The sequence below is a fragment of the Glycomyces niveus genome (genome assembly GCF_017592475.1).
Taxonomy (GTDB): domain Bacteria; phylum Actinomycetota; class Actinomycetes; order Mycobacteriales; family Micromonosporaceae; genus Glycomyces; species Glycomyces niveus.
In genome coordinates this window covers 552,837-600,621 of sequence record NZ_JAGFNP010000002.1, presented here as the reverse complement: position 1 = coordinate 600,621, position 47,785 = coordinate 552,837, and the positions used below count along the sequence as shown (strand labels likewise).

The 47,785-nt window shown below is 70.7% G+C and carries 45 protein-coding genes (1 of these 45 running past the window's edge); 31 read left to right on the top strand and 14 right to left on the bottom strand.

Annotated elements, in window-relative coordinates; translation table 11 throughout:
- Positions 1-21 precede the first annotated feature (21 nt).
- Positions 22-309, bottom strand: a complete 288-nt coding sequence (locus J5V16_RS05750; RefSeq protein ID WP_208495096.1) for a ferredoxin — start codon at positions 307-309, stop codon at positions 22-24.
- Between the two features lie 117 nt (positions 310-426).
- Here J5V16_RS05750 and arc point away from each other — a divergent pair, with 117 nt between their 5' ends.
- The 7 genes from arc (at position 427) to J5V16_RS05715 (ending at position 7,929) form a co-directional block, all read left to right on the top strand.
- A complete protein-coding gene (arc, locus tag J5V16_RS05745) occupies positions 427-2,208 on the top strand; it encodes a proteasome ATPase (RefSeq protein ID WP_208495095.1) in 1,782 nt (593 codons plus the stop codon).
- A gap of 212 nt (positions 2,209-2,420) precedes the next feature.
- The gene (dop, locus tag J5V16_RS05740) at positions 2,421-3,926 is read left to right on the top strand and encodes a depupylase/deamidase Dop (RefSeq protein ID WP_208495094.1); all 1,506 of its coding nucleotides are present in this window, start codon (positions 2,421-2,423) and stop codon (positions 3,924-3,926) included.
- Positions 3,927-4,038: 112 nt separating this feature from the next.
- On the top strand, positions 4,039-4,254 hold the full coding sequence (locus tag J5V16_RS05735; protein ID WP_208495093.1) for a ubiquitin-like protein Pup: 216 nt from the start codon (positions 4,039-4,041) through the stop codon (positions 4,252-4,254).
- Positions 4,255-4,466: 212 nt separating this feature from the next.
- Positions 4,467-5,261 carry a proteasome subunit beta gene (prcB, locus tag J5V16_RS05730; RefSeq protein WP_208495092.1) on the top strand — a complete coding sequence of 265 codons (795 nt, stop codon included), beginning with the start codon at positions 4,467-4,469 and terminating at the stop codon, positions 5,259-5,261.
- A 15-nt stretch (positions 5,262-5,276) separates the two neighbouring features.
- A complete protein-coding gene (gene prcA / locus J5V16_RS05725) occupies positions 5,277-6,041 on the top strand; it encodes a proteasome subunit alpha (protein ID WP_208495091.1) in 765 nt (254 codons plus the stop codon).
- Between the two features lie 266 nt (positions 6,042-6,307).
- Positions 6,308-7,666, top strand: a complete 1,359-nt coding sequence (pafA, locus tag J5V16_RS05720) for a Pup--protein ligase (protein WP_208495090.1) — start codon at positions 6,308-6,310, stop codon at positions 7,664-7,666.
- Positions 7,667-7,674: 8 nt separating this feature from the next.
- A complete protein-coding gene (locus J5V16_RS05715) occupies positions 7,675-7,929 on the top strand; it encodes a hypothetical protein (protein ID WP_208495089.1) in 255 nt (84 codons plus the stop codon).
- Between the two features lie 247 nt (positions 7,930-8,176).
- On the opposite strand, the gene J5V16_RS05710 is transcribed toward J5V16_RS05715, so the two are convergent.
- Positions 8,177-9,271, bottom strand: a complete 1,095-nt coding sequence (locus J5V16_RS05710; protein ID WP_307792872.1) for a DUF3866 family protein — start codon at positions 9,269-9,271, stop codon at positions 8,177-8,179.
- Positions 9,272-9,423: 152 nt separating this feature from the next.
- Between J5V16_RS05710 and J5V16_RS25410 the strand changes: the two genes are divergently transcribed.
- From J5V16_RS25410 to tatC, 5 genes are all read left to right on the top strand, one after another.
- Entirely contained in the window at positions 9,424-10,404 is a 981-nt protein-coding gene (locus J5V16_RS25410; protein WP_208495087.1) for a helix-turn-helix transcriptional regulator, read from the top strand.
- Positions 10,401-11,336, top strand: coding sequence for a helix-turn-helix transcriptional regulator (locus tag J5V16_RS05700; protein ID WP_208495086.1), 936 nt, complete (start codon positions 10,401-10,403; stop codon positions 11,334-11,336). The genes J5V16_RS25410 and J5V16_RS05700 overlap by 4 nt, the downstream gene beginning before the upstream one ends.
- A 61-nt stretch (positions 11,337-11,397) precedes the next feature.
- A complete protein-coding gene (locus tag J5V16_RS05695; protein ID WP_208495085.1) occupies positions 11,398-11,607 on the top strand; it encodes a hypothetical protein in 210 nt (69 codons plus the stop codon).
- Positions 11,608-11,834: 227 nt separating this feature from the next.
- Positions 11,835-12,113 carry a Sec-independent protein translocase subunit TatA gene (gene tatA, locus J5V16_RS05690; protein WP_208495084.1) on the top strand — a complete coding sequence of 93 codons (279 nt, stop codon included), beginning with the start codon at positions 11,835-11,837 and terminating at the stop codon, positions 12,111-12,113.
- Positions 12,114-12,135: 22 nt separating this feature from the next.
- A complete protein-coding gene (tatC, locus tag J5V16_RS05685; protein ID WP_208495083.1) occupies positions 12,136-13,119 on the top strand; it encodes a twin-arginine translocase subunit TatC in 984 nt (327 codons plus the stop codon).
- Between the two features lie 89 nt (positions 13,120-13,208).
- On the opposite strand, the gene J5V16_RS05680 is transcribed toward tatC, so the two are convergent.
- Positions 13,209-13,946, bottom strand: a complete 738-nt coding sequence (locus J5V16_RS05680; protein WP_307792871.1) for an HAD family hydrolase — start codon at positions 13,944-13,946, stop codon at positions 13,209-13,211.
- Between the two features lie 99 nt (positions 13,947-14,045).
- Between J5V16_RS05680 and J5V16_RS05675 the strand changes: the two genes are divergently transcribed.
- Both J5V16_RS05675 and J5V16_RS05670 read left to right on the top strand, forming a co-directional pair.
- A complete protein-coding gene (locus J5V16_RS05675; protein WP_208495081.1) occupies positions 14,046-16,775 on the top strand; it encodes a DEAD/DEAH box helicase in 2,730 nt (909 codons plus the stop codon).
- A gap of 74 nt (positions 16,776-16,849) precedes the next feature.
- On the top strand, positions 16,850-17,227 hold the full coding sequence (locus J5V16_RS05670; RefSeq protein WP_208495080.1) for a VOC family protein: 378 nt from the start codon (positions 16,850-16,852) through the stop codon (positions 17,225-17,227).
- A 226-nt stretch (positions 17,228-17,453) separates the two neighbouring features.
- Here J5V16_RS05670 and J5V16_RS05665 read toward each other — a convergent pair whose 3' ends face one another.
- Positions 17,454-18,359 (bottom strand): 5'-3' exonuclease, encoded by a 906-nt coding sequence (locus J5V16_RS05665; protein ID WP_208495079.1) that lies wholly within the window; start codon positions 18,357-18,359, stop codon positions 17,454-17,456.
- A gap of 158 nt (positions 18,360-18,517) precedes the next feature.
- Between J5V16_RS05665 and J5V16_RS05660 the strand changes: the two genes are divergently transcribed.
- The 7 genes from J5V16_RS05660 to J5V16_RS05630 all read left to right on the top strand — a co-directional run bounded on the left by J5V16_RS05660 (position 18,518) and on the right by J5V16_RS05630 (position 26,015).
- Entirely contained in the window at positions 18,518-19,303 is a 786-nt protein-coding gene (locus tag J5V16_RS05660) for a transporter substrate-binding domain-containing protein (RefSeq protein WP_208495078.1), read from the top strand.
- Between the two features lie 44 nt (positions 19,304-19,347).
- Entirely contained in the window at positions 19,348-20,130 is a 783-nt protein-coding gene (locus tag J5V16_RS05655; protein WP_408612381.1) for an amino acid ABC transporter permease, read from the top strand.
- Entirely contained in the window at positions 20,127-20,882 is a 756-nt protein-coding gene (locus tag J5V16_RS05650; RefSeq protein ID WP_243900750.1) for an amino acid ABC transporter ATP-binding protein, read from the top strand. Before J5V16_RS05655 ends, J5V16_RS05650 begins: the two co-directional genes overlap by 4 nt.
- Before the next feature lie 13 nt (positions 20,883-20,895).
- Entirely contained in the window at positions 20,896-22,485 is a 1,590-nt protein-coding gene (locus J5V16_RS05645; protein WP_208495076.1) for an amidohydrolase, read from the top strand.
- Positions 22,486-23,007: 522 nt separating this feature from the next.
- Entirely contained in the window at positions 23,008-24,693 is a 1,686-nt protein-coding gene (gene lnt, locus J5V16_RS05640; protein WP_307792873.1) for an apolipoprotein N-acyltransferase, read from the top strand.
- Between the two features lie 12 nt (positions 24,694-24,705).
- Positions 24,706-25,497: a polyprenol monophosphomannose synthase gene (locus J5V16_RS05635; RefSeq protein WP_208495074.1), complete on the top strand. Its 792-nt coding sequence runs from the start codon at positions 24,706-24,708 to the stop codon at positions 25,495-25,497.
- The gene (locus J5V16_RS05630) at positions 25,494-26,015 is read left to right on the top strand and encodes an FxsA family protein (protein WP_208495073.1); all 522 of its coding nucleotides are present in this window, start codon (positions 25,494-25,496) and stop codon (positions 26,013-26,015) included. The genes J5V16_RS05635 and J5V16_RS05630 overlap by 4 nt, the downstream gene beginning before the upstream one ends.
- 25 nt (positions 26,016-26,040) lie before the next feature.
- Here the strand turns inward: J5V16_RS05630 and J5V16_RS05625 are convergent, their stop codons facing one another.
- Positions 26,041-26,382 (bottom strand): RNA polymerase-binding protein RbpA, encoded by a 342-nt coding sequence (locus J5V16_RS05625; protein WP_205327476.1) that lies wholly within the window; start codon positions 26,380-26,382, stop codon positions 26,041-26,043.
- 446 nt (positions 26,383-26,828) lie between these two features.
- Here J5V16_RS05625 and J5V16_RS05620 point away from each other — a divergent pair, with 446 nt between their 5' ends.
- Entirely contained in the window at positions 26,829-28,178 is a 1,350-nt protein-coding gene (locus tag J5V16_RS05620) for an Hsp70 family protein (protein ID WP_208495072.1), read from the top strand.
- A gap of 7 nt (positions 28,179-28,185) precedes the next feature.
- On the opposite strand, the gene J5V16_RS05615 is transcribed toward J5V16_RS05620, so the two are convergent.
- From J5V16_RS05615 to J5V16_RS05600, 4 genes are all read right to left on the bottom strand, one after another.
- A complete protein-coding gene (locus J5V16_RS05615) occupies positions 28,186-28,749 on the bottom strand; it encodes a PadR family transcriptional regulator (RefSeq protein ID WP_208495071.1) in 564 nt (187 codons plus the stop codon).
- A 202-nt stretch (positions 28,750-28,951) separates the two neighbouring features.
- Positions 28,952-29,515 (bottom strand): hypothetical protein, encoded by a 564-nt coding sequence (locus J5V16_RS05610; protein ID WP_208495070.1) that lies wholly within the window; start codon positions 29,513-29,515, stop codon positions 28,952-28,954.
- A 55-nt stretch (positions 29,516-29,570) separates the two neighbouring features.
- The gene (locus tag J5V16_RS05605; protein ID WP_208495069.1) at positions 29,571-30,914 is read right to left on the bottom strand and encodes a UDP-N-acetylglucosamine 1-carboxyvinyltransferase; all 1,344 of its coding nucleotides are present in this window, start codon (positions 30,912-30,914) and stop codon (positions 29,571-29,573) included.
- A gap of 93 nt (positions 30,915-31,007) precedes the next feature.
- Entirely contained in the window at positions 31,008-31,946 is a 939-nt protein-coding gene (locus J5V16_RS05600; protein WP_208495068.1) for a LysR family transcriptional regulator, read from the bottom strand.
- 488 nt (positions 31,947-32,434) lie between these two features.
- Between J5V16_RS05600 and J5V16_RS05595 the strand changes: the two genes are divergently transcribed.
- The 4 genes from J5V16_RS05595 to J5V16_RS05580 are packed head-to-tail and all read left to right on the top strand — an operon-like array spanning position 32,435 to position 35,066.
- Complete coding sequence (locus J5V16_RS05595; protein ID WP_208495067.1) at positions 32,435-32,803, top strand: hypothetical protein; 369 nt, start codon at positions 32,435-32,437, stop codon at positions 32,801-32,803.
- A gap of 26 nt (positions 32,804-32,829) precedes the next feature.
- On the top strand, positions 32,830-33,477 hold the full coding sequence (locus J5V16_RS05590; protein ID WP_208495066.1) for a response regulator: 648 nt from the start codon (positions 32,830-32,832) through the stop codon (positions 33,475-33,477).
- A gap of 1 nt (position 33,478) precedes the next feature.
- The gene (locus tag J5V16_RS05585; protein ID WP_208495065.1) at positions 33,479-34,090 is read left to right on the top strand and encodes an IMPACT family protein; all 612 of its coding nucleotides are present in this window, start codon (positions 33,479-33,481) and stop codon (positions 34,088-34,090) included.
- A gap of 10 nt (positions 34,091-34,100) precedes the next feature.
- A complete protein-coding gene (locus J5V16_RS05580) occupies positions 34,101-35,066 on the top strand; it encodes a glycoside hydrolase family 43 protein (RefSeq protein ID WP_208495064.1) in 966 nt (321 codons plus the stop codon).
- Here J5V16_RS05580 and arfB read toward each other — a convergent pair.
- The 4 genes from arfB to J5V16_RS05560 all read right to left on the bottom strand — a co-directional run bounded on the left by arfB (position 35,063) and on the right by J5V16_RS05560 (position 40,312).
- Positions 35,063-35,482 (bottom strand): alternative ribosome rescue aminoacyl-tRNA hydrolase ArfB, encoded by a 420-nt coding sequence (gene arfB, locus J5V16_RS05575; protein WP_208495063.1) that lies wholly within the window; start codon positions 35,480-35,482, stop codon positions 35,063-35,065. The genes J5V16_RS05580 and arfB overlap by 4 nt on opposite strands.
- Positions 35,483-35,491: 9 nt before the next feature.
- Positions 35,492-36,538, bottom strand: coding sequence for a hypothetical protein (locus J5V16_RS05570; RefSeq protein ID WP_208495062.1), 1,047 nt, complete (start codon positions 36,536-36,538; stop codon positions 35,492-35,494).
- A gap of 62 nt (positions 36,539-36,600) precedes the next feature.
- On the bottom strand, positions 36,601-39,456 hold the full coding sequence (locus J5V16_RS05565; RefSeq protein WP_408612370.1) for a DEAD/DEAH box helicase: 2,856 nt from the start codon (positions 39,454-39,456) through the stop codon (positions 36,601-36,603).
- Positions 39,457-39,499: 43 nt separating this feature from the next.
- A complete protein-coding gene (locus J5V16_RS05560; protein ID WP_208495060.1) occupies positions 39,500-40,312 on the bottom strand; it encodes an exodeoxyribonuclease III in 813 nt (270 codons plus the stop codon).
- A 113-nt stretch (positions 40,313-40,425) separates the two neighbouring features.
- Between J5V16_RS05560 and J5V16_RS05555 the strand changes: the two genes are divergently transcribed.
- The 5 genes from J5V16_RS05555 to J5V16_RS05535 all read left to right on the top strand — a co-directional run bounded on the left by J5V16_RS05555 (position 40,426) and on the right by J5V16_RS05535 (position 46,540).
- Positions 40,426-42,705 (top strand): hypothetical protein, encoded by a 2,280-nt coding sequence (locus J5V16_RS05555; protein ID WP_208495059.1) that lies wholly within the window; start codon positions 40,426-40,428, stop codon positions 42,703-42,705.
- 55 nt (positions 42,706-42,760) lie between these two features.
- On the top strand, positions 42,761-43,540 hold the full coding sequence (locus tag J5V16_RS05550; RefSeq protein ID WP_208495058.1) for an exodeoxyribonuclease III: 780 nt from the start codon (positions 42,761-42,763) through the stop codon (positions 43,538-43,540).
- 60 nt (positions 43,541-43,600) lie between these two features.
- Positions 43,601-44,566 (top strand): coiled-coil domain-containing protein, encoded by a 966-nt coding sequence (locus J5V16_RS05545; protein WP_208495057.1) that lies wholly within the window; start codon positions 43,601-43,603, stop codon positions 44,564-44,566.
- A 12-nt stretch (positions 44,567-44,578) separates the two neighbouring features.
- The gene (locus J5V16_RS05540) at positions 44,579-45,211 is read left to right on the top strand and encodes a maleylpyruvate isomerase N-terminal domain-containing protein (RefSeq protein ID WP_208495056.1); all 633 of its coding nucleotides are present in this window, start codon (positions 44,579-44,581) and stop codon (positions 45,209-45,211) included.
- 255 nt (positions 45,212-45,466) lie between these two features.
- Positions 45,467-46,540, top strand: coding sequence for a 3-deoxy-7-phosphoheptulonate synthase (locus J5V16_RS05535; protein ID WP_208495055.1), 1,074 nt, complete (start codon positions 45,467-45,469; stop codon positions 46,538-46,540).
- Between the two features lie 56 nt (positions 46,541-46,596).
- Here J5V16_RS05535 and arfA read toward each other — a convergent pair whose 3' ends face one another.
- Positions 46,597-47,785: the 3' portion of an arabinosylfuranosidase ArfA gene (gene arfA, locus J5V16_RS05530; protein WP_208495054.1), read on the bottom strand. 317 nt of this gene lie beyond the right edge of the window; only the last 1,189 of its 1,506 coding nucleotides appear in the window; the start codon falls outside the window, past its right edge — the gene reads right to left on this strand; its stop codon occupies positions 46,597-46,599.

Genomic DNA, 47,785 nt, shown 5'->3' with positions numbered 1-47,785 from the left:
CCCGCCCGAATCCCGTTTCAGCTACTCGTCGGCGCCGGGCCCGGCGACAGCGGTCTTGTCGGCCCGGTCGCGGACGTAGATGCACTCGCCGGGGCAGTCGTGAGCGGCGTTCACAATGTCCAGCCGCAGGTGTTCGGGCACGTTGACTTGCGAACCGGGCGTAGTCAACAGCTCTCCGTCGGTGTTCTTGACGTAGGCAAGTCCGTCGATGTCGAACTCGAACACGGTCGGCGCGTACTGCACGCAGAGGCCGTCGCCGGTGCAGGCGTCCTGGTCGATCGAGACTTCGAGTTCACGTTCAGCTGACATGTTTCCAGCCTAGATCGCCGCAATCGCTCTAGCGAATGTCGGTGTCGAGCCTTACTATTGGCGTCCACAACCAGATACGGTTGGTGTAGGAAAACCCTCACTCGGGAGGTGTGACCCGTGGCACGTAGCAACGATGACCGTCGACAGAACCTGAGCCAGGGCTCAGAGCACGACGAACTGTCAGGACAGGTCGAAGAGCTCCAGGAAGAACTGGCCGCTGCCCGACGCCGTCTCACCGAAACGCCCCGACACATGCACATTCTGGAGGAGCGGCTCGCCGCCGCCCAATCCCAGATCGACCGCTTGTCGGAGCAGAACGAACGGCTCGTGGCCACCTTGAAGGAGGCCCGCGAGCAGATCGTCTCACTGAAAGAGGAGATCGACCGGCTCGCCCAACCGCCGTCAGGCTACGGCGTGTTCCTGGGGGCCCGCGAGGACGGCACCGTCGACGTCTTCACCTCCGGAAGGAAGTTCCGCGTCTCGCTCGCCCCGTCGATCGACCCCGACGAGCTCGAGCGCGGCCAGGAAGTGCTGCTCAACGACGCCATGAACGTGGTCGAGGTGCTCGACTACGAGCGCATCGGCGAGGTCGTGACGCTCAAGGAGCTCATCGAGAACACCGCCGGCGGTCCTCCTGACCGCGCGCTCGTGACCAGCCACGCCGACGAGGAGCGGGTCGTGCTGCTCTCCGACGCGCTCATCAACGGCCCGCTGCGGGCGGGCGACTCGGTCATGATCGAGCCGCGTGCCGGGTACGCCTACGAGCGCATCCAGAAGAGCGAGGTCGAGGAGCTCGTCCTCGAAGAGGTCCCCGACGTCGACTACTACGACATCGGCGGGCTCGACGGCCAGATCGAGATGATCCGCGACGCGGTCGAGCTGCCGTTCCTCCACGCCGACCTCTTCCGCGAGCACGAGCTGCGCGCCCCGAAGGGCATCCTGCTGTACGGCCCTCCGGGCTGCGGCAAGACGCTCATCGCCAAGGCCGTCGCCAACTCGCTGGCCAAGAAGGTCGCCGAGATGCGGGGGGAGGAGGCCTCCGGGCGCTCCTACTTCCTCAACATCAAGGGCCCCGAGCTGCTGAACAAGTACGTCGGCGAGACCGAGCGGCACATCCGCCTGGTCTTCCAGCGGGCCCGCGAGAAGGCCAGCGAAGGCATGCCGGTGATCGTGTTCTTCGACGAGATGGACTCGATCTTCCGCACCCGCGGCTCGGGTGTGTCCTCCGACGTCGAGAACACCATCGTCCCCCAGCTGCTGTCGGAGATCGACGGCGTCGAGGGCCTGGAGAACGTCATCGTCATCGGCGCCTCCAACCGCGAGGACATGATCGACCCGGCGATCCTGCGGCCCGGCCGCCTGGACGTCAAGATCAAGATCGAGCGGCCGGACGCCGAGTCGGCGAAGGACATCTTCTCGAAGTACATCACCCCGACCCTGCCGCTGCACGACGACGACCTCGCCGAGCACGACAAGGACCGGGACGCCACCGTGCAGTCGATGATCCAGGCGGTCGTCGAGCGGATGTACTCCGAAGTGGACGAGAACCGGTTCCTCGAGGTCACGTACGCCGACGGCGACAAGGAAGTGCTCTACTTCAAGGACTTCAACTCCGGCGCGATGATCGAGAACATCGTCGCGCGGGCCAAGAAGATGGCGATCAAGGACTTCCTGACCCACCAGTCCAAGGGCATCCGCCTCAGCCACCTCATCGACTCCACAGTCGACGAGTTCCGCGAGAACGAGGACCTCCCGAACACCACCAACCCCGACGACTGGGCCCGCATCTCCGGTAAGAAGGGCGAGCGGATCGTCTACATCCGCACGCTCGTCTCCGGCAAGGGTCCGGACTCCGGCCGCAGTATCGACACCGTGTCGAACACCGGTCAGTACCTGTAATACCCACCCGATCCACCAGCGGCTTCGATCGGCCGGCGGCACCACCGCCGGCCGATCGGCGCACCTCCGGACGTGTCAGGCCGGCCGCCGCCGGGTAACCGGTCGCCATGAAGACCCAGAACCTCAACGGTGCGAATCTCGGCGGCCCGGAAATCCTGACGTCTACAGTCGGAGGGAGCGCCGCCGCGCCCGAAGGGACTAGGCTCGAGAGCATGACCGTACGCCGCATCATGGGCACCGAGATCGAATACGGGATCTCCGTGCCGGGCCAGCCGGGCGCCAACCCGATGGTGACCTCCTCGCAGATCGTCAACGCCTACGCCGCCCGTCCCGAGCTCTCCAAGGGCGGCCGGGCCAGGTGGGACTACGAGGAGGAGACCCCCCTGCGCGACGCGCGCGGCTTCACCTACACCGGCGCCCTCTACGACCCCGCCGAGAACCTCGCCGACGAGGACTCCGGGCTCGCCAACGTCATCCTCACCAACGGCGCCCGCCTCTACGTCGACCACGCGCACCCCGAGTACTCGACCCCCGAGGTCACCAACCCGCGCGAGATCGTCCTGTTCGACAAGGCCGGCGAGATGACCATGGCCGAGGCCGCCCTCCGCGCGGCCCACACCCCCGGCATCGGTCCGATCAACCTGTACAAGAACAACACCGACAACAAGGGCGCCTCCTACGGCGCGCACGAGAACTACCTCATGTCGCGCCAGACCCCCTTCGCCGACATCGTCGCCCACTTCACGCCGTTCCTGGTCACCCGCCAGATCTTCTGCGGCGCCGGACGCATCGGCATCGGCCAGGACGCCTCCGAGCACCGCTTCCAGATCTCCCAGCGCGCCGACTTCTTCGAAGTCGAGGTCGGCCTCGAGACCACCCTCAAGCGGCCCATCATCAACACCCGCGACGAGCCCCACGCCGACGCCGAGCGCTACCGCCGCCTCCACGTCATCATCGGCGACGCCAACCTCGCCGAGTACGCCACCTTCCTCAAGGTCGGCACCGCCTCCATCGTGCTGTCCATGATCGAGTCCGGCGTCTTCGACGGCACCCTCGGCATCGCCGAGCCCGTCGCAGAACTCCGCGCCGTCAGCCACGACCCCAGCCTCAAGCACAAGATCGAACTGCGCAACGGCAAGCGCGTCACCGCGATCGAACTCCAGCAGTCCATCCTGGAGCAGGCCGAGGCCTACTGCGGCGCCGACGCCGACCCCGACACCCGCGAAGTCCTCGACCAGTGGGCCTACGTCCTCGACGCGCTCGCCCGCGACCCCATGGAGCTGGCCGACATGCTCGACTGGCCCGCCAAGCTCTCCCTGCTCGACCGCTACCGCGAACGCGAGAATCTCGGCTGGGGCGCCGCGAAGCTCCAGGCCATCGACCTGCAGTACCACGACGTCCGCCCCGAGAAGGGCCTCTACCACCGCCTCGTCGCCCGCGGCAAGATGAAGCGCCTGCTCACCGACACCGAGATCATCAACGCCATGACCGAGCCGCCCAGCGACACGCGCGCGTTCTTCCGCGGCCGCTGCCTCGCCCGGTACCCCTCCGAGGTCGTCGCCGCCTCCTGGGACTCCGTCATCTTCGACGTCGGCGCCGACTCTCTCGTGCGAGTGCCCATGATGGAGCCTGAGAAAGGCACCAAAGCCCATGTCGGCGAGCTCTTCGAACGCTGCGAAGCGGCGAAGGACCTCCTCGACATCATCACCGCCGACTAGGACTTCCCGTTGCAGCCGCGGGAATAAGTGGCGCCAGTGCGGCGTCGTATCTGGCGTGCTGTCGTACCCACGCGGTACGGTTTAGGCACCGACGAGGTAGAAGGGAACAGCTATGGCAGCGAAGGACTCCGGCGGGCAGTCGCAGTCGCAGCGGTCTCGGCAGGAAGCAGACGCCGACACCACTGAGGCCGCTGTAGACCCCGAGATCGCCGAACGCCACGAAGCAATCACCGAAGAAGTCGACGACCTGCTCGACGAGATCGACGAGGTCCTGGAGACCAACTCCGAGGAATTCGTCCGCTCGTTCGTGCAAAAGGGCGGCCAGTAAGCCCCCTGCCGGTGACAGGGCCACCTGATGCGACGGATCAGCGCTCGGCGACCGCCCACGGGCACCGCTGAGACAGGCGCATCGGGGCTCTGCCCCCACCGGCGGCCCCGCGCCCCGCAGCACGAAGCAGGGGCCGCGTTTTTTGAATAGAGGATCAGGGAGGTCATGTCGTGACAGGTCAAGAATTCCCAGGCAAACTGCCCAACGCGTTTATGACGGCTGGAACCTCCTCCTTCTCGGAGTTCCTCATGCAGGTGGCGCCCGAACTGCTGCCGGGACGAAGGCCCCTGCCGCCGGGCGACTTCGCCGCTGTCAGCGCCCACGCCACCACCATCGTCGCCCTGCGCACCGCCGATGGCGTCGTCATGGCCGGCGACCGGCGCGCGACCATGGGCAACTACATCTCGAGCCGCGACATAGAGAAGGTCTTCCCGGCCGACGGCTACTCGCTCGTCGGCATCGCGGGCACGGCCGGCCTCGGCATCGAACTGGTGAAGCTCTACCAGCTCGAACTCGAGCATTACGAGAAGATCGAAGGCGCACCGCTCACCCTGAACGGCAAGGCCAACCGCCTCGCCACCATGCTGCGCGGCAACCTCGGCATCGCCCTCCAGGGCCTCGCCGTCGTCCCCCTCTTCGCCGGGTTCGACGTCGACGCCGCCTCCCTTGACGAAGCCGGGAAGATCTACAGCTTCGACGTCGTCGGCGGCATCTACGCCGAACGCGACTTCGACTCCATCGGGTCGGGCTCCATGTTCGCCAAGAGCTCCCTCAAGAAGCGCTACAGGCGCGACATCGGCACCGAGGAAGCCGTCAAGATCGCCGTCGAATCGCTCTACGACGCGGCCGACGACGACTCCGCCACCGGCGGGCCCGACCCGACCCGCGACCTCTACCCCGTGGTCATGACCGCCACCGCCGAAGGCTCCAAGCGGATCGACGAGGCCGTCGTGGCCGACGTCGCCCGCTCGGTGATCGCGGCCCGCACCGAGAACCCCTACGGATAAGGAGAGGAGCCGGACATGGCCATGCAGTTCTACACCAGTCCCGAGCAGATCATGCGGGACCGGGCCGAGTTCGCCCGCAAGAACATCTCCCGCGGCCGCAACGTCGTGGTGCTCTCCTGCGCCGACGGGGTCCTCCTCGTCGCCGAGAACGTCTCCTCGGCTCTGCACAAGGTCTACGAGCTCTATGACCGCATCGGCTTCGCCGCCGTCGGCAAGTACAACGAGTTCGAGAACCTCCGTACCGCCGGCGTTCGGATGGCCGACCTGCGCGGCTACTCCTACGACCGCCGCGACGTCAACGCCGCCAGCCTCGCCAAGGCCTACGCCCAGACCCTCGGCGCGATCTTCTCGGAGCAGACCAAGCCCTTCGAGGTCGAGATCTGCGTCGCCGGGGTCGGCGCAGGCCCGCAGGAGGACGAGCTCTACCGGCTCACCTTCGACGGCTCGATCAACGACGAACCCGGCTACCTCGCCATGGGCGGCGACGCCGACCAGCTGAAGGAGATCCTGGCCGAGGGCCACGACTTCGAGGCCCCGCTCGCCGACGCGTTCGCGCTGGCGCTGCGGGCCCTGTCCAGCTCGGGCGGCAACGGCACGCCCCGGGAGCTCACCAAGGAGGTCCTGGAGGTCGCGGTCCTGGAGCGGGCGCGCCCGGGCCGGGCGTTCCGCCGCATCGAGGGCCTGGCCCTCGAAGCGCTCCTGGCGAGCCCCGCCGCGGAGGCCCAGGCCGAGGCCGCCGCCGAGGAGACCACCGAGGCCGCCGACACCGACGAGTCCTGACGGCCGCCCGGCCGCCGCTTGCGACCGGGCCGAACGGGTACCCGCGACCGCGCGGGCCCGACCGGCCCGGTCAGAACGGCCCGGGCGACCGCTGCTCCCACGAGAAACCGCCGTCGCTCTCATCTGGACGGCACGTCCCGGCGGGACCGCGCCAAGCCAGGTGCAAACCGCCGCATATCGAACAATCTCCATAGTGCCCGTCGCGGTACGGAACCGTTCGACCGCGAGGGGTGTTCTCCTCAACCGAATCGGGGTAGGGTTTCGACATGGACAGGCGCATTTTCGGACTGGAGACCGAATACGGGGTCACTTGCACCTTCAGGGGACAGCGCCGCCTGTCTCCGGACGAAGTGGCCCGCTACCTCTTCAGGCGGGTGGTCTCCTGGGGCCGCTCCTCCAACGTGTTCCTCCGCAACGGCGCCCGCCTCTACCTCGACGTGGGTTCCCACCCCGAGTACGCCACCCCCGAGTGCGACTCGATCGAGGACCTGGTCAAGCACGACCGGGCCGGTGAACGCATCCTCGAGGGCCTCATGATCGACGCCGAGAAGCGCCTCCACGACGAAGGCATCGCCGGCGACATCTACCTGTTCAAGAACAACACCGACTCCGCCGGCAACTCGTATGGCTGCCACGAGAACTACCTGGTCAGCCGCCACGGCGAGTTCGGGCGGCTCGCCGAGGTGCTCATCCCGTTCCTGGTCACCCGCCAGCTCATCTGCGGGGCCGGGAAGGTCCTCCAGACCCCGCGCGGCGCGCGCTTCTGCCTGTCGCAGCGCGCCGAGCACATCTGGGAGGGCGTCTCCTCGGCCACGACCCGCTCGCGGCCGATCATCAACACCCGCGACGAGCCGCACGCCGACGCCGAGCGGTACCGCCGCCTGCACGTCATCGTGGGCGACTCCAACATCAACGAGGTCACCACGATGCTCAAGGTCGGCTCGGCCGACCTGGTGCTGCGGATGATCGAGACCGGCGTGACGATGCGCGACCTCACGCTGGAAAACCCCATCCGGGCGATCCGCGAGATCAGCCATGACACCACCGGAAAGCGGCTGGTGCGCTTGGCGAGCGGACGCGAGGCGTCCGCTCTGGACATCCAGCGCGAGTACCTCGAGAAGGCCATCGACTTCGTCGACCAGCGCGGCGCGGACGCGGGCACCAAGCGGGTCATCGACCTGTGGGGCCGGGTGCTGCAGGCCGTCGAGACCGACGACCTCGACTCCGTCTCGCGCGAGATCGACTGGGTCGCGAAGTACAAGCTCATCGAGCGCTACCGCGAGAAGCGGGGCCTGGCGCTCTCGAGCCCGCGCGTGGCCCAGCTCGACCTGGCGTACCACGACATCCGGCGCGGGCGCGGCCTGCACCACCTGATGGAGAAGCGCGGCGAGGCCGAGCGGCTGACGCACGACGTCGAGGTCTTCGAGGCGAAGGAAGTGCCGCCGCAGACCACGCGGGCGCGGCTGCGCGGCGAATTCATCCGCAAGGCGCAGGAGAAGCGGCGCGACTTCACTGTGGACTGGGTGCACTTGAAGCTGAACGACCAGGCGCAGCGCACGGTGCTGTGCAAGGACCCGTTCCGGTCGCGGGACGAGCGCGTCGACAAGCTCATCGCGAGCATGTGAGGCGCACGGTGACCGATCGAGACGGCGCGGCCGGGCCGCGGCACGCCGACGAGGCGGGGGACCGGGCGCGCCCGGTCGGCCGCCGCGCGAGCGGCCCGCTGGGCTCGCTCGACCCGGTGGCCGCCTACGAGCGGCGCACGACGCGCATCCGCGAGGAGATCGCGCGCAACCGCCGCGGCGAGTACACGGTCCCGACCTGGGTCCTGGCGCTCGCGCTGGCGGCGGTCATCGGTGTGTGGCTCCTGGTCCTGTTCGTGCTCTAGGGACGTGAGCGAAGCCCCGCCCGCGCATCGCGCGGGCGGGGCTTCGGCGTGCGGGGCGGTCGTCGCGCGGGCGTACGGGTGGCCCCGGACACCCGCCCGCTTCCACCTTCGCCGCAGCCGCTGAAATAGGGACAGCGTTGCAGAGGGGTGCGACAAGCCGGGGTTCGAACGGGCGGTCGCGAGCCTGGGGCCGGCGGGATGTCGTTCGAAACGGTGAGTGGACGCGCGGTGTGCTCGCGTCCAGTCGTCAGTGGTCGCGGCTCTTGGCGATTTGGGCGGCATGGCGGCCCGCGGCCGCTGCGGCTATGAAGTAGACGCGGTCGCGGTCGAGGCCGCGGCCCATGGTGGAGAGCTTGACAGGGAGGGCCTCCATGGCTTCGACCAGGCCCGAGCAGTCGACCTCGATCTGGCGGTGGCGCTCGGGGAGTTCGGCGAGCTGGCGCCGGATCTTGCCCTCGAGTTCCGCCGGGAGTTCGTCGGGCACCGGTACGTCGGCGGGCGCCAGTGCGACCTTCGCGTACGCGGTCATCGAGTGGTGCGAGATCCCGCGGTGGCGTTCGCGCGCGTCGCCTTCCGAGATCCGCAGCGACGCGACCGGACGGCCGCCGAGCACCGACGCGGCGTTGACGGCCTCGCCCGCCGCGGTCCCCGAGAAGCCCCACACGGTGCCCGTCCCCAGGTTGCCGGGGCCCTGCGCGACGATCGCGATGTCCGCGCCGCCGACCACCCGCGCCGCAATGAGTGCATTGTGGACGTTCGTGGCCTCGAGGTCGCCGCCGAAGCACTGCCCGGCCGTCACCGTGGTGCACAGGCGATCCGAGAGCTGGTCGAGCTGGCGCGAGAACCACGCCGGGAGCGAGCCGCCGTCGGTCATCACGTACGCGACGCGCGCCCCGGGCGCGGTCGCGTGGATCCCGGCGAGGACCGGCGCGAGCGCCGAGTGCAGGTCGGCCACGACCACCGGCATCCCGCCGAGGTCTTCGCAGGCCTCCACGGCCGCGCGGTGCGGCGAGTCGTCCTCGTCCACCGCCAGGCGCATCGCCTGCATCGGCGTGTACCGGGCCTTGACGATGTGCCCGGGCGCGTCCACGTCCGCCGGGAGCCGGTCGGGGACCGCGATGACCAGCGCGTACCCGCCCGTGCCCAGGCCCTTGGCGATGGCGTTGCAGTTGAGCAGCACCCGGTCGCCCACCTCGGGCGCGCCCACGAGCCCGTCGTACGCCAGGCCCCGGCACGAGAACGCGTCCTCGCCTTCGCGGGCCTCGACGTCGACCTCGAGTTCGGTGCAGCCGCGCCACCCGCCGCGCACGCCGGTGACAGTCCCGTATCGCCATCTGATCACGCCCGGACAGTACCAAGCGCGACCGGAACCGCTGCAGCACACCGAGCCCGCGCGACCGCCGCAACGGCCCGGGTCCCGCCGCGGCGGCGACGCGACGCGCGCACCGGCAGGCGTGCTGGCAGCGCCTCCGACGCCTGGCATAGGCTGGGCGGGTGTCCAACGATCGCACTGAACGACTGGTGAACCTGGTGCTCTGCCTGCTGTCCTCGCGGCGCTTCCAGACCTCCAGCAGGATCGCCCGGACCGTTCCCGGCTACGAGCACGACCACGACGACAAGAAGGCCCACGACGCGTTCCAGCGCAAGTTCGAACGCGACAAGGCCGAGCTGCGCCGCATCGGCATCCCGCTGCAGTCCGGCATCGACTACCTCGGGGACGGCGAACCGGGTTACCGGATCCCCCGCTCCGACTTCGAGCTGCCGCAGATCGAGTTCACCGACGCCGAGGCCGCCGCCGTGGCCGCCGCCGCGCGCCTGTGGCAGCAGCCCGAGCTCCAGTCCGGGTCCTCCGACGCGCTCCGCAAGCTCCGGGCCGCCGGCATCGACGTCGAGTCGCACGCCGCCGCGTCCCCCGTCAAGTCCCTGCCCGGCGCCGAAGCGGCCCTCGCGCCCTTCCTCGAGGCGGTCGCCTCCCGGCGCGCCGTCGTCTTCGACTACCTCGGCTCCCGCGACGAGTCCGCCCAGCAGCGCCGGATCCAGCCGTGGGGCTGCGCGGCCTGGCGCGGCCGCTGGTACGTCGCCGGCCTCGACCTCGACCGGGGCGCCCAGCGGTGCTTCCGGCTCTCGCGCATCAGCGGGAAGGTCCGCCTCACCGGCCCCGAAGGGGCCTTCACGATCCCCGCCGACGTCGACGTCCTCGCGTTCGCCTCCGCCTCCGAGGACCAGCAGCTCGCCACCCGCGCCACCGTCCTCGTCCGGCCCCGGCGCGCCTGGGGCGTGCGCCGCCGTGCCGACCAGATCGGCCCGCGCACCCCCGAGGGCGACCAGGCCTGCTTCTCGTACACCGACACCGCCGCGACCGCCGCCTGGCTGGCCTCGTTCGGCGCCGACGTCCTCGTCACCGACCCGCCCGAACTGGTCAAGGAGACCATCGCGTGCCTGCAGGCCCTCGCCGACGAGGAGGCGACCCCGTGACCCAGCAGAACCGGCTCGCCCGCCTCCTCAACCTCGTGCCCTACCTCGTCGCCCGGCCCGAGGGCGTCCCGCTCGCCGAGCTCGCCGCCGAGTTCGGCGTCGACGCCGACCAGATGCAGTCCGACCTCACCATGCTGTGGATGTGCGGTCTGCCCGGTTACGGCCCCGGCGACCTCATCGACATCGCCTTCGACGCCGACGCGGTCCGCGTCCTCTTCGCCGCCGGCATGGACCGCCCGGTCCGCCTCGCCGCGCACGAAGCGCTCGCCCTCTCGGTCGCCCTCCGGGTCCTCGCCGACACGCCCGGCGTCGGCGACCGCGCCGCGATCGCCTCCGCACTCGACAAGCTCGCCGCCGTCGCGGGCGAGGCCCCCGCCGACGTCACCGTCCGCGACACCGTCACCGACCCGCAGGCCGAGCGGTACGCGGCCCTCGTCGCCTCCGGGCACGCCGCCCGCATCACCTACTACTCGGCCAGCCGCGACACCACCTCCGAACGCGTCGTCGACCCCATCGAGGTCGTCGCCGCCGACGGCCATGCCTACCTGCGCGCCTGGTGCCGCGCCGCGGGGGAGATCCGCCAGTTCCGCATCGACCGCATCGACGCCTGCTCCGAACTCGACGAGCCCTCCGAGCCGCTGCGCCTGACCAACCAGCCCGCGCCCACCGCGTTCCTCGCCTCCGAGCTGCCGCGCATCCAGCTGCGCCTGGGCCCCGGCGCCAAGACCGTCACCGACGCCTACCCGTGCGATGAGGTGATCGGCGAGAGCGACGGCCGCCGCCGCGTCACCATGCGCGTGCGCGACCTCGACTGGGCCCGCCGCTTCGTCCTCGGCCTCGGCGGCGAAGCCGAAGTCCTCGAACCCGAGGAGCTGCGCGACGCCGTCCGCCAGACCGCCCGCGCCGCGCTGGCCCGCTACCCGTCGGCCTGAACCCGCCGACCCGCCGCCGGGCCCGCTCGGGCGCGGCGGGCCCCGGCGTTAGACTGACCCGATGATCTGGGCGATATCGGTCGTGCTGGCACTCGCCGGACTCGTGCTCCTGGCCATAGCGGCCTCACGACTCCTCGGCGGACTCAAACAACTCCGATTCGGCCTCGAACGCGTCCAAGAACGGGTCGGCGAGCTACAGGACCTGCAAGAACGCCTGAACGCGACCCTCACCGAAGCCGAGCGGACCGCCGCCGCACTGCCCAAGAAGTGACGCGCCGCCGTTCCGGCCGCCACATTCTGATAAAGATCAGGGTTCCCGAAGGCTCCAGTGTTGACGGAAGTGTCAAACGTCGGTCATGCTTGTCCGGCTCGACATGTCGTAACCACGCCACCGCAGGTGAACTCGGTATCGAGCCGAGACTCGGCCTCCGTGGCAGCCGCCGTCCACGCGGCATACGATGGTTAACGTCACCGACATATACCCGGAGGGACCGAACAATGGGTGCATTGAAGCCCTGGCACATCATCATTCTCGTCGTTGTCATCTTGCTGGTGTTCGGCTCCAGGAAGCTCCCCGACATGGCGCGTGGTCTGGGTCGCTCCATGCGGATCCTCAAGTCGGAGACCGAGGCCATGAAGAAGGACGGGGCCAACCCGGACGAGGACGGCGACACCCGCGCCGAGCCGCGCCACACGCGCGAGCCGCTCGACCCGCCGCAGCCGGTCAACGAGTCCGTGATCGACGGCGAATCGGTCGACCACAAGAAGACCCGCTAGCCCGGAACCGGTCGTTACGCACATGGCTGACGAACCACCGCGGCGCGCTAGCAAACGGAAGACCAAGTTCCAGCGCGCCGCCGACGGCTCCATGACGCTCATGGAGCACATCGCCGACTTGCGGAACCGACTGCTCGTCGCAGTCGTGGTGATCCTGGTGGGCACAGCCGCCACGTTCTACTTCGCCGACGAGATCATCAAGTTCCTCTCCGATCCGTACTGCTCCGCGCTCAGCAGCGGCTCGGTCGAAGAGTCCGGCGAGGGGGCCCAATGCGAAGCGGTGCTCAACTCGCCGATCTCGCACATCGCCCTGATGCTGAAGATCTCGCTCTACACGGCGCTGGTCGGGACCGCCCCTGTCTGGCTCTACCAGCTGTGGGCGTTCATCGCGCCCGGCCTGCACCGCAACGAGCGGAAGTACGCCTACCTGTTCATCGGGATCGCCGCGCCGCTGTTCCTCGCCGGCGCGGTCCTGGCCTACTTCGTGGTCGCCCACGGCATGGAGTTCATCATGCTGCTGGCGAGCCAGGACTTCGTCATCCTGCTGAACCTCGAGGACTACCTCAACTTCTTCCTCTCGGTGATGATGGTCTTCGGGATCGGCTTCGAATTCCCGCTGATCATGCTGATGCTGAACGTCATCGGTCTCGTCAACGCCAAGCAGATGCTCGGCTGGTGGCGGATCGTGGTCCTGGTGAGCTTCATCTTCACCGCGATCTTCACGCCCACGCCGGACCCGTTCGGCATGACCGCGCTGGCGATCTGCATGCTCATCCTCTACCTTGCCGCCTGCGGCGTCGCCTATCTCAACGACAAGCGCAAGGGCATCACGTACGACGACGACAACCTCGACGACGACGAGGCCGGTGACATCGGCGCCGCCGACGACCTGGTGGCCACCGCCGACATCGGCGCCAGCAGTCTCGACGACGAGGACTACCCGGCCGAGAACGAGCGGCGCAACCGCTTCGGCCGCCGAGTCGACGGCTACGACGACATCACCTGAGTCCCCTGAGGACGAAGGTCGAGCATGAACGAAGGGCCCCACCGCAATAGCGGTGGGGCCCTTGTCGTGTCCTTACGGGGTGGCGCGCGCTAGCAGCCGCCGCGCACGAGCCGCAGCACCGCTTCGAGCCCCACCATCCGGCCCGCTTCCGCGTGCGGCAACAGGTAGCAGCGGGCGCCGATCCGCGCCGCGCCCGCGTCCGCCATCGAGTCGCCGACCATGAGCGTGCGGCTCGGCTCCACATCGAGCGCATGGCACGCCGCGTAGAACATCTTCTCGTCGGGCTTGCAGAACCCGACCTCGTAGGACAGGATCCACTCGTCGATGAACCGGTCGATGCCCAAGCGCCGCAGGATCCCCCGCGGGTCGAAGCCGATGTTCGACACCAGCGCGATCGGGTAGCCCTGCGCCTTCAACGCCACGAGCGTCGCCACCGTGTCGGCGTACGCCACCCAGCCCTCCGGGGAGGCGAGCCGCTCGTACAGCGCGTCGCTCAGACCCTCGAACACCCCGTGGGCCTGCTCGGCGAGCGCCGTGTACGCCTCGCGGTGGGCCTCCTCGTCGAGGTCGCGGTCGGCCCAGGCATCGGCGAAATGCGGCCGCACGCGCGCCTCCATGCCGGCGCCGACCCAGCCTTGCGCGCCGATCGCGTCGGCGAGCGCGGTGACGGCCATCGGATCGAGTTTGCGCCCGCACGCCTCCGCGGCGAGCATCACCGAGCGCGTGAGCGGTTCCACTTGCGCCAAGGTGCCTTGGAAATCGAACAGGACCGCGTCGACCCCTCCGCGTCCCGCATCGTCATCTCCTGCTGAGGAATCCCGGTGCACAAACGGACGATACCCGGCCGTGTAGGCGTCGTCACAGCCGGGTACGGAACCCGCGTTACCGGAGTGCTCTTGTCGGTGCGGCAGTCTAGTGTTGAGGCCATGGTTACCGCCGACGTGCCTTACGCCGACGACCGCTCCCCGGCTCAACGCCACGCCGCCGCCCAGGCGCGACGGCAATGGCCTCAGCTGGCGGCCTTCGCGGGGGACTACCCGTTCGAACTCGACGACTTCCAGGTCGAGGCCTGCCGCATCCTCGAAGGCGGCCACGGCGTGCTCGTATGCGCCCCGACCGGCGCGGGCAAGACCGTCGTGGGCGAGTTCGCCGTGCACCTGGCGCTGGCCGAGGGCGCGAAGTGCTTCTACACCACCCCCATCAAGGCGCTGTCGAACCAGAAGTTCAACGACCTCGTCGCCGCGCACGGCGCCGAGAACGTCGGGCTGCTGACCGGCGACACGGTCGTCAACGGCGAGGCCCCGATCGTCGTCATGACGACCGAGGTGCTGCGCAACATGATCTACGCGGGCTCCTCCACATTGCACGGGCTGCGCTACGTGGTCATGGACGAGGTGCACTACCTCGCCGACCGCTTCCGCGGCGCCGTGTGGGAGGAGATCATCATCGAACTCCCGCAGGAGGTCCGGGTCGTCTCCCTCTCGGCGACCGTCTCGAACGCCGAGGAGTTCGGCGACTGGCTCAAGAGCGTCCGCGGCTCCACCGAGGTCGTCGTCTCCGAGACCCGCCCGGTCCCGCTGTGGCAGCACATGATGATCGGCGGCGCCCTGCTCGACCTGTTCGAGCCCGACGGCGACTACGTCTCCAAGGAACTGCTCAAGAAGGACGCCCGGGCGCGCGAGCGCAACGAGGGCCGCACCGGCGGCCGCCGCCGGGGCGGCAGGCCTTATGTGGACCGCGGCCGCGTCGTCTCCCGCCTCGACCAGGCCTCGCTGCTGCCGGCCATCTACTTCATCTTCTCCCGCGCCGGATGCGATGCCGCCGTGGACGAGTGCGTGCGCGCCGGGCTGCGGCTCACCGACGGGCGCGAGCGCGACGAGATCGTCGACTACGCCACCGCCGCCGTCGCCCACATCGACGCCGCCGACCTCGACGCGGTCGGCTTCGACCGGTGGCTCGCCGGACTCGCCGCCGGCATCGCCGCCCACCACGCCGGGCTCCTCCCGGTGTTCAAAGAAGTCGTCGAGAAGCTGTTCGAACGCGGCCTCCTCAAAGCCGTGTTCGCGACCGAGACCCTCGCCCTGGGCATCAACATGCCCGCGCGGTCGGTGGTCCTCGAACGGCTCATCAAGTACGACGGCTCCGACCACGTCATGCTCACCCCCGGCCAGTACACGCAGCTCACCGGCCGCGCCGGACGCCGCGGCATCGACGTCGAGGGCCACGCCGTCACCGTCTGGGCCGAGGACGTGCGCCCCAAGGAGCTCGCCGGGCTCGCCTCCAAGCGCACCTACCCGCTCAACTCGAGCTTCGCGCCCTCCTACAACATGGCCGTCAACCTCATCGGCGCCGCCGGTGTCGAACGCGCCCAAGAGGTCCTGGCGTCCTCCTTCGCGCAGTTCCAATCCGACGCCGAGGCCGTGCACATCGCCGAGCAGGCCCGCACCCTCAACCGCCGCGCGGCCGAGGCCGCCGAAGGCGCCGAGTGCCACCTGGGCGACTTCCTCGCCTACTACGACCTGACGCAGCAGCTCGCGCACGCCGAGCGCGGCGCCCAGAAGCGCCGCAAGGGCGCCCTGCGCGACGAGGCCCGCACCAACCTCGAGAAGCTCCGCGGCGGCGACGTCATCTGGATCTCCCGCGGCAAACGCACCGGCTGGGCCGTGTTCCTGCGCCCCACCGGCGGCTCGCGCCACCACGACCCGCGCTGGTCGGTGCTCACCGCCGACGGCTGGGCCGGGACCCTCGAGACCTCCGCGTTCGACGGCGGCGTCCAGGTCGTCACCCGCATCCGCATGCCCAAACGCTTCGACCGGCGCGACGCCAAGGCCCGCACCGACCTCGCCTCAAGCCTGCGCGAGGCCACAAAGGACCGATCGCGGCCGACCCGGCGCGGCGGCGCGGCCGAGACCCCCGAGATCGCGCAGCTGCGCGAGGAGGTCAAGGCCCACCCGTGCCGCACCTGCCCCGATGCCGGGCAGCACACCGTCCACGCCGCCCGCTGGTCGCGGCTCAAGCGCGAGGGCGAGCTGCTGCGGCGCCGCTCCGAGCGGCGCGAGCACTCCCTGGCGCGGCAGTTCACGGCCGTGCGCGAGGTGCTCAGCGAGTTCGGGTACCTCGACGGCGAGACCGTCACCGCTGACGGGCGGCTGCTGCGCAACCTGTTCGTCGAGACGGACCTCCTCGTCGCGCAATGCCTGCGCGATGGCATCTGGGAGGGGCTCGACGCGCCGTCGCTCGCCGCGATCGCGTCCACGGTGATCTACGAGTCCCGCTTCGAAGAGGACGAGTTTTTCGTGGCCGTGCCCGGGCCGATCACGGAGCCGGTGGCGAAGACCGTGCGGCGCTGGGAGGCGATCCGCCGCGCCGAGAACACGCGCGGGCTCTCGCTGATCTCGCGCCCGCAGATGGGCCTGGCCTGGCCGATCTACCGGTGGACGCGAGGCGAGGAGCTGTCGAAGGCGCTGGCGGCCGCGGACGGCCCGTGGCCGATGCCGGGCGGCGACTTCGTGCGGTGGGCGCGGCGCACGGCCGACCTGCTGCACCAAATGGGGACAGCTGCAAGATATATCGACACCGAGTCATCCAATAAGCTCGCCGACGCCGCGTTCGACGCGGTGGACGCGATTCGCCGAGGCGTCGTCGCCGACGTCTGAGCCCGGCCTGACGCGCCGACCGGTCCGGCCGCTCATCGGCCGGGCCGGCTCGGACTGAACTGGAAGGAATCCCCGTGCACCGCAGTCGCATCTCGACGGTCCTGATCGACACCACCGATGCCGAGGCGGCGACCGCCTTCTGGTCGGGCGCCCTGGGCGTGACCACGCGGCCGACCCCGGGGGAGGAGCAGTTCACGGTCCTCGAAGGCGCGCTGCCGGGGCTGGTGACCGTGGTGCAGCGCCTCGACGAGGGCGAGCCGCGCATCCATGTGGACATGGAGACCGACGACCTCGACGCCGAGACCGCGCGGCTCATCGCGCTCGGCGCCACCGAGGTCTCGCGCTGGCTCGAGTGCCGGACGCTGCGCGCGCCCGGCGGCCACATCGTGTGCGTCATCCCCGTGCACTCCGACCGCGCCGAATTCGAAGCGGCCGCAACGGTCTGGGAGTAGCCGCCCGAGCCGTCCACTGTGCGGCGGCCGAGCCGCCCCCTCTTTGCGCCGCGCGTCTCGGGGCGGCGCCGAGAAGCCCGCGCTTCGTGCTCTGGGCGGACAGCCTGCCGGGCTTCCGGCGGGCACGCCGACCGTGCATCGCGGGTCTGGGTTTGGGGCCCCGGTTTCAAGAGCCCGCCGGGGGTACGACAGTTCCGGTGTTCGAGGGTCTCGAACGTGTTGTGAACTAGGCCGCTTCGAGGGCGATGGCCTCGTGGAAGCGCTTGAGGGCTGAGGCGACGCCCCATTCGGCTGCGAGGGCTTCGACGCGCGCGGGGTCCTTCGGGGATACCGGGAGGGTGGCGTCGATCAGGGGGACGTCGACGTCGGCGACGACGGTCGAGGTCTTGACGGCCCGGTCGAGGTAATCGCCGGCCTCGCTGATCGCCTTGCGCTGGCGCTCGGGCAGGTCCGAGCCGTCCTCGGCCGCGGCGGCCTTGAGCCCGGCGATGCCGCCGAAGGTGTTCACCAGCGTCACCGCTGTCTTCGCGCCGATGCCCTTGACGCCCGGAAGCCCGTCCGAGGGGTCGCCGCGCAGGACCGCGAAGTCCACGTAGTGCTCCGGCGCGACGCCGAACTTCGTCGCGACCGCCTCGCCGTCGAACAATTCTGCTTTAGATATCCCGCGCGCGAGGTATACGACCTTGCGGTCGCGCTCATCGTCGACGAGCTGGAACAGGTCCCGGTCGCCGGTCACCACGATCACCGGCTCTGCCGTGCGCGCCGCCAGCGTCGCGATCACGTCGTCCGCCTCGAACCTCGGGTGGGTCGCCGTGGCCACGCCCAGGGCCGGGAGCAGCGCCTCGATCCCCGCGACCTGGTCCTCGAGACCCTCGGGGGTGTCCTCCGAGCCGTCAGGCAGCGCCCGCGCCGCCTTGTACGCCGGCATGAGCTCGATGCGCCACTCCGGCCGCCAGTTCCCCTCCAGGCAGCACACCATCCCGGTGGGGGAGTACTTGCGCGCCAGCACGGCCAGCCCGTCGAAGAAGCCCCGCACCGCGCCCGCGCGCCGCCCGTCAGGGGCCTTGATCGAGGAGGGCAGCCCGTAGTAGGCGCGGTACCACAGCGAGGCGGCGTCGATGAGCATCAGCATGCCCACCACTGTCTCACGCCTGTCCGACACAGCGTGAGAACGCCGATGCAACCGCCTCCTTTAGTGCGAAACCAGCCACATTTTCCACCGGCTGGAACAACGATGGGAGTGTCCGAACGGAATGATCAGCGAATCAGCGAACTTTGAGGAGCCCTCAGGTGAACACCAACGCCCGCCGCGCCGCCGCCGCACTGGCCCTGATCGGGACCGGGCTCGCCGCCGCCGCCTGCACGTCGGACTCCGGCGACGACTCCACCCTGACCGTCTGCACGAACGTCCCCTTCGAGCCCTTCGAGTTCATGGAGGGCGGCGAGTACGTCGGCTTCGACATGGACCTCATGAACCTCCTCGCCGAGCGCCTCGACCAGACCGTCGAAGTCGTTGAGATCGACTTCGACTCCATCGGCTCGGGCTCGGCCCTCAACGCCGGCACCTGCGACATCGCCGCCGCCGGCCTCACCATCACCGAGGAGCGCCAGGAGGCCATGGGCATGTCCGACGCGTACTACCGCGCCGACCAGGCCCTCGTCGCGCCCAGCGGGTCCGCCGTCGCCTCGCTCGAAGACCTCTCCGGTCTCCAGGTCGCCGTCCAGTCCGGCACCACCGGCGAGACCTACGCCAACGACCACGCCGCCGAGTTCGGCTACGAGCCCGTCGCCTTCGAGACCATGGGCGACATCGCCTCCGCGCTCAGCGCCGGCAGCGTCGACGCCTCCATCGCCGACCTCGCCACCTGGACCGCCATGATCGCCGACGCCCCCGACCTCGCCCTCGTCCAGACCATCGAGACCGAAGAGCACTACGGCTTCGCCGTCCAGAAGGACAACACCGAACTCCTGGACGAAGTCAACGCCATGCTCAAGCAGGCCTTCGAGGACGGCACCTACGCCGAGCTGTACGAGAAGTGGATCGGCGAGCCCTACACCGGGGACACCGGGCAGTAGTGGACGCCGCAACCGACACCGGGGCCGAGCCCCTCGACCGCCGCATGACCCCGAGGCAGCGGCGGCGCCTCTCCCGCGCCATCCAGTACGCCGTCCTCGCCGCCGTCGTGATCGCGCTGGCCGTCGTCGCCGACTGGGGGCGGATCGCCGACTCGTTCTTCCAGCTCGACATCGCCGCCGCGATGTTCCCGGCGGTGTGGACGCCGTTCTGGAACACGATCGTCTACACCCTGCTCGCGTTCGTCTTCGGCATGGTCGTGGGCGTGCCGATCGCGCTCATGCGGGTCTCGACGTTCGGCCCCTACCGGTGGTTCGCCACCGGGTACGTCGAGATCTTCCGGGGCCTGCCCGCGCTGCTGGTGCTGTTCCTCGTCGGCTTCGGCGTCCCGCAGGCCTTCCCCGGCATCCAGTACCCCGGCGGCGTCTACGGCCAGGTCGCCATCGGCCTCGGCCTCACCTCCTCGGCCTACATCGCCGAAAGCGTCCGCGCCGGCATCCAGGCCGTCCCCAAAGGACAGATCGAGGCGGCCCGGTCGCTCGGCATGAGCCACACCCGCACCATGGTCACCGTGGTCCTGCCGCAGGCGCTGCGGATCGTCATCCCGCCCTTGACGAACGAGCTCGTGATGCTCACCAAGGACTCCAGCCTCGTGTTCGTCCTCGGCGTCACCACCGCCACCATGGAACTCTCCAAGTTCGCCCGCAACGAGCTCACCTCCGAGGCCAACGCCACCCCGCTGCTCGTCGGCGGCCTCCTCTACCTGCTCCTGACCATCCCGCTCGGTCTGCTCGCCCGCCGCCTCGAGAAGCGAGGAGAAACCCGATGAACACCGAAGCGACCCCGATCGTGCGAGTACGGGGCCTGCGCAAGCGCTTCGGCGACAACGAGGTCCTGCGCGGCATCGACCTCGACATCGCCGAAGGCGAAGTCGTGTGCCTCATCGGGCCCTCCGGCTCCGGCAAGTCCACACTGCTGCGCTGCGTCAACCTCCTGGAGACCCCCACCGACGGCACCATCACCGCCGCCGGGCACGACATGACCGGCCCCGACGCCGACCTCGACGCCGCCCGCCGCGACATCGGCATGGTCTTCCAGCAGTTCAACCTCTTCAGCCACCTCACCATCCTCGACAACGTCACCATCGCTCAGCGGCGGGTCTCCAAGACCCCCAGGGACGAAGCGATCGCCGAGGCCCGGCGCCGCCTCGCCGAGGTCGGCATCGAAGGCAAGGAGCAGGCCAAGCCCTCGCAACTGTCCGGCGGCCAGCAGCAGCGCGTCGCCATCGCCCGCGCCCTCGCCATGAAGCCCAAGCTCATGCTCTTCGACGAACCCACCAGCGCCCTCGACCCCGAACTCGTCGGCGAAGTCCTGGGCGTCATGAAAGGCCTTGCGGCCGAAGGCATGACGATGCTCGTGGTCACCCACGAGATGAGCTTCGCCCGCGAGGTCGCCGACCGGGTGCTCTTCCTCGACGGCGGCGTCATCGTCGAGTCCGGGCCGCCCGCCGAAGTCCTCTCCAACCCGCAGACCGAACGGGCCCGCAGCTTCCTCCACCGCATCCTGCACCCCGTCGACTGACATCATGGGAGGCATGAGCCTCCTCCAGAAGACCGGCGCCGCAGCGGCCGAACGCGTCCTGTGGCGCGGCGGCCGCGTCCTCAGCCCGACCAGTCCCGCCGCGACGGCCCTGCTCACCGTCGCCGACCGCATCGAGTGGGTCGGCGACGGGACCGACGCGCCCGCCGCCGACCGCATCGAAGACCTCGGCGGCGGGCTGGTCCTGCCCGCCTTCGTCGACTCCCACGTCCACCTCACCGCCACCGGAGCGGCCCTCGCCGGCCTCCACTTCGCCGCCGACCGCTCCGCCGTGGCCGTCCTCGACCACCTCGCCGCCTTCGCCCGCACCACCCCCGCCGACGCGCTCATCCTCGCCGGCGGCTGGGACGAGACCACCTGGGACGACCCCGCCCTCCCCACCGGCGAGGCGATCGAACACGCCGCCGGCGGCCGCATCGCCTACCTCTCGCGCGCCTGCGGGCACACCGGCATCGCCACCCCGCGCCTCCTCGCCGAGCACCCCGAACTCGCCGACCACGACGGCTACGACCCCTCCGGCGTCCTCACCCGCGCCGCCCACAAGGCCGCCCGCGCCACCCTCGGCACCCGCGTCCCCGTCTCCCAGCGCCTCGCGCTGGCCGAGCACGCCCTCGCCACCGCCGCACAGCGCGGCATCGCCGCCGTCGCCGAGCACTTCATCCCCGTCGCCGCCGACCCGCTGGGGGAGAAGGAGTTCCAAGGCCTCGTCGAACTCGGGCAGGCCCCCGGCAACCCCGCCGTGCACGGCTGGTGGGGCGAGCTGCGCGCCGCCGCCAAAGCCCGCGACCTCGGCGCCCACGGCTGCGGCGGCGACCTCTCCGCCGACGGGTCCCTCGGCGCCCGCACCGCCCTCCTGCGCGAGCCCTACCGCGACGCCGACACCCTCGGCGCCGAGTACCTGACCGCCGAAGACATCGCCGCCCACCTCCTCGACTGCCACGAGACGGGCCTCCCCGCCGCCTTCCACGCCATCGGCGACGGCGCGATCGCCAACGTCATGGACGGCCTCGACGCGGTCGAACCCGTGCTCGGCCTCGACGCGATCCGCCACGCCCGCCACCGCATCGAGCACGCCGAACTCCTCGACGCCGCACTCATCGCCCGCATGGTCCACCACGGCGTCCACGCCTCCGTCCAGCCCGCGTTCGACGCCGCCTGGGGCGGCCCCGACGGCATGTACGCCACCCGCCTCGGCCGCGAACGCGCCCTCGCCGCCAACCCCCTCTCCAAGCTCGCCGGCGTCGGCGTCCCCCTCGCCTTCGGATCGGACTCGCCGGTGACCGCCCTCGACCCCTGGGGCGGCGTCAGAGCCGCCGTGCGCCACCGCAACCCCGTCTCCCGCCTCCCGATGGCCGCGGCCTTCACCGCGGCCACCAGAGGCGGCTGGAGGGCCCTCGGCGTCGACGACGCAGGCTCCCTCGTCCCGCACACCCGCGCGAATTTCACCGTGTGGGAGCTCACGGACGGGGGACTCCCCGACCTGAGTGACCCGGGCGTCCCCGATCCCAAGTGCGCCATGACCATCGCCGACGGCCAGGTGATCTGGTCGGCCGCCTGGCCAGCGCCGACTCCGCGGGACGCCTGACGCGAGAAAAATTGTGGAACCAAAAATCCGACCCGGTTGACGCCATCGGCGCAGTTTGGCTTACGGTGGTCTGGTCCTCGGCGGACGACCGGAGACGGAAGCCCGCCGAACGTCGGGGGCGACTCGACTTGCTTTGCTCCCACGCAGACTGGACAAGGTGGCAGCGCGGCCGCACTGCTACCGGCGGCCAGGTCCAGATCGCGGGGGTCGGCGGAGGAAGGCGAGCCGGTCGCCGGTGGTGGACCCGCAGCAGACGCAGGAGATCCCTAGACAACAACTCGTAGACGCTCAGCCAGACGGGTGCGAGTTGGTCCGAAGATCACCAGCGGACGCCGCAGGGGACACCGGCCGTACAGGGACTGGGAGAAACCCGTGCGAGGGGCGTAGCCGGACACAGCTACGCCCCTTTGCCGTACCCGCAGTACGCTAGAGCCCCGACCGGCAAGGCGAGGACTCCTCGCCGCGGGCCGCGCACCGGCCCGCCAGCCCGCGTACGAGCGAGGAGCGCCCTACTTGAGCACCGTGATCGACGACGACCGCGACGCCGCCCCGACGCCCGAGGCGACGCCGCCCGCGCCGAAGCGCCGCCCGCTCCTGCTCACCGACGCCCCGCTCGGGCGCCGTCTCACCCTGCCCGCCGCGCTCCTCCTCGCGATCGCCTCCGGCCTCCTGGCCGTCCTCGCCTTCCCGCCCTACGGCGCCTGGCCCCTCGCGGCCGTCTCCGTCGCCGGGCTCGGCGCCGCCGTCCACCGCCGCCGCCTCCGCGGCGGCCTCGGCGTCGGCTTCGTGTACGGCATGGCGTTCTTCCTGCCGCTCCTGTCCTGGTCCTCCACGCAGGTCGGCCAGTGGCCGTGGCTGTTCCTGTGCGGCCTCGAAGCGCTCGCGATGGGGCTGCTCGGCATGGGCCTGGCGGCCTGCTCGCGCCTCATCGACACCCACCGCTGGACCTGGGCGCCCCTCACCGGCGTCGCCTGGGTCGCCGAAGAGGCCCTGCGCTCCCGCCAGCCCTTCGGCGGCTTCCCCTGGGGCAACCTCGCCTTCAGCCAGGCCGACGCGCCCACCGCGGCCGCGATCTGGCTCGGCGGCGCGCCCTTCCTCAGCTTCCTCGTCGCCCTTTCGGGCGGTTTCCTCCTCACCGCCGGATTCGCAGTCTCGGCGACGCTTGCGAGCCGTAAATCGGCGACGTCCACGAAGCGGACCGCGGGACTGCGCAAGGCCGCCGCGTTCACCGCCGCCGCCGCGCTCACCGCGCTGGCCCCGCTCGCGCTGCCGCTCGGCTCGACCGCCCCCGACGGTGAGGTCGTCAACGTCGCCGTCGTCCAAGGCAACGTCCCGCGCCTCGGCCTGAGCTTCAACGAGCAGCGCCGCGCCGTCCTCGACAACCATGTCCAGGCCACCCTCGACCTCGCCGACGCCGTCAACGAAGGCCGCGCCGAACGCCCCGACATCGTCATGTGGCCCGAGAACGCCTCCGACATCGACCCCATCGCCAACGCCGACGCCTACGAACGCATCAGCCAGGCCGCCGCCGCCATCGGCGCGCCCATCGTCCTGGGCGGCATCGTCCACAACGACGACGGCACCCGCGCGAACATGACCATCGTCTGGGACCCCGAAGAGGGCCCGGTCTACATGTACTCCAAGCGCCACCCCGTGCCGTTCGCCGAGTACGTGCCCTACAAGGCCTTCTTCAGCACCGTCGCCGGGTGGATCGACCCGCGCATGTCCGAAGGCCTCGACAACGTCGCCGGATTCGAGCACGGCCAGAACCCCGGCATCGTCGAAGTCGGCGACCACACCCTAGCCGGCCTCATCTGCTTCGAGATCGCCTTCGACGCCGAGACCCGCGAATCCGTCCTCGACGGCGCCCAGCTCATGGCCGTCGGCACCAACAACGCCACCTTCGACACCAACGAGGCCCAGCAGCAGCTCGCCATGGTCCAACTGCGCTCCATCGAGCACGCCCGCGACGGCCTCATGGCCTCCACCGTCGGCGTCTCCGGCTTCACCGACCACACCGGCCAGGTCTCCCAGGCCACCGAGTTCAACACCGCCGCCGTCATCCAATCGGACCTGACCCTCTCCGACCGCTCGACTCCCGCCTCCACAGTGGGTATCCTTCCTGAAGCGGTCCTCACCGGAGCGGCACTGGTGGCCCTGGCCTGCGCCATCTTGATCAATGTCAAGCACCGCCGCAGCCAGACCTAGAAAGCCGACGCGATGAGCGAGTACCCGGACCAGTGCCCCGCCGGCAGTGACACCAGTCCGGCCATTGTGGCCATTCCGACGTACAACGAGCGCGACAACATCGAGACCACCGTCGCCGCCGCCCTCGCCGGATGCGACCGCATCGACATCCTCATCGTCGACGACTCCTCGCCCGACGGCACCGGCGACCTCGCCGACGCCCTCGCCGCCGCCGAACCCCGCGTCCACGTCCTCCACCGCGCCGAGAAGCAGGGCCTCGGCGCCGCCTACCTCGCCGCCTTCGACTGGGCCACCCGGCACGGCTACCGCACCGTCGTCGAAATGGACGCCGACGGCTCCCACGACCCCGCCGACCTGCCCCGCCTCCTCGCCGCCCTCGACGACGGCGCCGACGTCGCCATCGGCTCCCGCTACATCCCCGGCGGCGCCGTCCGCAACTGGGCCCTCCATCGCCTCGCCCTCTCCCGCGGCGCCGGCGTCTTCACCCGCGCCATGCTCGGCCTGCGCGTCAAGGACGTCACCGCCGGCTACCGCGCCTACCGCCTCGACGCCCTCCATAAGCTCCAGCTCGACACCGTCAACTCCGTCGGCTACTGCTTCCAGATCGACCTCACCTGGCGCGCCGTCAAAGCCGGCTTCGACATCCGCGAAGTCCCCATCGTCTTCACCGAGCGCCGCGCCGGAGCCTCCAAGATGAGCGGCGCCATCACCGTTGAGGCCCTTTGGAACGTGAGCCGCTGGGGCCTGGCCCACCGCGCACGCCAACTCAAGAGCGCCCTCCGGCGTGGCAGAATCGAAGGGTGACGTACCAGCAGCCGCCCGCGGCGCCCAAACGCGCACCGTTCGCCTTCCGGCTCGCGCTGGCCCTGTGGGTCATCGCCGAAGCCGCCGCGTTCTTCGGCCTGGCCTACCTCATCGGCTTCTTCTACACCGTCCTCGTCTTCGTGGGCACCACCGCGCTCGGCATCGCCCTGGTCGGGTACGTCGGCCGGAAGTCCTTGCGGGCCGCGCGCGACTACCTCAACTCCGGCGGCGACCCCTCGCGCGAACTGCCCAACGGGTACGCGCTGGCCGGGGCCGTGTGCCTCATCGTCCCCGGGTTCGTCACCGACTTCATCGGCCTGCTGCTGCTCTTCCCGCCCACCCGGCTGCTCTTCCGCGGCCTCGGCCGCTGGCTCGCCGCGAGCGCCCCGGTGATGCGCTTCGGCGGCGGCGACGTCATCGACGGTGAAGTGATCAGCGAGCGCGACCTCGACCCGGACGCGCCGGTCAAGTACGGGGACGCGAAAAACGGGCCCAGGTCCATCGACCCGGGCCCGTAAGCAAGCCTCTAGCTGGCTGAGCGTGCTAACGCTCGCCGCGGCGCGCGCGCATCTCCTGCAGGCGCTCGTCGAGGATCTCCTCGAGCTCCTCCATCGAGCGGCGCTCCAGCAGCATGTCCCAGTGGGTGCGCGGCGGCTTGACCTTCTTGGTCTCCGGCTCCTCGCCGTCGACCAGCTTGGCCGTCGAACCGTCGAGACGGCACTCCCACGTCAACGGGATCTCCGCTTCGACCGCGAACGGCACCTCGAAGCGGTGGCCCTGCGGGCACACGTAGTCGCGGGTCTGGCGCGGCGCCAGCTCCGTGTTGCGGTCCGATTCGTAGCTGACGGCGCCGAGACGGGAGCCCCTCAGCATTCTGTCGCCCATGTTCCCCTGCACTTCCTCTGGAGCATTCGCTTTGCCACTCGCCGCCGACCCGGTCAGCCCTGGGCCGGCGCGCTTCCCCAGCCGATCACGCCGATTCCTGGGGTTTTCGCTTCGTACAACGCCGGGACGCGGCCGGATCCTTCCCGGCACCGCCGTTCCCAGGCGCCGCGTTCGCGATGCGGACCCCCAAGTGTGGCCCGGCGCTCCTGCGGCCGCCCACGGACGTCCCCTTGAAGTGTGACACAACACCGGCCGGTATCCGCGCGGCCGAGCACGTGAGATGCCGCTCGTCCCCTTCCGCGCCCGCCGTCACCTGTAGGCAAACGCCGTCCATCGCAACCGGCCAGGGCGGTGCGAACGGGGCGCGAGCGACCCGCGAACACCGAACGGGTCGCATCCGGCGTGGACGCGCCCAGTAAGGTGTCCAACAGACAAGGAGATCTCACATGCACGTGCTTGGAATCGACTTCGGAACCTCGAACACCGTCGCCGTGCTCCGCTCGGCCGACGGACGCGTACGACCCCTGCTGTTCGACGGTGCCCCGATCCTGCCCTCGGCGGTCTACTACAACTCCGACGGGCGCATGCTCGTCGGCCGCGACGCCGAGCGCAACGCCCGCATGGACCCCGCCCGCTTCGAACCGAACCCGAAGCGCCGCATCGACGACGGGTCCCTGTTCCTCGGCACCTCCGAGATCCCGGTGCCGCAGGTCTTCGCGTACGTCCTGCAGCAGGTCGCGCTCGAGGCCCAGCGCCAGGCCGGCCAGATGCCCGGCCAGGTCCGCCTCACCCACCCCGCCCGCTGGGGCGAGCGCCGCCGCGCCATCCTCGTCGACTCCGCCCGCCTCGCCGGGCTCCCCGCCCCCCAGCTCATCCCCGAGCCGGTCGCCGCCGCCTCCTACTTCACGTCCGTGCTCGGCACCGCCGTCCCGCCCGGGCGCTCCCTCGCGATCTACGACCTCGGCGGCGGCACCTTCGACGCCACCGTCGTGCGCCGCACCCAGACCGGCTTCGAAGTGCTCGCCGAAGAGGGCGTCGGCGACATCGGCGGCCTCGACTTCGACCACGGCATCGTCGAGCACCTCGGCAAGACCTACGGCGCCTCCCACCCCGCAGAGTGGAAGCGCCTGCTCAACCCCGCCGACGACCGCGACCGCCGCTACCGCCGCATGCTCTACGAGGACGTGCGCGGGGCCAAGGAGACGCTCTCGCGCACCGCGAGCGCCGACATCCACCTGCCCGCGCTCGAGGTCGACGCGCACCTGACCCGCGCCGAGTTCGAGGAGATCGCCCGCCCGCCGCTGGAGCGCACGGTCGACTGCCTCCAGCGGGCCATCCAGGCCGCCCGCATGAACCCCGCCGACCTCGTCGGCATCTTCCTCGTCGGCGGCTCCTCGCGCATCCCGGCGATCTCCCAGCTCATCCACTCCAAGCTGGGCGTGCCGCCGCAGACGTTCGAGCAGCCCGAGACCGTCGTCGTCGAAGGCGCCGTGCGCGCCAATTCCGGCCCGGCCCCCTCGGAGCAGCCGCTGACCCGGCCCACGTCGGGCGGGCCCGTCTCGCCCGCCGGGCACATGTCGGCCCCGCGGCCGCCCCAGGCGCCGCAGATGCTGCCGCCCCAGACGGCCTACCAGCAGCCCGCCCCGGCCCCGCAGGCGCCGTACCAGCAGCCGCAGCAGCACCTCCCGGCCAAGCGGCCCCTGACGCAGGAGCCGGCCGTCCTCGTGACGGGCGCGGCCGTCATCGTCCTGATCGTCGTCTTCTTCGTGCTGCTGTCGACGATCCTCAACGGCTGACCGAACGCTAGGAGCCGTCGCGCTGGTGGACCGTGAAGCCGGCGCGGCGGTTGAGGTCGGCCACCTGCCGGTCGAGCCAGTCGATCTCGGTGAGGTTCGTCGACCGGTGGATCTGCATGAGCCCCTTGCGGAACGGTGACTCGAGCCGCTCGGGCGGGATCGGCGCGCCCTGCTCGTCGAAGAACAGCTGCGCGGGCTGGTCGAGGAACTCGCGCCGCCGCGCGAGCACGAGCGCCTGCTCGCGCGGGTTCTCCAGGTGGTGGAGGAACGCGAGCAGCACGTACCACTTGTTGTCGTCGGTGACGAACCCCGGCTCGGGGTCGCGCAGCCACCGCCGCAGCTGGTCGGTGCCGGTCTGGGTGATCTCGAGCATGTGGCGCGGCGCCGCCACCGACCCCGGCGCGGTGCGCCGGGTGAGGCACTGCGCGTCCTCGAGCTTCTTGATCGTGGGGTAGAGCGTCCCGTCGGCGATGGGCCGGACGTGCCCGGCGAGGCTCGCGACCCGGTTCTTGAGGTCGTAGCCGTGGAGCGGGAAGTCCCGCAGGAATCCGAGAATGGCCATCTTCAGCATGCGTCCATTATGGCAGTTCTCACAAGATATATCGACTCCGAGGTAGAAAACCTCCTTGTCAGTCAACGGCATCGGCCGTCACAAAGCACGAGCACGCGCTCCGCGCGCGCACTCACCAAGAAGGACAAAGCGCGGAAGAGCCTCCCGATTCCCTTGCCGAGCAGCGAAAACAGGAGGCTCGGACGGTGTCTCTCGAGGGGGCTCAGATGATGTCGAAGAACCACAGGAGCAGATAGCCCGCGGCGGCGATGCAGGCGATGACCACGAGGAGGACGAGCCAGCCGGCGGCGGCCTCCATGATGCCGGGGCGACCGCTGTCGCCGGTCGCGGCGGCGACGGGCTCCCACACGGCGTCGTCGATGATCCGCATGGGGGCGAGGGCTTTCGCGGGCGGGTACCAGGCGCGCGACTGCGACCGGATCGCGGTGCGGTTGGCCGGCTGGAGGCGGCCGCGCCGGTTGTAGGCGAACAGGGCCACTTCGGACTCGTCGGCGAGGGCCGCGATCGCGGGGGTCACGGGCATCGTGGCGTAGAGGCGGCGCTTGCGGTCGGGGGAGCCGGTGCCGACGATCATCGGGATGTCCTCGGCCGTGATCGCGAGTCCGGGGGACTTGGCGGCGACCACGGACTTCGTGGACTCCAGGGTCGCCTCCCACTGCGGGCTGCCGATGACGACGCCTTCGACCTTGTCGAGGTGCTTGAGGTGTGCCTGCAGGAGGCTCAGGAGCGCGAAGGTCTGGGGCGGCACATCGGGCGGCATGTTCATGAATGGAAGTGTCACATACGGTCGCGGGTACTTCGCGGCCGTGGTTCGCACGGGGTCAGAGCGGCTCGATCTCGGCGCCGAGCAGCTGGAGGCGCGCGGCGAGCTGCTCGTAGCCGCGGTGGATCACGTCGACGTGCCGCAGCTCCGAGGTGCCCTGGGCGCGGAGCATCGCCAGCAGCAGCACCACGGCCGGGCGCAGCGCCGGCGGGCAGACGACCTCGGCGCCCGTCCACCGCACCGGCCCTTCGACCTGGAGGCGGTGCGGATCGAGCAGTCTCACCCGCGCACCGAGCCGGTTGAGCTCGGTCAGGTAGATCGCGCGGTTCTCGTAGACCCAGTCGTGGATCATCGTCCCGCCCTCCGCGCACGAGGCGATGAGCGCGAAGAACGGCAGATTGTCGATGTTGAGGCCCGGGAAGGGCATCGGGTGGACCTTGTCGGTCGCCGCGCGCAGCGGCGAGGGGTGGACGGTGAGGTCGACGAGGCGGGTGCGGCCGTTGGCGGCCAGGTACTCGCCGCTGCGGGAGTACGCCAGCCCCATCTCCTCGGCGAGCGCGAGTTCGATCTCGACGAACTCGATGGGGGTACGGCGCACGGTGATCTCGGATTCGGTGACGATCGCGGCCGTGACGAGGCTCCAGGCCTCGATCGGGTCTTCGGCGGGCGCGTAGTCGACGGCCGTGTCGATCTCGTCCTCGCCGTGGACGGTGAGGGTGGTGGTGCCCACGCCGTCGATGCGCACGCCGAGTCGTTCGAGGAACCAGCACAGGTCCTGCACCTGGTAGTTGCAGGAGGCGTTGCGGATGACGGTGACGTCGGGGTAGCGGGCGGCGGCCATGATCGCGTTCGCGGTGACGGTGTCTCCGCGCTCGGTCAGGACGATGGCGCGGGGCGGTTCGACGTTCTCCTTGACGGTGGCGCGGTAGCACCCGTTCGAGCGCTCGACTGAGAGGCCGAAGCGGCGCAGGGCGTTGAGGTGCGGTTCGACGGTGCGGTCGCCGAGTTCGCAGCCGCCGGCGAACGGGAGTTCGAACTCGGCGTAGTCGTGCAGGAGCGGGCCGAGGAACATGATGATCGAGCGGGTGCGGCGGGCGGCGTCCGCGTCGATGCGGGTGAGGTCGAGGCGTTCGGGCGGCTGGAGGCGCAGGTCGCCTTCGTTGCCGAGCCATTCGTGCGCGACGCCCATGGAGTCGAGGACGCGGAGAATGCGGTTGACCTCCTCGATGCGGGCGACGCGGCGCAGCACGGTGGGGCCGCGGTTGAGCAGGCTCGCGCATAGCAGCGCGACCCCGGCGTTCTTGGAGGTCTTGACGTCGATCGACCCGGTCAGGGCGGTGCCGCCGTGCACGCGGAGGTGGCGGGGGCCGGAGGTCGCGGGATCGCCGCCGTAGTCGAACATGCGGTCAGCGTAACGGAGTTCAGTGTCCAGTTGGGTGGATCACGTTCAGTGGATGCGCCTGCTCAATGCCGGTGAAACCGCAGGATCCACCGTTCAGGATTGGTTTTCGGGCAGGGGCCCGATGCCTTCTGCGGCGCGCACCTGCTCGTTCAGGATCTCCATGACCGCCGCGACCGAGGGCCGGCGGGCCCCGCCGCGCAGTGTCACGGCCCTGAAGTGCCGGAACGGGGTGAACGGCCCGGAGACCGGCACGCGCACCAGGTCGAGGTGGTGGGGGAGGTCGACCAGGCGGGGGATGAGCGCGACGCCCATCTTGTGGGCGACCATGACGGCGATGACGTTCCATTCGCGCGCCTCGCCGTGGACGGTGGGGCGGAAGCCCGCGTTGGAGCATGCGGTGAGCACGTGGCGGCGGTGCATCGACCCGGGCACGCCGATGATCCACGGTTCGCGCTCGAGTTCGCGCAGGTCGACCGCCTCGCCGTCGGCGCACCAGTGGCCGCCCGGCACGACGAGGTCGAACGGGTCGTTGAAGACCGTCTGCGCGTCGAAGCGGATGTCCTCGGGCGGCGGGTTGTCGGGGGTGGCCTCGACGAGCGCGAGGTCGGCCTCACCGGCGAACAGCAGGTCGAAGCTCTCGGACGCCTCGGCTTCGCGCAGCCGCAGTTCGAGTGCGGGGTGCCGGTCGCGGGCGGTGTCGACCAGCGGCGCGAGGAGCGTGGCGATCGCGGTGGGGAAGCCGCACAGGCGCAGCATCCCGGACGGTTCGCCCTCGGTGGCCTGGAGTTCGGCCTCGGCCAGGCGCCACATCGCCTCGATGGCGTCGATATGGGCGATGAGGACCTGCGCCGCCGAGGAGAGGCGCACGCCGCGCCCGACCGGTTCGAGCAGCGGCACGCCGAGGTCCTTGGCGAGCAGCCGGATCTGCTGCGACGCCGCGGAAGTGGACATGTGCAGCGCTTTGGCGGCGCCGGAGACCGTGCCGTGGTGGGCGATCGCCCGCAGCACGTGCAGTCTCCTCAGGTCGATCACGGTGTGGCCCCAATCGCTTTAGTACGCGCTTCACGATGAGTTTCGCAAACTAGCGTCACCAAGGTGTTGTAGCCCGGACGATTGGGACCTTAACCTCGTATTGAGCGTGAGAACAGTGCGCGGATGCCGCTAAGGGCGGATTCGGCCGGCGCTCGTCCCAAATGCGAAACCCGAAGCCTTGTAAGGAGGACGCGGTCATGCAGTGCTGCCCGTTTTGCGGTTGGCCCGACGACGATCCGGTGACGACCGTGTCGCGGCACCGGAGCGCGTCGGGTACGACGGTGTGGACCCGCTGCATCTGCGGCTCCCTCCAGACACGGGTACGCCAGGGGGCCGAAACGGTCGTCTGCGCGCGCAGCAGACCGAGCGGCCACCCGGCCGCGACCCTGTAACCCCTCGGTCCTCCTCCTCTCTCCTCCTTCTGCTTCCGCGCCAGAGCCGGCGCGGGGCTCCTTCCTGCCTGCTTCACGTTCTTCCGAGGATTCCTCATGCACGAGTTCGACATCCGCATCCTGTTCCAGATCATCGGCGCGCTCCTCTACATCACCAACTTCCTGCTCCTGCAGACCCACAAGATCCACGCGACCAAGCCCGCCTCGCTGCTGCTGGTCATCTCGGCCTGCTCGATCCTGCTCACCGCCGCGATCATCGGCCGCGACTGGGGCCTGATCCTCCTGGAGGGCACCTGGCTGTTCATGGTCACCACGACCTTCGCCATCCGGCAGCGCTCGGCCCGCCGCCAGGCCGTGCTCGAGCGCGAGGCCGAGGACTCGGCGGTCGTGGCGGTCCGCCCGGCCCCGGTCGCCGAGCCCGCGCCTGTGGCGCGCGAGCGCGAACTGGCGGGCGCGGCCGCCTAGCGGCCGGAACCGGTTAGGCTCGGGGCGTGGCAATCCGAGTGCTGATCGCAGACGACCAGGAGATGGTCCGGGCAGGGTTCCGGGCCATCATCGACTCCCAGCCCGACATGGAAGTGGTCGCCGACGCCCCCGACGGCGTCGTCGCGGTCGCGGAGGCGCGGCGGCACAAGCCCGACGTGTGCCTGTTCGACATCCGCATGCCGCGCCTCGACGGCCTCGAGGCCACCCGCACGCTCCTCGCCGGCGCGAACGGCACCGGGCCGCGCATCGTCGTCGTCACCACCTTCGACACCGACGAGTACGTGTACGGCGCGCTGCGCTCGGGCGCGACCGGGTTCCTGCTCAAGGACTCGGGCCCCACCTTGCTCGTCGAGGCGGTCCGCGCCGCCGCGAGCGGCGAGTCGCTCATCTCCCCGTCGGTGACCGTGCGGCTGCTCGAGCGGCTCACCGAGCCCGTCCCCGAGGGCCCGAAGGCCTCGCACGTGCTCACCGAGCGCGAACTCGACGTCGTCGAGCTCGTGGCGCGCGGCAAGACCAACGCCGAGATCGCCGAGACCCTGTTCGTCTCCGTCTCCACCGTCAAGACCCACCTGGAGGCCGTGCGCGCCAAACTCGGCGTCCGCAACCGCGTGGGGATCGCGGCGTGGGCCTGGGAGCACGGCGTCGTGGGCTGACATGCGCACGATCGCCCCCACCGAAGCCTCGACCGAGACCGTCGTCAACCGGTCCCGGTTCATCTGCACGCTCTACCGCGTCGCCTCCGATGCCGAAGCGCGGGCGCGCATCAGCGCCCACCGCAAGGCCAACTGGGACGCCACCCACAACTGCACCGCCTACGTCGTCGACGACGGCCAGTCGGCCCGCTCGAACGACGACGGCGAACCGGCCGGGACCGCCGGCGTCCCGATGCTCGAAGTGCTGCGCGGGCGCGACCTCACCGACGTGCTCGCCGTCGTCACCCGCCACTTCGGCGGCGTCAAGCTCGGCGCGGGCGGGCTCGTGCGCGCTTACGGCGCGGCCGTCGCGGCCGCGCTCGACGCGGTGGGGACCGTCGAGCTCGCGCGCTGGCAGCGCCTGACCGTGCGGGTCGACTACGGCCTGGCCGGGAGTCTGGAGGGGCTGCTGCGCCTGCGCGAGGACGTGCGGCTGGTCGGCGTCGACTTCGGCGCGGAAGTGGCCTTCGACCTGGCCTGCTCGGACGTGGAGCTGCTGGTGGACTGGCTCGCGTCCCAATCGGCGGGCGCCGCGGAGGTGGAGCCTGCGGGGACGCTCCGGGTGGAGTTGTAGCATGCGTGTTGTGACCGATAACAAGACCAGTGCGCTGCCGAACCCCTTCATCCTCGAACGCGCCGACCCCCAGATCACCAGGCACACCGACGGCCGGTACTACTTCACCGCCACCGTCCCCGCCTACGACCGGATCGTGCTGCGCGGGGCCGACACCCTCATGGGCCTGCGCGACGCCGAGGAGACCACCATCTGGGTCCAGCACCCCGAGGGCCCCATGGGCTCCCACATCTGGGCCCCGGAACTGCACTGGATCGACGGCGCCTGGTACGTCTACTTCGCCGCGGGCGAGGCCGCATCGGCCACCGCCGACGTCTGGCGCATCCGCATGTACGTCCTGGAGAACCGCAACCCCGACCCGCTCGCCGGCGAATGGACCGAGAAGGGCCAGATCGAGACGCCGATCGACTCGTTCTCCCTCGACGCGACCACCTTCGCCCACAACGGCGCCCGCTACCTCTGCTGGGCCCAGCACGACCCCGGCCTCGAAGGCTCCAACACCAGCCTCTTCCTCGCCGAACTCGCCGACCCCTGGACGATCAAAGGCGCGCCCGTCGAGCTCTCCCGCCCCGAACTGCCCTGGGAGACCGTCCGCTTCGCCGTCAACGAAGGCCCCTACGCCCTCATCCGTAACGGCAAGGTCTTCATCACCTACTCCGCCTCCGGCACCGGCGCCGAGTACTGCGTCGGCCTCCTCAGCGCCGACGAGGGCGCCGACCTCCTCGACCCCGCCTCGTGGACCAAGCACCCCGAGCCGGTCTTCACCACCAACGCGGCCAACGGCATCTACGGCCCCGGCCACAACGCGTTCACCGTCGACGAGGACGGCAACGACCTCCTGGTCTTCCACGCCCGCGCCTATGAGGAGATCGTCGGCGACCCGCTCGACAACCCCGACCGGCACTGCCGCGTCCAGCCCTTCGGCTGGAACGAGGACGGCACCCCCGACTTCGGTCAGCCCCAGCCCGAGCACTAGTCGTCGGTGCTGCGCCGCAGCTTCTTGACGTCCGAACGGCGGCGCTTGTCCTCCAGGCGCCGCCGCTTCGCGCCCTTCGACGGCTTCGTGGCCCGCCTGGTCGGCGGCGGCGCGGCGATCGCCCGCCGCAGCAGCTCGGCGAGGCGCTCCATCGCCGCCTCGCGGTTGCGCAGCTGGGAACGGAACTCCGACGCCGCGATCACCACCGTGCCGTCCACGACGCGGCTGCCGAGGCGCGCGAGCGCCCGCTCGATCAGCGCGGGCGAGAGCGCCTTCGTCCCGGGCAGGTCGAAGACGAGCTCGACCCGCGAATCGGTGGTGTTGACGCCCTGCCCGCCCGGGCCCGAGGACCGCGAGAAGCGCCACCGCAGTTCACTGTCGGGGATGGCGATGGTCTCGGTGACTTGCACGGGCATGGCGTTCTCTCAGGTGTCGAGGGCGGTGCTGGCCCAGCGGACGAGCATGTCGACGATCGGGCGGCGCCGTTCGAGCACCGCGGCGTCCTCGGCGGCGTCGTAGTCGGCGCTGGCGATCGGCAGGCCCGCGGCGAGGCGCGTGAGCATCGCCGGGGCGAGCCAACAGTACTTGGCGGCTCCGGTGGCGGCGATGGCTTTTCGGGTGCCGTCCGGATCGGCGTACCCGGTTTCGGCGAGCCCGCGGAGGTAGGCGTCGGTGACGGCCGCTTCGGTCTCGGCGAGGCGCTCGACGGGCTGGAGGCCGTCGAAGAACGTGTCGGCGATGAGGTTCGAGACGTCTTCGCCGATCGCGCCCCGGCCGGTGAACGACCAGTCGAGCAGCACCGGTTCGCCGCCCTCGCGCTGCACGAGGTTCATGGGCCACACGTCGAGGTGGCAGACCGTCTGCGGCAGGCCCTCGGCGACGGCGAACAGGTCGGCGCGGCGCTCCCAGACCAACCGCAGACCTTCGCGGGTCTCCCCCGGCCAGTGCGCGGCCGCGACCGGATGATCCCAAGGGACGCTGGGGAAGTCGCGGCGGCCCGCGTACTGGCGCAGGATCCGGCGCGAATGCCAGGGCTCCTCGGGGCCGTCGCGGTGCAGCGCTTGGACGATGCCGAGGCGCCGCGCGAAGTCGGCGAGCATCGGCACGGTCCAGTGGCGGCCGTGGATCCCGTTGACGGCCTCGAGCCACAGCTCGCGGCTCCCGTCGGGCCGCTCGCCGGCCGCGAGCAGCGCCGGGGCGCCGATGCCGCCGTCGCGGCCGTACGCGGCGGCGAACCCGTTCGTGTAGGCGAGGTACTCGCGCTGCCAGAAGTTCCAGTGCCGCGGATCGGCCGAGGCCTGCCAATGCGCATGCCCCTCGCCGCCGGGCGTGAGGTGCTTGAGGATCGCCTCCCCGCCGGGTCCGGCGACGCGCCAGATCCCGCCGGTGGCCTGGTTCCCGGTGTTGTGCTGCAGCGCGGCGACCGCTCTAAGCGGCGCGCCGACAGGGGAGTGGAGCGGGTCGGAGAGCACCGGCCGATTCTGCCATCGAGTGCGGCGGGGCCTGCTGCACCGTAGGGCTTGCGGTCAAGGCATCAGCGACGAAGAGGCGGGAGCGGGGCGCGGTCGGCAACAGGCCCGGCCCGGTTCGGGTTGGGACGCAGCCGGTTCGGCGTGAAACGTGAAGGTGTTCTCGTCTTGTGGGTGATGCGGGTACGGGTGGCGGCGCGGAAAATTGAAGGTACGTACAGGGATACGGAATCCGTGTAGGTGAACGAGATGGTGGTAAGCAGACTACGACATAAGCCTCTGGCCATCTGCCTGCATTGCACGGACGTCGAGTTGCGTTGGAACAGCAACCTTCGCTTTCGGCCACGGCCCTGTCGCGACACCACCGCCGAACCGTCCCGGGAGGGGACGGCCCAGCGGGATGCGATGACCAGGCCGGTCCACCGTAAGTCGGTGAAGTCCTGAAGAGCCATGACGACCGTGCCGGTTTCGTCGGAGGCGTCGAGGTCGACGGTGAAGTGCATCGCCCAGTCCTTGTCGCCCGCCGGGTCGTCGATGGTCTGGCGGACGGTCCAGGTGCGGCCTTCCTTGGTGATGTCGAGGTACTCGTTGCCGCGGGCGGCGCCGGTGGTGCCGATGTCGTCGTGGGCCTGGAAGTAGCGTTCCAGGGCGGCGTCCCATTTGGAGGCGGGCCAGCCGGTCTCGAGGGCCGCGAGGGCTTCGACGCGGTCGGCGGCGGCGAGTTCGACGTGGCGGAAGGCGGCGTTGCGGACGGCGATGGTGAAGGCCCGCTCGTTGTCGGTGAACGCCCGGGCCGGGCGGCCGGTGTCGATGTCCTCGTCCTGCTCGGCCGGATTGGTCAGCTGCTCCCACTCGTTGATGAGCGAGGAGTCGGTCTGGCGGATCGTCTCGCCGAGCCAGGCGGTGAGGTCGTCGAGCTCCTCGCCGCCGGTGTCCTCGGGCAGGGTCTGGATGAGCGCCTTGTACGCGCTCGAGAGGTACCGCAGCAGCAGGCCCTCGGCTCGCGGGAGCCCGTACAGGCCGATGTACTCGCCGAAGCTCATGCGGCCCTCCCAGATCTCGCGGAGGATCGACTTCGGCTCGAGCTGGTAGTCGGCGGCCCACGGGTGGCTCGTGCGGTAGGCGCTGAACGCCTCGTCGAGGAGGTCGGCGAGGGGCTTCGGGTAGTCCACTTCGGCGTCTTCGAGCTGGTTCATGCGGTCGTAGTAGTCGAGGCCGTCGGCCTTCATCGCCTCGATCGCCGCGCCCTTGGCCTTGCTGCGCTGCGCGGCCAGGATCTGGCCGGGCCCTTCGAGGGTCGCTTCGACGATCGAGACCACGTCCATCGCGTACGTGTCCGACTCGGTGTCCAGGAGCTCCAACGCCGCCAAGGCGAACGGTGCGAGCGGCTGGTTGAGCGCGAAGTGGTCGGGCATGTCGACGGTGAGTTTGACCTTGCCGCCGTCGATGACGATGATGCCGGCGTCGCGGAGGGTGCGGGCGATGGTGAGCGCGGTGCGGGCCATCTTCAGCTGCGTGGCGCGGTCGGCGTGGGAGTCCTCGATGAGGGTGCGCACGTGCTGGAACGTGTTGCCGGGCCGGGCGAGGAGGTTGATGAGCATCGCGTGGGTCATGCGCATGCGCGACTGCAGCGGCTCGGGCGGGGCCTCGGAGAGCGCGGCGAACGTCTCGTCGGACCAGCCGACGAACCCCTCCGGGGGCTTCTTCTTCGCCATCTTCTTGCGCTTCTTCGGGTCGAGCCCGAACTTCTGCATGGCCTTCTCGTTCTCGATGACGTGCTCGGGGGCTTCGCAGACGACGAAGCCCTCGGTGTCGAACCCGGCGCGGCCGGCGCGGCCGGCGATCTGGTGGAACTCGCGGGCGCGCAGGCGGCGGGTGCGGCGGCCGTCGTACTTGGTGAGGCCGGTGAAGAGAACGGTGCGGATGGGCACGTTGATGCCGACGCCGAGGGTGTCGGTGCCGCAGATGATCTTGAGCAGGCCCTGCTGGGCGAGGCGTTCGACCAGGCGGCGGTACTTGGGGAGCATGCCGGCGTGGTGGACGCCGATCCCGGAGCGCACGAGGCGGGCGAGGGTCTGGCCGAACTTGGTGGTGAACCGGAACCCGCCGAGCGCGGTGCCGATCGCGGCCTTGGCGTCCTTGTCCACGAGGTTGAGACTCGACAGCGACTGGGCGGTGTCGAGGGCCGCGGCCTGCGTGAAGTGCACGATGTACGCCGGGGCGCGGTTGTTCGCAACGAGGTTCTCGACGGTCTCGTGCAGCGGGGTCTTGCGGTACTCGTAGTGCAGCGGCACGGGCCGGGTCGCCGAGGCGATCAGGGCGGTCTCGCGGCCGGTGCGGCGGGTGAGGTCCTTCTGGAAGAACTCGGTGTCGCCGAGGGTGGCGGACATGAGCGTGAACTGGGCGCGGTGGAGTTCGAGGAGGGGGACCTGCCAGGCCCAGCCCCGGTCGGGCTCGGCGTAGAAGTGGAACTCGTCGGCGACGACGGAGTCGCAGTCGAGGTCGGCGCCTTCGCGCAGCGCGAGGTTCGCGAGGATCTCGGCGGTGCAGCAGACGAGCGGCGCGTCGGGGTTGACGGCGGCGTCGCCGGTGAGCATGCCGACGTTCTCGTGCCCGAACTGCTCGCACAGCTCGAAGAACTTCTCGGACACGAGCGCCTTGATCGGCGCGGTGTAGAAGGAGGTGCGCTGGTTGGCGAGGGCGTTGAAGTGCGCGGCGGCCGCGATGAGGGACTTGCCCGAGCCGGTGGGGGTGGCGATGATGGTGTTCTGGCCGGTGCAGATGGCCAGGAGGGCCTCTTCCTGGTGCTCGTAGAGGACGATCCCGGCGTCTTCGGCCCATTGCGCGAAGGCGGTGTAGACGTCGTCGGGTTCGGGCGTGTTCGAGGACGGCAGGTAGTCGATGAGGCTCACGGGGTTCAATGGTGCCCGCCCGCCCGGCCGGTCGGCCAGGCGGGTCCTGGTCCTAGTGGTCGTACGTGACGAGGACGGGGGCGTGGTCGGACCAGCGCTGGTCATGCGCGGGGGCGCGGTCGACCCAGGCCTTGGTGGCTTTCGCGGCGAGGCCGGCGGTGGCGACGTGGAGGTCGATGCGCCAGCCGGCGTCGTTGTCGAAGGCGCGGCCGCGGTAGGACCACCAGGAGTAGGGGCCGTCGACGCCGGGGTTGAGGGCGCGGACGACGTCGACGAAGGTGCCGGTGGCGTAGAGGTCGGTGAGCCACGCGCGTTCGTTCGGGAGGAAGCCCGCGGTCTTCTTGTTCGACTTCCAGTTCTTGAGGTCGGCTTCGGCGTGGGCGATGTTCCAGTCGCCGCAGACGAGGAGCTCGCGGCCGCTCGCCTGGGCCTTCTGGGCGGCGTGGGCGAGGTAGGCGGCGAAGACCGTCATGAAGCGTTCCTTCTCCACCTGGCGGGGCGTGTCGGTCTCGCCCGAAGGGAGGTAGAGGCTCGCGACGGTGAGGCCCGGAAGGTCGACCTCCGCATAACGGCCGTGGTCGTCGAACTCGACGGCACCGCTGAAACCGTCGAAGCCCGTGCGGACGGCCTCAGGTTCGCCCCGGGTCAGGACGGCCACGCCGGCGCGTCCTTTGGCGACGATCGAAGGAGCGACATGCCAGTGCCAGCCGCCGGCTTCGAGGACTTCGGCGGGGATCTGGTCGTGGGCGGCGCGCACTTCCTGGAGGAGCACCACGTCCGCTTGGGTCTGTTCGAGCCAGGGGATGACGCCCTTCTTGGCGGCGGCTCGGATCCCGTTGACGTTCGCGGTGGCGATGGTGCGCATCGGGCCAGCCTAACGCGGGCGGGCAGGCTCGGCCGGACGCGGCGCGACGGTGTGTGGCGCAGGTCTGACGGTAGGGAGCGGGCGGTGGCGCGGGGACCCCATAGACTGCTGGCATGACTTGGGAGGCGGGCGTGCGGGTGCGCGGAGGCGGTGCGTTGGTGCGGTGGTTCGCGGCCGCGCTGGCGGTGGTCTGCGCGGTGCTGGCGGTGCCTCCCGCGGCCGCTGCGGCCGAGAACGAGGACGACGTCGCGGGGATCGTCGTCGTCGGCGTGCCGGGCCTGGCGTGGACCGACATCGACGAAGCGGTGACGCCGAACCTGTGGGCGATGGCCGGCTCGGGGGCGTCGGCGTCGATGAGCGTGCGCACCATCGGGTCGTGGACGTGCCCGGAGGCGGGCTGGTTGAGCCTGGGCGCGGGCGAGCGCGCCGGTGGCGCGGCGCCGCGGGACGCGCAGTGCGCGGCGCAGTCGCAGCTGCCGGCCCCGGCCGAGGACGGCGGGGGCTGGACGGCCGAAGGCTGGGACGCCCTCGTCGAGGCGAACGAGTCGTTCAACTACGGGGCGCGGCTGGGTTCGCTCGCCGACGCCCTGGCGACCATGGCCGTCGAGGAAGAGGCCGCGGCCGTTGAGGCCGAGGCGGCGGGGGAGCCGGTCGTCGAGCCCGACCCGGGGGCGTGCGTGGCCGGCATCGGCGACGGCGCGGCGCTGGCGGCGGCCGACACCGAGGGCCGGATCGCGTTCTGGGCGCCGGATCTGGGCGCGCTGGGCGCGGCGATGGCCGCGTGCGACGTGGTGATCGTCGATCCCGGTGTGGTCGTGGGCGATGCGGCCGATGAGGCCCCCGATACGAGCACCGACTACGACCAGCTCGGGCAGGACGACGTCGGGGTCGGCTCCGACGACCCGTCGGGCGAGGTCGACGCCGGCGAGATCGAGCCCGAGCCGGACGCGGTGCGCGAGCGGGCCGCCGGTGCGGCCGACGCGGCCGTGGGCGAAGTCCGGGCGGCGCTGCCCGAGGACTGGCGGCTGCTGGTCGCGGGCGTCGCCGATGCGTCGGCGCCCTCGGCGCTCCACCCGGTCCTGTACGAAGGGGCGGGCGTCGAGACGGGCGAGCTGACGTCGGCCACGACCGGCCGCGACGGGTACGTCCAGTTGGTGGACGTGACGGCGACGGCGCTGGATGCGGTCGGCGCCGACGTGCCGGCGACGGTGGCGGGCGCGCCGATCCAGGTCCTGCCCGATGCGGGGCGGACGAGCGGTTCGGCGGTCGCGCAGGGCATCGACGAGACGGCGGCGTCGCAGGCGGTCATCTCGGTGAGCTTCGTGTTCTATTCGGTCCTGTCGGGCCTGGGCGTGCTCGGTGTGGCGGCGGCCGTGTGGCTGCTGTGCGGGCCGGACCGGTTCCGGGGCCTGGCGCGGGCGGTGTGCCTGGCGGTCGCGTCGATCCCGGTCGCGGGCGTCGCGGCCGGCATCCCGCACTGGTGGCGGGCGGACGACCCGCCGCTGGCGTTCTGGGCGATCATCGCCGCGGGCGTCGCGGTGCTCACCGCGGCGGCGTCGCTGCCGTGGACGCGGCAGGGCGCGCGGCCGGTGTGGGTGATCGCGGGCGCCGCGGCGCTGCTGATCGCGGTCGACCAGGTGTCGGGCGCGACCTGGCCGCTGCACACCCCGATGGGGTACACCGCGCAGGCGGGCGCCCGGTTCACGGGCCTGGGCAACTACGCGTTCGCCGTCTTCGCCGCGGCGGTGGTCCTGCTCGTGGCGTTCCTGCCGTGGCGCGGCCGCGCCCGGGTGTGGGGGCCGATCGCGATCGGCGTGTGCGCGGTGGTGATCGTGGGCGCCCCGAACCTGGGCCGCGACATGGGCGGCACTTTGACGCTCGTGGCGGCGGGCATCCTGTGCTGCTGGAAGCTGTGGGGCCGCCGCCTGACGGTCAAGGCCGTGGTCGTGGCCGGCGGGATCGCGTTCGCGGTGTTCGCCGTCGGCGGGTTCCTCGACTACCTGCGCCCGCAGGAGGACCAGACGCACCTGGGCCGGTTCGTCGGCTCCGTCCTCGACGGGACCGCGATGAACATCCTGATCCGCAAGGCCGACGCCGCCATCGGCACCATCGGGCGGCCTTTGACGTGGATCTCCCTGGCCGCGCTCATCGGCGCGATCGTGATCTGGCGCAAGCGGGCGCCGATCCGCTCCACCGAGGTCGCGGCCGCCGTCATCGGCCTGACGACCGTCGCCGTCGTCGGCGCGGTCGTCAACGACTCCGGGATCGCCGTCACCGGGTTCTGCACCGCGCTCGGATTCGGGCTCCTCGCCGTCGCGGTCGGGCCGCGCACCGAACGTGCCGAACCGGCCACACCGGACCCTGTCGCAACCGCCCCCACCAGCGGAAACTGACCGGCGCACCCCGGGTCCGGCCACCCCGGGACCGGCGGCGGGTAGGGTGAGGCCCATGCGCGTGGCCACGTGGAACATCAACTCGCTCAAAGCCCGCCTCGAAAGGCTCATCGCCTGGCTCGAGACCGCCGAGCCGGACGTGGTCTGCCTCCAAGAGCTCAAATGCGCGGACGCGGACGTGCCGATCGATGCGATCAGCGCCGCCGGGTACGAGACCGCCGCGTGGGGCCTGGGCCGCTGGAACGGCGTCGCGATCCTCTCGCGGGTAGGCATCGCGGACGTGCGCCGCGGCCTCGCCGACCAGCCCGCCTTCGGCGACGAGGTCGAACCGCGCGCCATCACCGCCACCTGCGGGCCCGTGCGCGTCCAGTCGCTGTACGTCCCCAACGGCCGCGACGTCGCCGACCCGCACTTCCCGTACAAGCTCGCCTTCCTCAAGGCCCTCGCGGACGACGTCGCCGTCAACGCCGCCGGCAGCCTCCCCTTCGCCGCCCTCGGCGACTACAACATCTGCCCCACCGACGCCGACGTCTGGGACGTCGACGCCTGGCCGGGCACCACCCACATCACGAAGGACGAGCGCGACGCGCTGGCCGCCGTCCAGGCCGCCGGCCTCGCCGACGTCTACCCGCGCCCCCTCAAGTACGACCAGCCGTTCACGTTCTGGGACTACCGCAACCTCGACTTCCCCAAGAACCGCGGCCTGCGCATCGACCTCGCCCTGGCCAACCCCGCTTTCACGGCGGCCGTCAAGGACGCGTACGTCGACCGCAACGAACGCAAAGGCAAAGGCGCCTCCGACCACGCCCCCCTCGTGGTCGACTTCGACCTGTAAACCCCGGCCGCCGCCCACGCCGGGGCGGCGACCCGACCCTCCGGAAGTAGACCTCCACCCGTGCGCAGCAAGCAGATCCTCCCCGTCGTGGTCCTCGCCGCCCTCGTGGCGTTCTTCCCGGTGCCGGCCTCGGCCGAACCCGACGAGAAGACCCTCGAATCCGACCTGGCCGAGGCCATCGACAAGGTCGCCGACGCCCAGGAGGCCGTCGACGCCGCCAACGCCCGCGCCGCCGAACTCGAGACGCGCATCACCGAGACCGAGGCGCAGTTCAACGAGCTCACCGCCGAACTCAACGAGTACGCCGTCTACCTCCACACCGAGGGCGACCTCCAGCAGACCAACGCGATCCTCTCCTCCGAGGACACCCGCGACCTGGTCGATGCCATGACCTACTCGGGGTTCCTCGGCGGCGAGCGCGCCGCGCTCATGAACGAGGCCGGGGCGCTCCTCGACGAGCTCGAAGCCCAGCGCCAGGCGCACGCCGACGAGATCAAGACCGCCGAAGACGCCCTCGCCGACGCCGAGAAGGCCGCCGAAGACCTCGAAGAGCAGCTCGAGGAGTTGCGCGCCGAGGAGGCCGCCGGGCCCGGCTCGGACGGGGGCGCGCCCGCCGCCGAAGGCTACGGCGGCGACGGCGGCGGCTGCACCGAGGACGACCCCACCACCGACGGCTGCCTCACCCCGCGGACCCTGCACATGTACAACGAGACGAAAGAGGCCGGCTTCGACCACTACGTCTCCTGCTACCGCTCCGGCGGATCCGGCGAGCACCCGCTGGGCCGCGCCTGCGACTGGGCCGCCGACGAGTCCGGGTTCCAGAACGAGGACGCGTCCGGCGACGACAAGACCTACGGCGACCAGCTCGCCGCCTGGTACGTCAACAACGCCGACTCGCTCGGCGTCGAATACGTGATCTGGTACCGCGAGTTCTGGTCGCCCTCGTCGGGGTGGCGCTCCTACTCCGGCGCCGGCGGCGACCCCGCCTCCGACCACACCAACCACGTCCACGTCTCCATGCGCTAAGGAAGTCAGGCCATGATCCGTGAGCGCTACCTGAGCGCGGCCCGCACCGGACTCTCCCTGCTCGCCCACGAGTCGGTCGCAGGGCGCTGGGCCGAACCTTCGGCCCTGGCAGGATTCACCGTGGGCGGCCTCGCCACCCACCTTTCCCAGCAGGTCACCTCTGTCACGGCCGCGCTCGCGGCCGACCACGCCGGCAAGGAGGTCATCGGCCTGTACGAGCATTACGACCGGGCCGCCTGGCTCGCCGCCGACATCGACAACGACTACAACACCGGCATCAGGGATGGCGGTGAACGCGCCGCGGAGGCGGGACACGGCCCCGTCCTGGCCGAAGCCGTCGCGGCCCTGGAAGCCTTGGAACGGCTCCTTCCCGGTAACCCTCCCGGCACGGTCTCGGGCAACCCGCGCTGGCCGTATGCGACGCCGCTCGGCGACTTCCTGCGCACCCGCATCCTCGAACTGGTCGTGCATGCCGACGACCTCGCCGTATCCGTCGGCGTTGCCACACCCGAGTTCGCGCCCGAGACGTTCGAAATCGCGACGTGCATCCTGGCGCGCCTGGCCGCGAAGCGCCACGGGCAGGCGAGCCTGGTGCGCGCCCTCGCGCGAGCCGAGCGCGCCCCGGCGTCGATCAGCGCCCTGTGACACCCGCCCCGGGCCGTGGCGGCCCGCCGCGCGGGTGTGCTACGGTTCGCCCCATGTCTTGGTCTGTTCGCAACTATTGGCGCTTTAAGCCGGCTCCGGGTGGAGCCCGGCGCCTCGAGCGCTGACGGACGAACACACCCGGAGCCAACAAGGCAGCGACACCAGTCGCTGCCTTTCGTCGTCAGGCGGGCCGGCACCGGGAAGACCTCGAGTGGACAGGACCCGCCTCGCAACACAGATGGGAACCGCACTCCGATGACCACGCCCGCCGATCGCTCACCGCAGACCAGCGACCTGCGCGTCACCGCGTTCCAGCCGCTCGTCGCCCCGGCCGCCCTCCGCGCCGAGCTGCCGCTCGGGGCCGACCGCGCCGCGCTCGTCGAGCGCACCCGCCGCGAGGTCACGCACGTCCTCGACGGCACCGACGACCGCCTTCTCGTGGTCGTCGGTCCCTGCTCGGTCCACGACCCGGCCGCCGCGAAGGACTACGCGCAGCGCCTCGCGGCCGCTGCGGCGCCGCTGTCGGACGCGCTCATGGTCGTCATGCGCGTGTACTTCGAGAAGCCCCGCACCACGGTCGGCTGGAAGGGCCTCATCAACGACCCGCACCTGGACGGCACGCACGACGTCGAGCTGGGTCTGCGCACCGCCCGCCGCGTCCTGCTCGACGTTCTCGACACGGGCCTGCCGGTCGGGTGCGAGTTCCTCGAGCCCACCAGCCCGCAGCACATCGCCGACGCCGTCTCGTGGGGCGCGATCGGGGCCCGCACCACCGAGTCCCAGGTCCACCGCCAGCTCGCGTCGGGCCTGTCGATGCCGGTGGGGTTCAAGAACACCACTGACGGCGACCTGGCCTCGGCGATCGACGGCTGCCGGGCCGCGGCCGGGGACCACGTGTTCTTCGGTGTCGACGAGGACGGGCGTGCCTCCATCGTCTCCACCAGCGGCAACCCCGACTGCCACATCATTCTGCGCGGCGGCCGCGGCGGCCCCAACTACAGCCCTGAGGACATTCGCGACGCGCTGGCGCTGTTGGCCAAGCACGGCATGCCGCAGCGGCTGGTCGTGGACGCCAGCCACGCCAACTCCGGCAAGGACCATGTGCGCCAGGCCGAGGTCGTCCGCGAGCTCGCCGCGCGGATCGCGGCGGGGGAGCAGGGCGTCGCCGGGCTGATGATCGAGAGCTTCATCGAGCCGGGCCGCCAGGAGCCGGGCCCGCTCGGCACCCTCGACTACGGCAAGTCCGTCACCGACGCGTGCGTCGGCTGGGACGAGACCGCCGCGCTCCTGGGCGAGCTCGCCGAAGCGGTCCGCACCGCACGCGCCTGAGAGCACAACGGAAGGCCCGCAGCGACATGCTGCGGGCCTTCCGTTTGCGTTGTGCGCTAGGCGATGCGGATGGTGTTCCAGGACATCGCGGGCAGTTCCACGAACGCGACGCCGTCCTTGACGGTGATGTCGCCGTTGGCGACCGGGACGACCCGGTCCTGCTCGGCGAGGGTGTTCTTCGCGTCCGGGTCCGCGTCGGTCAGCGTCGAGCAGGTCAGGTCCGTGCGGCCGCCGAGCGAGGCGAGGTCGATCTCGAGCGTCAGGGGCGCTTCGAGGTCGCGGTTGACGGCGAAGACCGTGAAGGTGCCGTCCTCGTTCGCCACCGCGACCGAGTGGAGTGCGTCGACCGCGCCGTACTTCTCGGTCTCGAGCTGCGGCGAGGCGGCGTTGACGCGCAGCACCTTGCCGCGCCCGAACTTCGAGGCCTCCGCGAAGGGGTAGAACGTGGTCTGGCGCCACGCCGGGCCGTCGGGCTCGGTCATGATCGGCGCGATCACGTTCACCAGCTGCGCGAGGCAGGCCGCGGTGACGCGGTCGCAGCGGCGCAGGAGCGTGATCATCAGCGACCCGAAGACGACGGCGTCCATCGTCGAGTAGATGTTCTCGAGCTGGCGGGGGGCGACGGACCACGGTTCGTCGCGCTCGCCGGTGGGCGCGTCCTGGTACCAGACGTTCCACTCGTCGAAGGAGATGTTGATCTTCTTGTCGCTCTTGAGCTTCGCGCCGACCGCGTCGGCGGTGGCGGTGACGCCGTCGATGAACAGCTCCATGTCCTGGGCCGAGGCCATGAACGACTTGAAGTCGCCGTCGCGGGGCTGGTAGTAGGCGTGGGCGGAGATGTAGTCGACCGACTCGTAGGACTGGGTGAGCACCTCGGCCTCCCAGGCACCGAACTCGGGCATGCCGCGGGACGAGGAGCCGCACGCGACGAGGTCGAGCTCGGGGTCGATGTACCGCATGGAGCGGGCGACCTGGTCGGCGGTGCGGCCGTACTCGTGGGCGGTCTTCTGGCCGATCTGCCAGGGGCCGTCCATCTCGTTGCCCAGGCACCACAGCTTGATGCCGTAGGGCTCCTCGTCGCCGTGGGAGCGGCGCAGGTCCGACCAGTAGGTGCCGCCGGGGTGGTTGGCGTACTCGAGGAGGTCCAGGGCCTCCTGCAGGCCGCGGGTGCCCAGGTTGACGGCCATGTTCGGCTCGACGTCGGTGGCGCGGCAGAACTTCATGAACTCGCCGAGGCCGAACTGG

Coding starts and splice junctions, on each gene's coding strand:
- J5V16_RS05735 (WP_208495093.1), top strand. CDS start 4,039: ATGGCAGCGAAGGACTCCGGCGGGCAGTCGCAGTCGCAGCGGTCTCGG.
- J5V16_RS05675 (WP_208495081.1), top strand. CDS start 14,046: ATGGTTACCGCCGACGTGCCTTACGCCGACGACCGCTCCCCGGCTCAA.
- J5V16_RS05625 (WP_205327476.1), bottom strand. CDS start 26,382: ATGGGCGACAGAATGCTGAGGGGCTCCCGTCTCGGCGCCGTCAGCTAC.
- J5V16_RS05555 (WP_208495059.1), top strand. CDS start 40,426: ATGACTTGGGAGGCGGGCGTGCGGGTGCGCGGAGGCGGTGCGTTGGTG.
- J5V16_RS05620 (WP_208495072.1), top strand. CDS start 26,829: ATGCACGTGCTTGGAATCGACTTCGGAACCTCGAACACCGTCGCCGTG.
- J5V16_RS05560 (WP_208495060.1), bottom strand. CDS start 40,312: ATGCGCACCATCGCCACCGCGAACGTCAACGGGATCCGAGCCGCCGCC.
- J5V16_RS05650 (WP_243900750.1), top strand. CDS start 20,127: ATGAACACCGAAGCGACCCCGATCGTGCGAGTACGGGGCCTGCGCAAG.
- J5V16_RS05585 (WP_208495065.1), top strand. CDS start 33,479: ATGCGCACGATCGCCCCCACCGAAGCCTCGACCGAGACCGTCGTCAAC.
- prcB (WP_208495092.1), top strand. CDS start 4,467: ATGACGGCTGGAACCTCCTCCTTCTCGGAGTTCCTCATGCAGGTGGCG.
- arfB (WP_208495063.1), bottom strand. CDS start 35,482: ATGCCCGTGCAAGTCACCGAGACCATCGCCATCCCCGACAGTGAACTG.
- J5V16_RS05665 (WP_208495079.1), bottom strand. CDS start 18,359: ATGCTGATGCTCATCGACGCCGCCTCGCTGTGGTACCGCGCCTACTAC.
- J5V16_RS05605 (WP_208495069.1), bottom strand. CDS start 30,914: ATGTTCGACTACGGCGGCGATCCCGCGACCTCCGGCCCCCGCCACCTC.
- dop (WP_208495094.1), top strand. CDS start 2,421: ATGACCGTACGCCGCATCATGGGCACCGAGATCGAATACGGGATCTCC.
- J5V16_RS05595 (WP_208495067.1), top strand. CDS start 32,435: ATGCACGAGTTCGACATCCGCATCCTGTTCCAGATCATCGGCGCGCTC.
- J5V16_RS05540 (WP_208495056.1), top strand. CDS start 44,579: ATGATCCGTGAGCGCTACCTGAGCGCGGCCCGCACCGGACTCTCCCTG.
- J5V16_RS05695 (WP_208495085.1), top strand. CDS start 11,398: ATGATCTGGGCGATATCGGTCGTGCTGGCACTCGCCGGACTCGTGCTC.
- J5V16_RS05535 (WP_208495055.1), top strand. CDS start 45,467: ATGACCACGCCCGCCGATCGCTCACCGCAGACCAGCGACCTGCGCGTC.
- pafA (WP_208495090.1), top strand. CDS start 6,308: ATGGACAGGCGCATTTTCGGACTGGAGACCGAATACGGGGTCACTTGC.
- J5V16_RS05645 (WP_208495076.1), top strand. CDS start 20,896: ATGAGCCTCCTCCAGAAGACCGGCGCCGCAGCGGCCGAACGCGTCCTG.
- prcA (WP_208495091.1), top strand. CDS start 5,277: ATGGCCATGCAGTTCTACACCAGTCCCGAGCAGATCATGCGGGACCGG.
- tatA (WP_208495084.1), top strand. CDS start 11,835: ATGGGTGCATTGAAGCCCTGGCACATCATCATTCTCGTCGTTGTCATC.
- J5V16_RS05550 (WP_208495058.1), top strand. CDS start 42,761: ATGCGCGTGGCCACGTGGAACATCAACTCGCTCAAAGCCCGCCTCGAA.
- J5V16_RS05610 (WP_208495070.1), bottom strand. CDS start 29,515: ATGAACATGCCGCCCGATGTGCCGCCCCAGACCTTCGCGCTCCTGAGC.
- J5V16_RS05635 (WP_208495074.1), top strand. CDS start 24,706: ATGAGCGAGTACCCGGACCAGTGCCCCGCCGGCAGTGACACCAGTCCG.
- tatC (WP_208495083.1), top strand. CDS start 12,136: ATGGCTGACGAACCACCGCGGCGCGCTAGCAAACGGAAGACCAAGTTC.
- J5V16_RS05615 (WP_208495071.1), bottom strand. CDS start 28,749: ATGCTGAAGATGGCCATTCTCGGATTCCTGCGGGACTTCCCGCTCCAC.
- J5V16_RS05655 (WP_408612381.1), top strand. CDS start 19,348: ATGACCCCGAGGCAGCGGCGGCGCCTCTCCCGCGCCATCCAGTACGCC.
- J5V16_RS05750 (WP_208495096.1), bottom strand. CDS start 309: ATGTCAGCTGAACGTGAACTCGAAGTCTCGATCGACCAGGACGCCTGC.